This window comes from Flavitalea sp. (assembly GCF_035489435.1).
GTDB lineage: Bacteria > Bacteroidota > Bacteroidia > Chitinophagales > Chitinophagaceae > DATHKG01.
Genome location: NZ_DATHKG010000166.1, coordinates 1 through 57,671, shown reverse-complemented (window position 1 = coordinate 57,671; position 57,671 = coordinate 1). Strand labels below are relative to the sequence as shown.

45 protein-coding genes and 1 tRNA gene (1 of these 46 running past the window's edge) are annotated in these 57,671 nt (G+C 41.8%); 19 read left to right on the top strand and 27 right to left on the bottom strand.

Features of this window, described 5'->3' with window-relative positions; all coding sequences use genetic code 11:
* From VK664_RS26650 to VK664_RS26630, 5 genes are all read left to right on the top strand, one after another.
* A protein-coding gene (locus VK664_RS26650) for an RNA polymerase sigma factor (protein WP_461401774.1) crosses the window boundary here: on the top strand, positions 1–475 show its 3' portion. It extends 98 nt beyond the left edge of the window; only the last 475 of its 573 coding nucleotides appear in the window; the start codon falls outside the window, past its left edge; its stop codon occupies positions 473–475.
* Between the two features lie 40 nt (positions 476–515).
* A complete protein-coding gene (locus VK664_RS26645) occupies positions 516–851 on the top strand; it encodes a hypothetical protein (RefSeq protein WP_461401773.1) in 336 nt (111 codons plus the stop codon).
* Entirely contained in the window at positions 851–1,366 is a 516-nt protein-coding gene (locus VK664_RS26640) for a Spy/CpxP family protein refolding chaperone (RefSeq protein WP_461401772.1), read from the top strand. Before VK664_RS26645 ends, VK664_RS26640 begins: the two co-directional genes overlap by 1 nt.
* Positions 1,367–1,455: 89 nt before the next feature.
* Entirely contained in the window at positions 1,456–1,860 is a 405-nt protein-coding gene (locus tag VK664_RS26635; protein ID WP_461401771.1) for a hypothetical protein, read from the top strand.
* A 277-nt stretch (positions 1,861–2,137) separates the two neighbouring features.
* A complete protein-coding gene (locus VK664_RS26630; protein WP_461401770.1) occupies positions 2,138–2,413 on the top strand; it encodes a hypothetical protein in 276 nt (91 codons plus the stop codon).
* A 71-nt stretch (positions 2,414–2,484) separates the two neighbouring features.
* On the opposite strand, the gene VK664_RS26625 is transcribed toward VK664_RS26630, so the two are convergent.
* Positions 2,485–3,141, bottom strand: a complete 657-nt coding sequence (locus tag VK664_RS26625; protein WP_461401769.1) for a DsbA family protein — start codon at positions 3,139–3,141, stop codon at positions 2,485–2,487.
* Between the two features lie 204 nt (positions 3,142–3,345).
* On the opposite strand from VK664_RS26625, the gene VK664_RS26620 reads away from it, so the two are divergent.
* The 3 genes from VK664_RS26620 (at position 3,346) to VK664_RS26610 (ending at position 8,343) form a co-directional block, all read left to right on the top strand.
* Positions 3,346–4,995, top strand: coding sequence for an autotransporter outer membrane beta-barrel domain-containing protein (locus tag VK664_RS26620; protein WP_461401768.1), 1,650 nt, complete (start codon positions 3,346–3,348; stop codon positions 4,993–4,995).
* A gap of 72 nt (positions 4,996–5,067) precedes the next feature.
* A complete protein-coding gene (locus VK664_RS26615) occupies positions 5,068–6,717 on the top strand; it encodes a hypothetical protein (protein WP_461401767.1) in 1,650 nt (549 codons plus the stop codon).
* Positions 6,718–6,774: 57 nt separating this feature from the next.
* On the top strand, positions 6,775–8,343 hold the full coding sequence (locus tag VK664_RS26610) for a T9SS type A sorting domain-containing protein (protein WP_461401766.1): 1,569 nt from the start codon (positions 6,775–6,777) through the stop codon (positions 8,341–8,343).
* A gap of 166 nt (positions 8,344–8,509) precedes the next feature.
* On the opposite strand, the gene VK664_RS26605 is transcribed toward VK664_RS26610, so the two are convergent.
* From VK664_RS26605 to uvrB, 3 genes are all read right to left on the bottom strand, one after another.
* Positions 8,510–11,110: a hypothetical protein gene (locus VK664_RS26605; protein WP_461401765.1), complete on the bottom strand. Its 2,601-nt coding sequence runs from the start codon at positions 11,108–11,110 to the stop codon at positions 8,510–8,512.
* Between the two features lie 334 nt (positions 11,111–11,444).
* A complete protein-coding gene (gene polA / locus VK664_RS26600; protein WP_461401764.1) occupies positions 11,445–14,300 on the bottom strand; it encodes a DNA polymerase I in 2,856 nt (951 codons plus the stop codon).
* 40 nt (positions 14,301–14,340) lie between these two features.
* Entirely contained in the window at positions 14,341–16,380 is a 2,040-nt protein-coding gene (gene uvrB, locus VK664_RS26595) for an excinuclease ABC subunit UvrB (protein ID WP_461401763.1), read from the bottom strand.
* Between the two features lie 554 nt (positions 16,381–16,934).
* Here uvrB and VK664_RS26590 point away from each other — a divergent pair.
* The gene (locus VK664_RS26590) at positions 16,935–17,501 is read left to right on the top strand and encodes a hypothetical protein (RefSeq protein WP_461401762.1); all 567 of its coding nucleotides are present in this window, start codon (positions 16,935–16,937) and stop codon (positions 17,499–17,501) included.
* A gap of 76 nt (positions 17,502–17,577) precedes the next feature.
* Positions 17,578–18,675, top strand: coding sequence for a magnesium/cobalt transporter CorA (corA, locus tag VK664_RS26585; RefSeq protein WP_461401761.1), 1,098 nt, complete (start codon positions 17,578–17,580; stop codon positions 18,673–18,675).
* Between the two features lie 9 nt (positions 18,676–18,684).
* Here corA and VK664_RS26580 read toward each other — a convergent pair whose 3' ends face one another.
* Both VK664_RS26580 and VK664_RS26575 read right to left on the bottom strand, forming a co-directional pair.
* Complete coding sequence (locus VK664_RS26580; protein WP_461401760.1) at positions 18,685–19,191, bottom strand: DUF2480 family protein; 507 nt, start codon at positions 19,189–19,191, stop codon at positions 18,685–18,687.
* Between the two features lie 142 nt (positions 19,192–19,333).
* On the bottom strand, positions 19,334–21,466 hold the full coding sequence (locus VK664_RS26575; RefSeq protein WP_461401758.1) for a peptidylprolyl isomerase: 2,133 nt from the start codon (positions 21,464–21,466) through the stop codon (positions 19,334–19,336).
* A gap of 603 nt (positions 21,467–22,069) precedes the next feature.
* Between VK664_RS26575 and nadA the strand changes: the two genes are divergently transcribed.
* From nadA to VK664_RS26560, 3 genes are all read left to right on the top strand, one after another.
* Positions 22,070–23,080: a quinolinate synthase NadA gene (gene nadA / locus VK664_RS26570; RefSeq protein ID WP_461401757.1), complete on the top strand. Its 1,011-nt coding sequence runs from the start codon at positions 22,070–22,072 to the stop codon at positions 23,078–23,080.
* Between the two features lie 124 nt (positions 23,081–23,204).
* A tRNA-Lys gene (locus tag VK664_RS26565) sits at positions 23,205–23,278 on the top strand.
* Positions 23,279–23,470: 192 nt separating this feature from the next.
* A complete protein-coding gene (locus VK664_RS26560) occupies positions 23,471–23,665 on the top strand; it encodes a hypothetical protein (protein ID WP_461401756.1) in 195 nt (64 codons plus the stop codon).
* Between the two features lie 43 nt (positions 23,666–23,708).
* Here VK664_RS26560 and VK664_RS26555 read toward each other — a convergent pair whose 3' ends face one another.
* From VK664_RS26555 to VK664_RS26525, 7 genes are all read right to left on the bottom strand, one after another.
* On the bottom strand, positions 23,709–24,332 hold the full coding sequence (locus tag VK664_RS26555; protein WP_461401755.1) for a PepSY domain-containing protein: 624 nt from the start codon (positions 24,330–24,332) through the stop codon (positions 23,709–23,711).
* 29 nt (positions 24,333–24,361) lie between these two features.
* Complete coding sequence (locus VK664_RS26550) at positions 24,362–26,632, bottom strand: TonB-dependent receptor (protein WP_461401754.1); 2,271 nt, start codon at positions 26,630–26,632, stop codon at positions 24,362–24,364.
* A gap of 285 nt (positions 26,633–26,917) precedes the next feature.
* Entirely contained in the window at positions 26,918–30,160 is a 3,243-nt protein-coding gene (locus VK664_RS26545; protein ID WP_461401753.1) for a WD40/YVTN/BNR-like repeat-containing protein, read from the bottom strand.
* Positions 30,161–30,291: 131 nt separating this feature from the next.
* Positions 30,292–33,390 carry a WD40/YVTN/BNR-like repeat-containing protein gene (locus VK664_RS26540; RefSeq protein WP_461401752.1) on the bottom strand — a complete coding sequence of 1,033 codons (3,099 nt, stop codon included), beginning with the start codon at positions 33,388–33,390 and terminating at the stop codon, positions 30,292–30,294.
* A gap of 120 nt (positions 33,391–33,510) precedes the next feature.
* Positions 33,511–34,968 carry a RagB/SusD family nutrient uptake outer membrane protein gene (locus VK664_RS26535; RefSeq protein WP_461401751.1) on the bottom strand — a complete coding sequence of 486 codons (1,458 nt, stop codon included), beginning with the start codon at positions 34,966–34,968 and terminating at the stop codon, positions 33,511–33,513.
* Positions 34,969–34,981: 13 nt separating this feature from the next.
* Positions 34,982–37,933: a SusC/RagA family TonB-linked outer membrane protein gene (locus VK664_RS26530; RefSeq protein WP_461401750.1), complete on the bottom strand. Its 2,952-nt coding sequence runs from the start codon at positions 37,931–37,933 to the stop codon at positions 34,982–34,984.
* Positions 37,934–38,260: 327 nt separating this feature from the next.
* Positions 38,261–39,088, bottom strand: coding sequence for a hypothetical protein (locus VK664_RS26525; protein ID WP_461401749.1), 828 nt, complete (start codon positions 39,086–39,088; stop codon positions 38,261–38,263).
* A 341-nt stretch (positions 39,089–39,429) separates the two neighbouring features.
* Here VK664_RS26525 and VK664_RS26520 point away from each other — a divergent pair, with 341 nt between their 5' ends.
* From VK664_RS26520 to VK664_RS26500, 5 genes are all read left to right on the top strand, one after another.
* On the top strand, positions 39,430–39,945 hold the full coding sequence (locus tag VK664_RS26520; protein WP_461401748.1) for a hypothetical protein: 516 nt from the start codon (positions 39,430–39,432) through the stop codon (positions 39,943–39,945).
* A 148-nt stretch (positions 39,946–40,093) separates the two neighbouring features.
* Positions 40,094–42,511 (top strand): TonB-dependent receptor, encoded by a 2,418-nt coding sequence (locus VK664_RS26515; protein ID WP_461401747.1) that lies wholly within the window; start codon positions 40,094–40,096, stop codon positions 42,509–42,511.
* Positions 42,512–42,556: 45 nt separating this feature from the next.
* Positions 42,557–43,474, top strand: a complete 918-nt coding sequence (locus VK664_RS26510) for a heme/hemin ABC transporter substrate-binding protein (protein ID WP_461401746.1) — start codon at positions 42,557–42,559, stop codon at positions 43,472–43,474.
* A complete protein-coding gene (locus tag VK664_RS26505; protein WP_461401745.1) occupies positions 43,458–44,510 on the top strand; it encodes a FecCD family ABC transporter permease in 1,053 nt (350 codons plus the stop codon). The genes VK664_RS26510 and VK664_RS26505 overlap by 17 nt, the downstream gene beginning before the upstream one ends.
* Complete coding sequence (locus VK664_RS26500; RefSeq protein WP_461401744.1) at positions 44,503–45,282, top strand: heme ABC transporter ATP-binding protein; 780 nt, start codon at positions 44,503–44,505, stop codon at positions 45,280–45,282. Before VK664_RS26505 ends, VK664_RS26500 begins: the two co-directional genes overlap by 8 nt.
* Positions 45,283–45,288: 6 nt before the next feature.
* On the opposite strand, the gene VK664_RS26495 is transcribed toward VK664_RS26500, so the two are convergent.
* The 14 genes from VK664_RS26495 to VK664_RS26430 all read right to left on the bottom strand — a co-directional run bounded on the left by VK664_RS26495 (position 45,289) and on the right by VK664_RS26430 (position 57,219).
* On the bottom strand, positions 45,289–46,551 hold the full coding sequence (locus tag VK664_RS26495) for a sensor histidine kinase (protein ID WP_461401743.1): 1,263 nt from the start codon (positions 46,549–46,551) through the stop codon (positions 45,289–45,291).
* A gap of 3 nt (positions 46,552–46,554) precedes the next feature.
* A complete protein-coding gene (locus VK664_RS26490; protein ID WP_461401742.1) occupies positions 46,555–47,235 on the bottom strand; it encodes a response regulator transcription factor in 681 nt (226 codons plus the stop codon).
* Positions 47,236–47,469: 234 nt separating this feature from the next.
* Positions 47,470–47,889: an SH3 domain-containing protein gene (locus tag VK664_RS26485; RefSeq protein WP_461401741.1), complete on the bottom strand. Its 420-nt coding sequence runs from the start codon at positions 47,887–47,889 to the stop codon at positions 47,470–47,472.
* Between the two features lie 121 nt (positions 47,890–48,010).
* Complete coding sequence (locus VK664_RS26480) at positions 48,011–48,505, bottom strand: BON domain-containing protein (RefSeq protein WP_461401740.1); 495 nt, start codon at positions 48,503–48,505, stop codon at positions 48,011–48,013.
* A gap of 127 nt (positions 48,506–48,632) precedes the next feature.
* Positions 48,633–49,697 (bottom strand): beta-ketoacyl synthase chain length factor, encoded by a 1,065-nt coding sequence (locus VK664_RS26475; RefSeq protein ID WP_461401739.1) that lies wholly within the window; start codon positions 49,695–49,697, stop codon positions 48,633–48,635.
* A 4-nt stretch (positions 49,698–49,701) separates the two neighbouring features.
* Entirely contained in the window at positions 49,702–50,889 is a 1,188-nt protein-coding gene (locus VK664_RS26470; RefSeq protein ID WP_461401738.1) for a beta-ketoacyl-[acyl-carrier-protein] synthase family protein, read from the bottom strand.
* A 10-nt stretch (positions 50,890–50,899) separates the two neighbouring features.
* Complete coding sequence (locus tag VK664_RS26465; RefSeq protein WP_461401737.1) at positions 50,900–51,163, bottom strand: phosphopantetheine-binding protein; 264 nt, start codon at positions 51,161–51,163, stop codon at positions 50,900–50,902.
* A gap of 10 nt (positions 51,164–51,173) precedes the next feature.
* Positions 51,174–52,457, bottom strand: coding sequence for an ABC transporter permease (locus VK664_RS26460; protein WP_461401736.1), 1,284 nt, complete (start codon positions 52,455–52,457; stop codon positions 51,174–51,176).
* A 3-nt stretch (positions 52,458–52,460) separates the two neighbouring features.
* The gene (locus tag VK664_RS26455) at positions 52,461–53,207 is read right to left on the bottom strand and encodes an ABC transporter ATP-binding protein (protein ID WP_461401735.1); all 747 of its coding nucleotides are present in this window, start codon (positions 53,205–53,207) and stop codon (positions 52,461–52,463) included.
* The gene (locus tag VK664_RS26450; RefSeq protein WP_461401734.1) at positions 53,207–54,220 is read right to left on the bottom strand and encodes a BtrH N-terminal domain-containing protein; all 1,014 of its coding nucleotides are present in this window, start codon (positions 54,218–54,220) and stop codon (positions 53,207–53,209) included. The genes VK664_RS26455 and VK664_RS26450 overlap by 1 nt, the downstream gene beginning before the upstream one ends.
* A complete protein-coding gene (locus VK664_RS26445) occupies positions 54,210–54,617 on the bottom strand; it encodes a hypothetical protein (protein ID WP_461401733.1) in 408 nt (135 codons plus the stop codon). Before VK664_RS26445 ends, VK664_RS26450 begins: the two co-directional genes overlap by 11 nt.
* 37 nt (positions 54,618–54,654) lie before the next feature.
* The gene (locus VK664_RS26440) at positions 54,655–55,803 is read right to left on the bottom strand and encodes a beta-ketoacyl-ACP synthase III (RefSeq protein ID WP_461401732.1); all 1,149 of its coding nucleotides are present in this window, start codon (positions 55,801–55,803) and stop codon (positions 54,655–54,657) included.
* Positions 55,804–55,815: 12 nt separating this feature from the next.
* Positions 55,816–56,715, bottom strand: a complete 900-nt coding sequence (locus VK664_RS26435) for a hypothetical protein (RefSeq protein WP_461401731.1) — start codon at positions 56,713–56,715, stop codon at positions 55,816–55,818.
* Positions 56,716–56,724: 9 nt separating this feature from the next.
* Complete coding sequence (locus VK664_RS26430) at positions 56,725–57,219, bottom strand: hypothetical protein (RefSeq protein ID WP_461401730.1); 495 nt, start codon at positions 57,217–57,219, stop codon at positions 56,725–56,727.
* Between the two features lie 235 nt (positions 57,220–57,454).
* On the opposite strand from VK664_RS26430, the gene VK664_RS26425 reads away from it, so the two are divergent.
* Positions 57,455–57,671: aromatic amino acid lyase (locus VK664_RS26425; RefSeq protein ID WP_461401729.1), on the top strand; the 217-nt coding region annotated here is incomplete at its 3' end.

The window sequence follows — 57,671 nt, the reverse complement described above, 5'->3', positions numbered from 1 at the left end:
TATCGGGATCGTTCAGAATGCAGAAGATGCAGAAGATGTAGCCCAGGAGGTTTTCGTCCAGGTTTATGAGTCGATCCACCATTTTAAGGGTGAATCCAAGCTTTCAACCTGGCTTTACCGGATAACGATCAGCAAGTCGATGGATCACATCCGTCGGAAAAACCGGAAAAAAAGGTTCGCTTTTGTAAAAAATCTTTTTACCGACGATAATGAAGCTGTTGTGCATCCTCCTGATTTTAATCATCCAGGTGTGATTCTCGATAATAGGGAGAGGTCAGCGACCTTAATGAAAGCAGTGAATCAACTTGCTGACAATCAGCGAATTGCATTTACGCTTCACAAAATCGAAGGCCTTAGTTACCAGGAAATCAGTGAAGTAATGGAGACGACCGTATCATCTGTTGAGTCTTTAATGCACCGGGCCAAAAGCAATTTGAAGAAAACCCTGGAAAAATATTATCAGCAAGATCAATAGAACACAAGTTTTATTTTCTTTTCACGTCAAATTATAGTGTATGAAGCAAAATGATTCTATAGAATACCGTGTGGAAGAAACCATGAATAGCCTGGATGGCCTCCAAAAGGCAAGTCCCGGACCGTTTTTTTATACCCGTGTAATGGCGCGGATGGAAGATGAGCAGAAGAATCTGTGGGAAACAATTACCTCTTATATCACGAAACCTTTTGTGATTGCGGGTGTGATTTCTTTTGTCCTCTTGTTAAATGTTTCTGTTGTTTTCAGGGAATCAGGAACTTCAGCCGATTTGGCGGATCAGTCTGATATTTCGATGGTTGATGAGTACACAATAGCATCAACTTCCTTTTATGATTATTCAAACGCTGAACCCTGATGAATAGCAGTTCCAGAAGCAGAAGGCTGATAGTTATTATAATAATTCTGCTCTTAACAAACATTGCAATACTTGCCTTTTTTCTTTCGCCAAAATTAGGCAGGGGTAATAATCCAGGCGGCTCGAAGCCTGGTTACGGCATGGCCGAAACCCTGAAAAGAGAGGTAGGTCTCGACACTCAACAGGTGAGTGAACTAAATCAACTTCGTGAAGAACACTGGAAGAAGATGAAGCCCCTGTTTGAAGATCTTCAAAATACAAAAAATGAGTTTTATCTTCTGCTGAAATCACCTGAAACACCGGATTCGGTAGTTAATTCGGCAGCTTCTCAAATTGGTCAAAAACAAAAGCTGATCGATCTCCAGGTATTTCAACATTTTCGCAATTCCAGGTTGGTTTGTACTCCGGAGCAGAGGCCGAAATACGATTCGCTGGTGCAGATCATAATAAAAAGGATGTCCGGCTCATCACGGGGATCGAACAATCGGAAACGCGAAGGTCAAAACAATAAATAATACATTTAACACTACTCACCCGCAAGCCTAAGCGTAGACACGACGTCAAACATCTGTACTTAATTCATTCATTACTAAATGTTATATTGATGAAAGCAAAAATGAGCCTTCTGGCTATTTTCATGTTCGTTATTACCTGCATCACCTATGCGCAGGGTGGTAGCGGATTTCAAATGCCTTCCGCAGAAGAAAGAACTAAGACAACAATGGAAAAGCTTGCCGATCTGAAACTTGATAAGGATCAGACAACCAAGACTGATACCATTTTTGCCACATTTTATCGTGCACAGGCAAAAAGATTCGAAGAAATGAGAGCTGGCGGTGGAGAGATTGATCGTGATGCGATGAGAGCGGAAAATGAAAAGATGGTTACAGCAAGAGATGAGAAGCTGAAAAAATTGTGGACAGCGGATCAGTTTAAAAAGTTTAAAGATGAAATCGAACCAACGCTTCGTCAAAGACGCGGTGGTGGCGGTGGTGGTGCAAAACCATAATGTAGTTTTCTATGAATTTTTGAAAAAGGCTGTCTCAAAATGAGATAGCCTTTTTCTATTTTAACCCGAAGGCGATAGAGGACAAACAGTAGTTTAGAAAAATAAAGAAGATCGATCGGGGCACTGGTTATTTAAAAGTCTTTGGGTTTACTGGGTAAAATAATGCTCAAAGGCATTATATATAGGAGGCGTTGGGACTTTCGGGCTGCAGAGCTGGGTTATATCGAATGAATTGCAACAGGCACGATATTAGAGCTATAAAGACAAATTCGATGTTATGGAAAAAATAGAAAAACTTAAATTAATGGATAAAATTCTTCGTGAACTGGAGGATACTATTAACAGTGAAACTGCTCTTGTGAAAAAAATAGCACAATTGGAAGCGGAAAACATAAACCTGGGCGATACAAATCTTGCAAAGAAACTACCTGAGATTTTTGAGCAGATAGATAGCGCACTTGCATCAACCACAGAACTTCAGAATGAATATAGCGCCGCCCGCGATAAGTTTTCCAGTGATAATAAACTTGAGGAAGTTCCTGAAGTTTCTTAGGGCGTCGGTTAGCGACATCGCCTTGAGAAATTTCTTAGGCCAGTCGCTGGCAGCAGCACCAGCGGCTTTTTTTATTGGTCGCTCTGGTTACCTGTTGCCAGAACCTGCTTTATCCTGTTATCAATTGTATCAAAGTCTGTGTATCCTCTTGCAACCAGTTGAAACTTTGTGTCGGATGTCTGTACGAAAACTGCGGGAAAGCCACTAACCTGCAATTGTTTTACCAGGGCGAATTCATAATTCGCCATTTCTGCATATTCAGTGGAAGACAATTTCTTGTAAAACGCTTCGTGATCGATATGATATTTATCAAGCAGATGGCGATATGCTTCGTTATCGCAGAGATCCCGCCCCTCATAAAACAATGCAAATTGTAAATCCGCCATGAAAAAAACCTGGAGCGTGGGAAACATCTCCTTGAATATACACAGAGCAATAGCCGGTTTCCGTGAATCAGGGAACCAATCGCTATCATCCGTATTCAGAACATGCCAAAGATAATCGGAGCCAAAACTTATACCCGCCACCTTTTCAACCTGTTTATATGATTCAGCAACATAACCTGATGTTAAGCTGATATGTTTGGGGGGATTCCGGATTATCATTCCGCCTGATAACACTTCAACCGGAATACTTGTCCTATACTTCTCAGTAATTTTCCGCATCACCGGGCTGAAACCATAACACCATATGCAGTATGCGTCGTAGCAATAAATTAGCTGCTTCATGTAAATCAATTATGTAATGCAAATCAACTATGAAATATTTAAAATTGCTGGACAGGTTTTTAATAGATTTTTAATGTGTTTTAGTTGATTGACTAGGTGTTAATGTTTATTTGTCTTATTAGGGTAAACATTCATTGCAATTTTTGTGAATAACATGTGTTTATTGTTTGCGGAACCTAATTCCATATCCTTAAAACCCCAAAAATGACCTCAAATTTACTCCTTAAATCAAAATCCCTTTTTGTATTTCTCTTATTGTTGGGGACAGCCATGGTGGCAAACGCACAGCTGAAAATTGGTGACAATCCTACCAACATACAAAAGTCCTCTATTTTAGAACTGGAAAGTAGCAGGCAGGGTTTGCTTTTACCACGTTTGGCCGATACCGTTGCAATCAATACACTCACTCCACCGGATGGTATGATTATCTATCTCAATACTGATAAAAGCTTAAGACTTCGCAGTAACGGAGTGTGGAAAAAGATTGCCGATCTTTCTGAAGCTACTTCAAACTGGTCACTGGCTGGTAATAGCGGAACAAATCCTGCGAACCAGTTTATTGGTACAGTGGATGGACAACCGCTTGTTATCCGTACAGACAACACTGAGCGTTTAAGAATTGATGCTGCAGGCAATGTTGGAATTGGTACAAATAATCCCACTGCAAAGCTGAATGTTGACGGATCAGTGAAATTACAAAATCTTGCGGCCGGCACCTCTGAACTTGACGTACTTGTTCTAAATGCTGATGGTTCGGTTTATAAAAGAACTATGTCTTCTTCTTCCTTTGAAAATGCAATAAAAGCAATCAATGGCATTCAGAAACAAACATTAAGCTTCACTGCTGCGCCAAGCACAACAACCGATACCGTCGCAATAGAAAATCGTGCGGCAGACAGCACTATCGCTTTATATCTCCCTGTTCAGAACGGTTCAAGTGTGAACAAACCTTATGGCTTTCTTACATATGCTGACTGGCAAAAAATACAGAGCGCTATTCAAACTATTACCATCGGTGCGGTAGCTTCAGGTTCTAATGTTAATGGTGCTTCTATTGTAATAGACAGTACATCCCGCCAGATTATTCTTCATCCGGCTGATGCAACAAACCCTGGTATTGTAACAGCAGGAGCGCAGACTTTTGGCGGAGATAAAACCTTCAACAATAACGCTACTGTGAACGGTAGTCTTACTTTAAAAACAGTTGCAAATAACAGTAGTGCAGATTCAGTGCTTGTTATCAGCAACGGCTTGGTTGAAAAACGCCAGGTTAGTGCAGCGGCTTTCGGAAATGCAATCCGTAGTATTAACGGCAACCGTGATACCGCACAGGCTTTTGCTTTCACTAAAAGTGGCACTGATCTTAGCGTCAGCACAAATAATGATGACAGTGTTTTCATTAATGTTCCGGATGCAGCTGCTACAGCCCGTGGTGTGGTTAGTACAACGAGCCAGGCATTCGCTGGTACCAAGACATTTAAAGATAGCGTAGTTGCTAATAAAGCCATGCTTATAGGGTCAACCGGCAGCGCGAATTCAACAGTTCAGGTTGAAGGTTCAATTGCAATGGCAATCAAAACCGTCACAACAAATTATACTGCTGCTGCTACTGATAATACTATTCTTGCAAACACTAGTTCAGCACCTATTATCTTAACGCTCCCTAACCCTGGTACTTTTGCGGGCAGAATCTATACTATCAAAAAAATTGGAATCGGAGGTATCGACAACCAATTGACCATTACTCCTACAGCTGCTACAATTGACGGTGGAGCTAATTATATAATATACAATGACTGGACTTATGTAACATTACAAACAGACGGCAGCAACTGGTATATCATAAAAAAATAAGCTGAAATTATTTGACCTGAGTTGCTCTTTCTTTCCACTGGAATAAAAGAGCAACTTCGGTTTCAAACTTGTATGCTTAACGGATTCCCTATGAAGCCTTTTACCTGTTGGTTACTTACATCAATCACGATTTTATTAGGCACTTGCGTTACACAAGCTCAACAATTAAAACTGGGTACGAATCCTTATACAGTAAATAAATCTGCTGTCCTTGAACTGAGTTCAACAAACCAGGGTCTTTTACTTGTTCGGATCTCCGATACCAATTTGATCAACGTGATGGCTCCGCCAGATGGAATGCTCATTTACTTTACTCCAACCAAACAAATGTATGCTCGTTCAAACGGGTACTGGAAAGCGCTGACTTATGCTGAAAACATAACAAGTCAATGGCTGAAAACCGGCAACACGGGAATCAATAGCGCAACGGAGTTTCTTGGAACGTTGGATGATAAGGCACTTGTGTTAAGGTCTTTCAATAGCGCCTTTGCAGAATTTGGTCGCCGCCAGACGTTGGGACTCACACAGGCTTATACTGATTATGATAATAATAATGAACAGGTTTTCCATTTACGATCCGCTCTCCAATTTTATGCTCCCGGTGCAGAATTTTATAAACCAAAGATGTTTGTTGATGCAAATGGAAATTTTCGCATAAAAGGAAGCGCTGCAGGGACAGATTATTTTGAATTAGGGTCCACAGGTACCAGTAATAGTGGCGGGTTTGAGTTTATTATCGGGGATGATGGGGATGAAGCAATTGTGTTCAAAAGCTATGATTATGTCGAAGGAATGTCAGAGATGATGCGGCTTCAAAGTGGTCGCATGGCGGTAGGCTCTAACAGTTTCGATGTCACAAATCCGGAAAAGCTTCTTATTGATGCAGGCACTACCGAGTCTTTTAACCTGATGACTGGCAAAGGTTCAATAAATAATTATCTCCAGATCAACGTGCAGAACAGATCTGCGGGAAACACTGCAAGTTCTGATCTTGTAGCTACCTCCAATAATGGAACTGAAACTACAAATTTCGTTAACCTTGGAATTAATTCAAGTGGGTATTCAAATACCTCTTACCCTATTCTGAATGGAGCTAACAATGCATACTTGTATACAACAGGAAGTGATTTTGTGATTGGTAATGGAACGGCAGCAAAGACGCTGCGTTTCTTCACAGGTGGATTTGCTACTGCCAACGAGAGAATGCGGATAAGCGCCACGGGCCAGGTTGGAATCGGCACATTAGCTCCTTCAACCCTGATGCACATTAAAACCGGGGTTGCGAATGATGCCGGTTTAAGACTTGAAAATCTTACGAGCACTTCTACGATGACATCCGATGCCGCAGTGATTGGTGTGGATCCAACCGGCAAAGTAGTACGGACTAAAACTCCAACCTATTATAGCGGAACGGGTACAGCGGCGGTGAATGAAATAACAAAGGTCTGGGTTGCAGAAGTATCAAACACTGCAACCGGAATAATAACAGTAACAATACCGGCAAACATCGGTTTTGCCACTATTGTATCTGCCCAGGTAACCGCGAAAGGTGGTAGTGCAATAACTAACTATCCTGTAGCAACTATTGTCAGTAACTCTACCACTTCCATCGTGATTAAAGTACTTGAAAGTAAAACTACAGCTGCCTTGTCTTCGTCTGAGGGTTTCGAGTCTCACAACGATACAAATACAAAAGTGTATATCAGGTTAGAAGGGTATTGACAAATGCAAACGATAGCCAGACATACTGTTTTATTCTTCGGATTATTAATTGCGCTGGTGAAAACTTCCATAGCTCAACCAGGCTTCTATATTCCTAAGTCTGGGAAAATATTTTTTACAAGCGATTCCGCAACCATTTTTGCCAATGTATTTAATGACGGCCAGTTTGGTATTGGAAAAAATGCAACGGTTAACTTCAAAGGATTAACCTGGACCAACGATATTGCTTCTTCTATTACTGATGAAAGTTCTTTTGGAAACGGTGTTGCCGGCCAAGGCGGTCTTCTTCGTTTCCTTGTACCAGATACGAGGCTTACCGGCAATTTGCCATCACAACAATATCTTACAGGTGGTTATAACGCGGCTACCAGGACGGGGCCAATGTTTGCAAATCTTCAGATCAATAATCCATCCGGGTTGAGATTGATTGGCGGTTCCACTAAAATAATGCAACAGCTTGAATTCAAATCGGGGCATGTATTTACCAGCGATAATATCCTGGTTGTCGGGCATAATTTTCCAGGTGTTATTTCAGGTTATAATGAATCCAGGTTCGTAGTAACAGGTGGTAAAGTTGATGGTGGTATGTTGCTAAGAGAAAAAATTGAAAAGAAACATGGGCATGTTTCTTTCCCGGTGGGTTCAACTATAAATGGTTATTCCCCTGCTTCAATATATCTCAGATCAGATAATCCCGATGACTTCTATGTAGCAGTTTCCGATACTGTATTAAGAAACGCGATAACCGGAGCCCTGCTGAACGAATGGTCAGTAAATAAAACCTGGCAAACCGGTAAGTTATTAAGACCCGGCCAGGATGATGTGGAACTTTCGCTGCAACACCAGGTTTCGGAAGAAGGGTCGAAGTTTAACAGCTATCGTTTGTTGTCTTATATATCTCATTACAATTCGTCAGGATGGGACACTGGTCGTTTTAAGATTGCGCCCTCCGCGCCAGGAATAATTACAACCGGTCCCGGTATTTCAACAGCCGCGATGAACAGTCGTAGCTTTTCAGGTGAAATGGGTGCGCAGTCATACTTTACAAAAATTTCATTTGCCTTTGCTGACAGCGCCAGAACAAACCTGCTCGTTAATGGATTTCGTCTGAACTCAGAACTGGTAAAACTCGCGTGGACGACAAGACCAGAAATCAATATCAAATACTTTGTCGTGCAACGCAGATTTGATAACCAGGTAAACTGGAAGAGCGTTGACTCGATGGACTCAAAAGCAATTAATGGTTATAGCTTCTCTTATCTTAATTACACACTTAATGATCCGAACAAATACAGCGGCATTTCCTATTACCGTATCGTAATGATCGACTACCAGGGCAACCGCATGTATTCTGATATCATCGTTATTGATGGGCAGTCAAAACCAAGCAGGTTTGCTATCTGGCCTAACCCAAGCACAGGTAGGTTTATGGTGTCAATCGATAAACTACAGAAGATTAAAACTGTTGTGATCTGGAACGCAATAGGTCAACGTATCCGGGAAACAGATGTAACGGGTAAGGAGTTAGTGGAAATGTATCTTTATACGCCTGGCACATATATAATAGGATTCATCTCCGATAATAAACTGATAGAAAGCAGAAAGCTTGTGATAACAGGATGGTAGCATTTGTTGGCGATAATAGAATTTGTTGACCAGCAAACTTCTTAAACAATATTACAAAAGCAAAACTCCGGTGGCTGCCGGAGTTTTGCTTTTGTTTCAATATCTCTTTTTGATAGTTCTGTATAAGTTGTAATTGTTGCAGAATAAACAATCTTATATCAGTTATTTATCCTCTTTCCCCACGTCTTCCGCCAGGCGAACCGTTAGAGCGTTCAGCGGATCTGCCCTGTGAAGAACTTTCACGCTGTCTCATAGATGGTCCATTGTCAGATCTTCTCTGCACTTCGCGCATTTGTGGCTGCGACTGTCTCTCAGGTCTTGATTGAATCTGTCTCTCCGGCCTGGATTGAATTTGTCTTTCTGGTCGTGGCTGTGGCTGTGTTTGTAGAGAAGGCGATACAGGTCGGCTATTATTATTCTCCGGACGATTGCTGTTTAACCTTTCTCCTCTTTCAGGACGGCTTATTCTGCCTGGCATTTCGGTTTGATTATCGCCGTTTGTTCTGGGGCTGATATTACCGTTGTTACGATTGTTTCTGTTTGGATCGACGTTACGATTATTATTGGGATCACGGTTAGTATTGTTGTACCTGTTCCCATTGCTATTTGCCGGATTTACACGCTCCCTGTTCCCATTGTTATTGGGGGTTGCTCCCGGATTAATATTATTGTTACGACCATAGGGATCTGTTCTCCTGGCAGGATTATATTCCCTTACCGGCCTGTCAGTTCTATTTGATGGCCTGTTACCTATGTTTTCACGATTGTTATTGTCGCGGTTGTTATAGCGATTGTTATTGTTACTGTTATTATAACGATTATTATCATTCCGGTTATTGTAGTTATTACCGTTGTTATAACTACCAGGACGATTCGAACGATTGTTGTTAGACCAATCGCCGTTTCGGGTGAACCTGCTGCGAGTGTTATAGCTTATTCTTTGGTAATCACGGCTGATTAAACCGCTACGGTTACGGTATATATTTCCTGAATAATTCCTGTTTGCATAATTGTAGTTATGATTTCTATTGTAGTAGTAGTTATTTCGTCCATAGTAACTTCCGCCATAACGGGAAGGTGACCAGCAATAAGAAGGGCGGTAATAACGTGGTCCCCACCACCCTCCACCCCAATATCCCCATGGTTGATGGCCAATACCGATGTTGATATTAAACCAACCTGAACTGTAATGATAGCCTAAACCCCACCCCATCCATGGATTGTATCTTACATTAAAACCCCAGGTATATGGCCTGGCATAGTAATGCGTACCGAACCAGGGTCTGTAATAGAATCCTGTTCCATAAACTACCGTTGGACCGTAAACGAATGTATTAAGATAACCGGGGGTATAACCCATATACACATATTCGGGAGTAACATCATAGATATATACATACTTCATATGATAGACCGGATAGCTCGGAGGAATCAGAGCCACAGCATAAGGCCTTCTAACACTTACTACCCATGGACCGGTTGCGCGTGCTGATTCAAACCAAACACCGTTATCAACACTATAATAGCGCCCTTTCCATCTTATAACTGAAGCCGGAGTATTAACCGCATAGTCAAGATCTGTTCCATCAATATCTTCAAATTTCGGATCTCCATCATAGGCAACTTCGGCCTGTGCGCTGTTCCTGTCAACCTTTGCTGTTTGGGGAACAGCCGCTTCCTGTACGGCATCATTTGCGGCTTCGGTGCCAGCAACACTTGCAAGCACATGATCTTTCGGTGAACCCTCCGGTATTTTTGCAAAATCTGCCGGCAACTTATCTGCTGCGGTATATTCCCAATTGCCACTTAAGGTTTTTGAGTGATACCATCTGCCCGAAATCAAAACATAATAATTCTGTGAATCAACATCCATGAATATATCGTCACCTGAATTGGAAACAAATAACAATCCTGTGTTCTCAAGCGATGAAAATTTCGCCTCCCCACTCGATTGAATGAGTTCGGCAGGCTGGGTGCTGACTACTATCTTATAAATTACATTTTCATCTTTTTCTGCTTCCTGGTTTTCCTGGTTCTCTTTATTTTCCTGAGAAGTCTGGGCTTTTAATTGCTCTTCAATCTTTCTTAATTGAGTGGATACCGTTGTTGTCAAGCTATACGGACCTTTTGCGGAAGGAGCCATGTACCAATGTTTACCACCATGCAAATAAAAACTACCATCACTTTTTACAAGTGTAAACGGAGTATTGACTACTGCATCAACACCCCATTTATCATTATGTTGAATCTTAGGTTCGCCGTCAATAACAACCAGGATAGAAGGACTGGTACTATAAATAACCTTAGGTGCCTTGTTACTGATTTGTCCTGAAAGTTCCTTTTGTTGATTATTTAGTTCCAGCGAAGATTGAAGTTCGTTCAACGGTATTTCTATATCAAGAGCATTGCCATTGTTCTCCAGATCATTTCCCAGGCTTTCCAGGTTTTCGTCGCTTATATCGCCAGGTAATTTTATGGATGAAACCTTCATTGAAGCTATCTGAACCTGCTGGCCCTGGGTTGAAGTTACGGCTTCGAGCCAGGCAACACCAAAAACCGGATCTGTGCTTCCCTCTTTAGTGATGGATATAGCCGCGCTTGCCTTAAGTAAATTGTTATTGAAGCTTTCTGGTTGAAACTGGTATAACCTGATGGTGGAACCATCGGACCCTTTAATCACTTTAGGCCAGGCCTCCTGGGCCCGGGTTGCAAAACTGAAAAACAGCATGCTTAAAAGGGACAGCAGAATTGTAGATTTTATTTTCATACAGGCTTTTTTTATTTGACATCAAAGCTGAAAATTGTCACTCTGAAGATACTCTTTCAAGATGACGGTTCCTGTTATAGAGTTGCAAATAAAGGGCCGTTTCATCATTCTTTGCAATCTTTTAGCTACAGAATTAAAGCCGGGTTAAAACGTTGTACAAGTGTCATTTATGCACTTAATTAAATTCGAAACTGTCGACGGAATCAAAGTGGTGAGTGGTAAGTGGTGAGTTGAGTGATTTGATTAGATGAGATCAGATGATGAGTTATGAATGATGACATTGATTCACAGCAAACCTCTTTCATAACTCATAACTCATAATTCATAATTCTCTTTAATGCGCTTCGAGCCAATTCGTCCCTGCGCCGATTTCGGCTTCAACCGGTACATCATTTGGAAGAGGTAACGCCTGGCGCATACATTCAAGGATAATGGGTTTTACTATATCCACTTCTTCCTTTATCGCATCGAACACCAGTTCATCATGCACCTGTAGTATCATCTTTGTGCGAAACTTATTTTCTTTAAACACCTGGTGAATCTTAACCATTGCAAGCTTGATCATATCCGCTGCCGTGCCCTGTATAGGTGAATTGATAGCATTTCGCTCAGCGAATCCGCGGACGGTAAAGTTTGAAGAGTTGATATCTCTTAACCATCTCTTGCGGCCAACCAGCGTTTGAACATAACCGTGTTCCCTTGCAAAATTCACTGTATCGTCCATGTAACGCTGAATACCTGAAAATTGCTTTTTATAATTGTCGATGATTTCTTTCGCTTCCGTCCTGGAAATACCAAGATTGTCAGCAAGGCCAAAAGCACCCTGGCCATAAATAATTCCAAAGTTCACACTTTTGGCTTTGTACCTCATTTCTTTAACTACGTCCTTTTCCTCAACATTGTACACTTTCGCAGCCGTAGCAGTATGAATGTCTTTCCCTTGTTTAAAAGCTTCGCACATTGCCGGATCACCACTGATGGCGGCCACAATTCTTAATTCGATTTGTGAATAATCGGCTGATAACAATACATGATTTTCATCGCGTGGAATGAAGGCCTTCCTGATTTCGCGTCCGCGTTCTGTTCTAACGGGTATGTTCTGAAGATTGGGATTATTGCTTGAAAGTCTGCCTGTAACAGCAACCGCCTGCGCGTATGAAGTATGGACCCGGCCGGTTTTTCGGTTACGCAGCAACGGTAGTGAATCAACATAGGTGGACTTAAGCTTGGTAAGCTCTCTGAATGCCAGTATGTCTTCAACAATCTTATTCTGATGTGCAAGTTTTGATAACACATCTTCACCTGTTGCGTACTGACCCGTTTTTGTTTTTTTTGCTTTTGGATCGAGTTGAAGTTTTTCGAAAAGAACTTCACCAAGTTGTTTTGGCGAAGCAAGATTGAATCGCAGTCCGGCCTGAGCATAGACACTTTCTTCGCTTCTCTTTGCGTCTTTATCGAGCTCGAGAGAATAGACATTCAGAAAGTCAACATCGACTTTAATTCCTTCATACTCCATATCGGTAAGAACCGCCAGCAAAGGATTTTCGACTTCGTAAAAAACCTTTTCAACAACCTTTGTGGTAAGCAATGGTTGTAGTGCATGTTTTAATTGCAAAGTGATATCAGCATCTTCGGCAGCATAGTCCTTTATTTTTTCAATCTCGACATCACGCATGTTGCCCTGGCTTTTTCCTTTCTTGCCAATCAGGTCTTCAATCGGAACCGGGTCATAACCCAGGAATTGAGCACTTAACATATCCATGCTTCTTTTGCCATCCGGTTCAATTACATAATGCGCAAGCATAGTATCAAACCAGGAGCCTTTGAGTTCATAGCCATACCATTTTAATACAAGCATGTCATATTTGAGATTCTGTCCAATCCATTTAATGGAAGGATTCTCAAAAAGCCCTGCAAATTGTGCAAGAATTTGTTTTGTTGAGGCCTGATCAGCTGGTGTCGGAACATAATAGGCTTCACCGGGCTTAAACGAGAAACTCATCCCTACAAGTTCCGCGTCATTCGCATCGAGGTTATTCGTTTCAGTATCAAAGCAGATCTCAGTCTGGCCCATCAGGGCTTCAACAAATGCCGGTATGGCTTCGCCCTGGATAAGATGATACCGGTGTTCAGTATTATTAATATTCCGGGCTGCAACGAGGCTGGGTGGTGCATCGCCTTCGTTGATAATTTCAGCGATTGGATCCTGCGTTGGGGTAAAACTTTTGGGGGAAGCTTTGGCAGCGCCTTTAGCCGCCGGTACAGCGTTACCAAAAAGATCAGTTTGTACCCCTTCCGGCGCTGTGCCCGGACTGAGCTCTTCGCCAAGCAGTCTCTTTGCAACAGATTTGAATTCAAGCTCTGTAAAAACTTCGCGCAGTTCTTCCTTGTTCCAATCCTTTAATCTGAAATTTTCTTCATGAAATTCCACAGGCACATTGCAAATAATGGTAGCCAGTTTTTTTGACATGATTGCCGAGTCGGTACCCTTGCGAACCTTTTCTCCTAAAGCCCCTTTGATCTTATCTGCGTTTGCAAGTACATTTTCAAGTGTATTATATTCAGCCAGTAATTTTGCCGCGGTTTTTTCGCCCACACCGGGTATACCCGGTATATTATCCACGGCATCACCCATTAACCCAAGTATATCTATTACCTGCGAAACGTCTTTTATCCCCCATTTTTCGCAAACTTCCTTAACACCCAGGATTTCAGCATCTCCGCCCTGGTAACCAGGTTTGTAAATTTTTACCCGCTCATCCACCAGCTGTCCATAATCTTTGTCGGGTGTCACCATTAAAACCTCGTATCCTGCTTTTGCAGCCAGCTTGCTTAATGTTCCGATCACATCATCTGCCTCGAACCCATCCATCTCTACAACCGGGATATTGAAAGCCTTGATGATTCTTTTTATATCCGGTATGGCTTCGAGTATATCTTCCGGTGCTTCCTGGCGATTTGCCTTGTATTCAGTAAAATCTGTATGACGCTCTGTTGGCGCATGTGTATCAAAGCAAACAGCCATATGGCTAGGCTTCTGGTTGTTAATTAATTCAACCAGTGTATTTATAAATCCAAATTGTGCATTGGTATTACGTCCCTTTGATGTGAGTCTTGGATTGCGGATCAGGGCATAGTAGGCCCTGAAGATCAGAGCAAATGCATCAAGTAAAAACAGTTTTTTCTCCATTCGACGAAGGTAATAAGTTATGTGTGCTCTTTTTGTGTGCTTATTTTTTCATTGCTTCCAGCTTTTTCTGAAGCAGGAACATTTCATCTCTTAGCCTTGCAGCTTCCATAAAATCCAGATCCCGGGCGGCTTTTTCCATTTCTTTCCTGATCCTCACAATTCCTTTCTCAACCTGTGGTATAGTCTGATAGGTTTCCTGTTCTTCCGCCGCTACTGTTACCAGCTCTGCATCAGGCGCAACAGAATAGGGGTTCGCCGGATCATAGCCCTTGATATCAAGTACAGAAGTCTGCGCAAATACCTGCTCCTTGCTTTTTGTTACGGTGCGTGGGGTTATATTATGTTCTATATTATAAGCGACCTGTTTTTCGCGCCGCCTGGTAGTTTCATCAATAGTTTTCCGCATGCTATCTGTCATAACATCGGCATAAAAGATTACACGGCCATCCACATTACGGGCAGCCCTGCCCGATGTCTGTGTGAGTGATTTTTCGTTTCTGAGAAATCCTTCCTTGTCTGCGTCCAGTATTGCTACCAGCGACACTTCAGGCAGATCCAGTCCTTCCCTCAGCAGGTTCACACCAACCAGTACATCAATAACGCCTAAACGAAGTTCTCTCAGGATCTCTATACGCTCGAGGGTATCAACCTCGCTGTGAATATATTTTGATTTGATGTTAATCCGGTGAAGGTATTTATCCATCTCCTCGGCCATCCTTTTGGTGAGTGTTGTAACCAGAACCCTGTCTCCCTTTTTAACCGTCTTATCAATCTCATCCAGCAAGTCATCGATCTGGTTAACACTTGGCCTTATTTCAATTGGCGGATCCAGCAGGCCGGTCGGTCTTACCACCTGTTCAACAACAACACCACCTGTTTTTTCCAGTTCATAGTCGCCCGGTGTAGCCGATACATAAATAGTCTGGCTCAACATCGATTCAAATTCATGAAAATTCAACGGGCGGTTATCAAGTGCAGAGGGAAGACGGAATCCATAATCTACAAGTATCAGTTTACGGCTACGGTCTCCACCATACATTCCGCTTACCTGCGGTACTGTCTGATGGCTCTCATCGATAACGCACAAAAAGTCTTTCGGGAAATAGTCAAGCAGGCAGAATGGCCTTGACCCGGGTTTACGACGATCAAAAAATCGTGAATAGTTCTCAACGCCATTACAGAAACCGAGCTCACGGATCATCTCAACATCATAATTCACACGCTCACTGAGGCGCTGGGCTTCGATGAATTTGCCTGTACTTTTGAAATATGTAACCTGAAGCTGCATTTCGTCCTGGATCTCATACAAAACCTGCTGCAGCATATCTTTCGGAGCAAGATATAAATTAGCCGGAAATATAGCTGCATCTTCCATCTTCAACATTCGCTTATTCGTTTTCACATCGAAAGTTTCGATCTCTTCGATATCATCGCCGAAAAAAGTGATCCGGTATCCATAATCAACATAAGGAAGGTTGATATCAACCGTATCACCTTTAACCCGGAAGGTTCCGCGTTTAAATTCCTCGTGAGTTCTTGAATACAACGAATTGACCAATGAATGAAGAAAGCCCTGGCGGGAGAGTGTTTGTCCTTTTTTTATGCGGATGATTCCGTTTTCAAATTCGGCCGGATTACCGATACCGTAAATACAACTCACCGATGCAACCACAATAATGTCCCTTCGGCCACTTAATAATTGTGTTGTGGCCTGTAGCCTTAATTTGTCAAGCTCTTCGTTTATTGAAAGATCTTTTTCAATGTAGGTATCGCTTACCGGCATATAAGCTTCCGGTTGATAATAATCATAGTAGGAGACAAAATATCCTACTGCGTTATCGGGAAAAAATTGCTTGAACTCACCATATAACTGTGCAACCAGTGTTTTATTATGGGTAAGTACCAACGTTGGTTTCTGAACAGCCTGGATCACATTTGCGATCGTGAAGGTTTTTCCGGATCCCGTTACGCCAAGTAATGTCTGGTGCGCCTCTCCTTCATTAATTCCCTGGATAAGCTGTTGTATTGCCTGCGGTTGGTCACCCGCTGGTTGATATGGTGTATGAAGATTAAATGGCATAGTCTCTCAAAGTTAAAAAAGGTTCCTTTGCGTTGCTGATTCGCCCCTCACCCTTATAATAAATTTTGCATGTAATAATACGCTTTTCCATTGTGTGATTGCTGTGAAAAGAACTATAACAATTGTTGACAGGCTCTTGTTATCTACTTTTGAAAAGATTAGACCTGTTTTTAAAAACAATTACAAATATGATAAATTTAAAAATCATTATTGCCAGTACGAGACGGCCGTTAATGTTCCGTTTTTTACGAAATTTATTAAGGATGATAAATTTGTTGCCGGTGAAGACCAAATAGGATAGCGGACGGCTTATTTATTGAGCTTAAAAAGTGGTCCCACTCATTAAACGAAATGCGCAAGGTCGCGTCAATTAAGGGTTAACACCTACGCAAACGAATTGCGTAGATTATATAAATTTCGCATAATCGCGCCTTACCGGCGCTGTTATTATCCCCGATCCCCGACAGCCGGCAATCTGAATCCGCCAAAAAAATGTTTTCATGAGATCTCCTTTTGAATAAATCTTTCCCTTATATTCAATAAAAATTTTATTTATGAAAGCTTGTTTATTGGTTGCGGGATTGATGATTTCGTTGATTGGTTTCACTCAGGACAAATTTGTTCCGAATGTGAAAGGTGGAACAAAAATGCAGTATTTAGCCAATGTGAATGGCCAGGAAATCCCGGTAGGATTTAAAATTGATTCTATGGCTGCCGATTATCTCAAGATCGGGTGGAGCGTAGAAGGGTATGGGGAAGGAGCATGGATAATGAAACAAAAGTCTTTACAAAGTTCATCTGGCTCTGTCAGTGAAAATCCCGAACCAGGTGTAGATCTGGTCCTGCCAGACGACAAAGCTCAATTGATTATATCAAAGGATCAGTGGGGAACTGTTACAAAGGACAAAAAATTAAAACACAATAACGTTGAGTTTACGGTAGTTGGCTCTGCTGCCGACAACGATTTCAAAGTTGGAGACAAATCCGTTGATGTTATTTATCTTGAATCACCTGACAAAGCCAGTAAACTCTGGATCCTGAACAATGCTGCTTTGCCTTTAATGGTGAAGGTCGTAGGGAATATGGGCGGACCAGATCTTACGCTACTTAGCATTAACTAGACCAGACTAATTGCTTATATTATTTTCAAAGAAAAACGGGGCCTGTGCCCCGTTTTTCTTTTTTACCTTTATCCGTATGCAGCCTACCAAGTATTTGAAGTATCTGGCATTACCGGCTTTGTTCGGCACTGCCCGTACAAAAGAAATATTACATGTTAACCCGACTATCGTTCCCCTGCGTGAAGAAGCACAGGATGTTCAAACCTTTATCTATGATTATGACGCCACAACGCTCATAGAAAAAAAGGCCGAGCATGTTGAAAGTTGCTTCCAGTTTAAAGAAAGTGAGCGCATTACCTGGATTAACATTGACGGACTAAGAAAGTCTGAAGTTGAAGTGGTGTGTAATCATTATGGTATTCACCAACTGCTTATAGAAGACATCCTTAGTACAGGTCAAAGACCAAAAATGGATGAAGTGGAAGGAGTGATGTTTTGTTTGTTGAACATGTTATATTTCAATTCGGAGAAAAAAACAGTTGAAACAGAACAGATCAGTATTGCACTCGGTAAAGGCTTTGTCATATCGTTCCAGGAAGATGCAAGCCGTGATGTATTTGATCCGGTCCGGCACAGGCTTGCTATAGCCAACAGTAAGCTAAGACAACGGGGTGCCGATTATCTGAATTATACCATGCTTGATCTGATCGTTGATAACTATTACAACGTTATGGAGAAACTTGGAGATGAGATCGAAATCCTGGAAGGTGAGCTTATATACCGTAGCAACCCACAATCACTTGCAAGGATAAACCAGGTTAGAAAAGAATTAATAGTCCTGAAAAGGAACCTGGCGCCGGTCCGGGACCTGGTGAATGGGATAATAAGAAGTGAAAGTGATTTGCTGGAAGACCGGACCACCAAATATTTTAAAGATGTTTATGATCACATTGTCCAGGCTTATGACTTGAGTGAGAACTACCGCGATATCATGGTTTCAATGCAGGACCTGTACATTAACAATGTTAATCTGCGAATGAATGAAGTGATGAAGGTAATGGCTATAGTGACCTGTTTACTTGCACCGGCAACGGTAATTGGTGGAATATTCGGGATGAACTTTGAAACGATACCTTATATCCATAATAAATACGGTTTCTTTATTGCACTCACCACTATGCTTTTTATTCCTATCTGGATGTTGTTCGTATTTCGTAGACGAGGGTGGTTTTAAAGTTGAACACTATTTCCTTTTGAAAATAGGAACTGTACTACAAGGTTCTCCATACATGATACTCTTCACAACGGGTCTTAATTTCTTTGTTATGGCAAGATAAGCAAAGGGACCTAAATCAAGATCACCGCAACCTTTCACTACGATGCGTTTATCAGCAAACTCAGTGATATCGATGCTTTCTAAGTTTTTTTGAAAGATCTGGCGGATAGCGTCTTCAGCAGTACCAAAAAACACATCGCCTGCTACCGGTTGCAAATAAGAGGCAACCAGCATATATGCCCACATCGGGATAATTGCGTCGGCAGAGCAGGTTACGGTAACTGGTTTGCCCTGGTACACCGTCCAATCTGTGTTTTGAAGGGAAGCTCTGAAATCCTTTTCTTTTATGATCATTTCCATAAAAAGAAGTGGCTTCAGGTCAAATACAATAACCTTTTCCACCGGATAATAATTTTCCAGGTCTAAAGTAGTCAGAGCGCTCTGACCAACTTTATTTATAATTTCTTCATTCATGATTGACTACAAATTTACTGTTTTTTCAACGGAAGTCAACCATGGGGAAAGTTATGGAAATCAAAAAGAGCTGGTTCCATCTATGGCAAAAAAAATCCCGGCGCATCTCAGCAACCGGGAATTTTTTTATAGAATTTTATATTTAGAAGAATTTATAGCGCTCATCTTTGATTTCAGCGTTCTTTTTAATGATTTCCGGGATCATCCTGGCGGCGAAGGATTTTTGTTGTTGCTGAAGCATTTTCTGCTGCTGGCCAGCATCAAATCCAGGGTTAGGGACGGTAGACAAGTTATCAGTTCTCAATACAAATACACCAAGCTCACCGGCTACAGGTGCAGATATTTTGCCCTGAATTCCTTTAAAGAATGCAAGTCCGACTACCTTAAGTTCAGGGCCTATGTTTGGAATATTTGGTTGAGAAAAACGGACACTATCAGCTTTGCTTACCATCTGACCATTTGATTGGGCAACAGCTTCAAGTGTATTTGCAGTACCGATCTTTTTGATGATAATATCTGCTTTTTTATTGTTCCTGATTTTAGCTTCAATCAATGGTCTTGCTTTCTCGACCGGCATGGTTCCTTCTTCGTACACTGCCATTACAGCTGGTACCACATATTTATCTCCAACCATATAAGGTTGTTCGGCTACCTGGCCTGCTTTGGCATCAAATACCCATTTTACAAGCTCCCTGCTGTCTCCAAGTCCGAAGATGGTATAATCTAGTGGCTTGATATCAGCTGCAACAAATTTATTTACATTTTTCTTTTTTGCATTCGCTTCAAACTGTTTGCGGTCGCGACTCTCTGCAGCGAACTGAGAGGCCAGTCCCATCGCAGTGTTACGTGTAATATCACTAGCCAGGATAGGCTTCGAGAAGTATGCAATCTTATATCCTGTTTCAAAATTTTTCTGAGAAAGTACCTCTATATAATGGTAACCGGTATATTTGGAGTTTTCAACCCTGACCGTTTTTTTATCACCAGCATTTCCATAAAAAGCTGCTTCTGAAAATTCTTTACTAAGATCTCCGAACTGGGTCGAAGCAAATTCGTAAACACCACCAGTGTTTTTAGATCCTTCATCTTCGCTCAATTTAACAACCATCGAATCAAAAGAAGCACCCGAGTTGATAGCGGTAACAATACTGTCAATCAATTTTTTTGCAGCACTGTCTGTTCTGATAGCACCGGTTTGCGGTTCAGCTACCTTTATCAATATATGACGGACTTTTACACTATCCGGAACAATCCTTTTTCCAATCATTTTGGCTATAACATAGTTGCCTCCATCTAAATAAGGACCATATATCTGACCATCGGCAAGCGTACGCAGTGTATCTGCATTTACAACCTGCATCTTAGACTTTTGGATATAACCATCATAAAATTCTGTTTCACTTCCGTTACCCATCATAAATGCAGGTAAATCGGTCGCTGCAGCGAAATCATTTTTTAAAGCAGCAACCTGGCTGAAGATAGTAGCAGAATCTTCTTTATTTGGAGCAGCATCAAAAGACACATATTCTATGTTGCGGCTTTTTTCCTGTTTGAATGATTGCTTGCGCTCATTCACATACTGAGCTATTTCCTGGTCAGTTACTTTAATTGTAGAATCGGCAACTGTAGAATAAGGAACTGCTACGAAAGATATAGATGCAACCTGTGAACCATCTGCATTCATCTTTTCGACCATCCATTTCGGAACATAAGAACTATTACCCAGCAGGGTAAGGTATTTTTCTTTTATTCTTGCTTTCTCAAGAGATGGAATAAACTCACCCCAGAAGCTTGCATGTTGAGGAGTGCCTTTCTTAAGTGATTTAATAGCCTGGTAAGCAGCATCGGCATTATAGACACCAGTGTTAGGATCTGTAAACTGTTGTTGAATTTGTTGAGGAGGATTAGCTCCATACAACATATCTGTTAGTTCTTTATCTGAAACTGTAAGACCCAGCTTATCATATTCTTTGGCAAGAATAATATCTTCCACTGTTTCGTTCCAGATACCGTCACGGATCTGTTGACGCATCATGTCATTCACAGGATAATTCGCATTGCGGTATTGTTCTTCCATTATCTTAACCTTTTCTTCAAAAGGTTGAGCTTCGATTTTTTTTCCATTAACCTTACCTAATGTTGTAGAGTTGCCGCTGAAGATTCCGCGGCCGCCACCCTGGAAGGCATCTTGAGCAATAAAGGCGATCAGGGCTAAAGCAATCGCACCACTTACAATCCACGCGGCTTTGTCACGGATGTTTTGAATAATAGACATAACGGTTTAATCGTCTGATTTAATAAATAATGAAGGTTTGGCAAACGGACGGCAAAAATAGGGGAAAATTGGTTATGAACAAAGTGTGGAAAACCTGACGAAATAGCGATGAACTGCGGGTTACAGCTAAAAAAATTACCGTTTGCGAGCACAATATTTTAACAAATCCGGCGATACAGAAAAGCCTGTGAAACAACGATGTGAAAACATGATTAACAGTTACCGTTGATAAAAATAAATATCAGTGGAAAACCCGGGATATTTCTCCTTGATTCTGGTGGATAGTTGGCTGGTAAAATGAAGGTATATGGTTATCAACATTTCCGAGGTCAACAAAGTGCCATTTATTAGTTTTCATTGCACAGGCTTTTTTGGGAAATTTTCGCGGTTATTATACAATGAAATCTTTTTCAACACAAGTGGACAACCTTGAATTTTACTCAACCATACTGGCATTCAGGTTGTTAATAGGCTGTGGAAAATTGTTGATAAACAGGTAATTTTAGATTTTCCAAAACAGTGTAGGGGAAATTTATCCCCTAATTCACACCCGTAATAGTAATAGGTTTCTTTTATAAAATTATATAGTTAATATTAAATACTATGGGAGATATGCACATTGCTGCAGCGAAACAAAGTGTTGAGAAAGTTGGATATTTGGATCTGGAAATTGACGCCAGGCTGGATTTGTTTCACGAAATCGAAAGATTAAAAAAAGAAAAAAATGCTATCATACTCGCTCACTACTACCAGGAGCCTGATATTCAGGACGTTGCAGATTATATCGGTGATAGCCTTGGACTTGCTCAGAAAGCGCAGAATACCAGTGCAGACCTCATCGTTTTTGCCGGTGTGCATTTCATGGCCGAAACTGCTAAGATCCTCAATCCAAACAAAAAAGTCGTTCTTCCCGACCTTAAAGCGGGTTGTTCACTTGCTGATTCCGCTCCACCTGCTTTGTTCAAAGCATTCAAAGACAAACATCCTGATCATATAGTAATTTCCTATATAAATTGTTCAGCTGGAATTAAGGCACTCAGCGATATTATCTGCACTTCGAGTAACGCAGAAAAGATAGTCGAAAGTCTTCCAAAAAGTCAGAAAATAATATTTGCTCCTGATAAAAATCTTGGTGCGTACCTGGTTAAGAAAACCGGAAGGGATATGGTTCTTTGGAATGGGGCCTGTATGGTCCATGAGATTTTTAGTCTGGAAAAAATAACCAGGCTTAAGATTCGCCACCCAAAAGCTAAATTAATTGCCCATCCCGAATGTGAAGATCATATTCTTAGAATTGCTGACCATATTGGTTCAACTACCGGGCTGCTGAAATATACATTAGAAGATAACGCTACAGAATATATTGTTGCAACAGAGACCGGCATTCTGCACCAGATGCAAAAAGCTTCTCCTTCCAAGACCTTCATCCCAGCGCCACCTGATAATAGCTGCGCCTGCAACGACTGCCCACATATGAAGCTGAATACGCTTGAGAAGCTTTATTTGTGCATGGAGTATGAAACTCCGGAAATCGAAATGGACGAGAATATCCGGCTTGCCGCAAGAAAGCCAATTGACCGGATGCTGGAGATCAGTGCTAGATATAACCTGTGAGATTAACGCAGTCTTAGGCAGAATTAGTTGAAATTACTGTACTGTATAGCTCCCGGATAGTTACACTCTTTTTGATTTGAATGAATATATAAAGACAACATGCTTTATATTTGCAATCCTTTTTGACTCCCTAGCTCAGTTGGTTAGAGCTACTGACTCTTAATCAGTAGGTCCTGGGTTCGAGCCCCAGGGGGGTCACATTCCAATAGTCGCCTGGTTAACAGGCGACTATTGCTTTTTTTGCCAGACAAAAACCACCAAGGGTGATTCAGATATCCTGAGGCTGGCAGACTTTTAGTATATGAAAAGCCGTGAGCATCACGGCTTTTTTGTTGCCCGTAATACTTATATTTTTAGAATTTTATTTTTAAGACAAAACCTCTATAAAAAATGGAAAAGCGAATTTTAGGGATAATACTATCTATACTGGGTGTTGTTGGTCTGATTTACGCTGGGGTAACTTTTATGAATGGGGGTGGATCTAACAAAAATATCAAGTCGATCATTTTTGCAGGAGTTCTTGGTGCTATATTTTTTTCCGCGGGTATCAGCCTGATTAAAAACACAAAGGACAGGGCCACCTGATCTGGCGTTTCTGATCGGTATTTATTTCTTTACTGTTTATTCTTTACTGTTGTATGTTGGCCTTTGCTGATAGATTAACCCGCTTGCTTATATCACCGGTCTTTCTCTTTTTCTTCGTTATTCTTTTAGGGTTGTACCATAACCAAAATCCCGAAATTGTTAAGATAAGCAGGCCGAGGCTTGCAATTGTACCATAGATAAGTTTTGCATAACCTTTAGTACCCGCCAGATTATCAATGATACTTCCATCATGAATCTGCTCTATAAAATCCGCCCGTCTTTCTTCGTAATGTAAAACGCGACCGGTTGACGCATCCAGTTGTATTGCATGATAGTGTCCCTCGAAAATAAATTTGACCATTCCCTTGTCAGGCCTGGCGTCTATACGACTTATCTCCACTGAAACATCATTCCCATACTTGCTGCGCAAAGCGGTCTTTGCATCAGCCGCAAGTGCATCATAAGATTTCCAATCGGTGAGCGATGTACTGCTACCGGTTTTTGAATCGGCAAGTATTTGACCGTTGCTATTTTTTTTCCAGACGAGGAGGATACCCGTGACCGAGATAACAAGAAGAAAAATAATAACAAACAAACCAACGCGGCGGTGCCATTTACGGTACCACCTCGTTTTCTTTGCTATAATAAGTGTTGAATCATTCGACATAATTATCTGTTTTCTGAAGAATTAAAATTTCAGAAAGCAGTACGCAAGGATAAGATGAAATTTCTTCCCGGAGCAGAAAAACCTGACGCAAAATTTCGGTAATTTCTGTCAGTTATATTTTCAATAGCCCCCTGAACCCGCAAATTCTCGGTAATTTTAATAGAGGTCCGCAAGTTAAGGGTTATCCATGCAGGCATACCATCTGCAGTTGCATACTGCGCATTGTCTTCTCCGTCTGCATTATACTCGCTCAGTTTTTTCCATCCAAAATACTGGCCAAACACTTCTGCGCTCAGCCATTCATTTTTATATTCGAAACTAGTAAGTCCGAACATTGGTGGGATATGATCCATTGGCTTTTCTTTTACATTGGCCTGAACCAGAATGTATTCACCGTTTGTATGTTCCTGGTAGATATTTGTTTTTGTTTTTTCGTCAGTTTTGTATCGACCTTTTGTATAATTCAATGTTGAATACAAAGAAAAATGTTTGTTCAATGTTGCGGTGATTTTTGCGCTGAACCCATACATATAGGCCTTATTGAGATTTTGATTTGCCACCACCTGGCTCTTTGTGCCATTATAAATGATTGAATCCTGTCCGTTTAATTGATATGGAGCGAGAGTAATAGCGTTCCTGAAAGAAGTATAGAATACAGAGACATCCCATTTGAACATTTTGGCAATGTTTCCGCTAAAACCAAGATCCGTATTGTACGTATATTCTGGTTTGATGCCGGCATTTGGAATCACTACTCTTTGCACACTGGTGCTTGACTCAAATATTCTTGCAAGGTCATCGATATTAGGCGCCCTGAAACCAGATGAAACATTTATCACGCCTTTCCATGTTGGCTGTTGGTATACCAACCCTAAATTTCCAGTAAGCGACTGAAGATTATATTTCATATCAGTCACCGGCAGGCTAAAAAAAGAGTTATCATTTATTGTAGAATGAAGGTTTACTGTTTGTAATCTTATGCCATCATTGAGCTTCCACTTGCCACCTTCGAGACTTAATGCATGCTGGGCATAAACAGCAAAATGATTCATTCGGTTCTTTCCATCCGGGTAACGGGTATCCAGCTTTGATACCGCACCGGTCAACAGGTTTGTACGATCAGCTATTGAGTTAAGATCATTTAACTGTGCATCAGCACCAACAGTTATTTCGTTATCTCCAAATCTTTTCCTTGCGTCAGCAACAGCCCCAAATACTTTGATATTCTCTCTTCTGCTGTCAAAGCGATCATATCTTTGATAGTCCCGTTGTTGCCTGCTTTCTGATATGTCCTGGTAACTTACTGTGAGTCTGAAATCATCAAAAAGAGCTCCGATATTATTCACATTGAGAATGTATGCTGCCAAATTCCGTTTCTGTGGACCATAAAACCATTCAGCATAACGCAACGTGCCATTTCTTAAATCCTGGAGTCGGTCATATCTCGGAACATTAGTACTGTTTGATAATTGTAAATTCAATGTATGCGAAACGTTTTTGGTGTGCTGGAAAGTAATTTTTTCAAGAAGATCCCATTGGAGGTAACCCGAATATTTTTGTACCCGGTCATCGTTGTTTGACATTACTAAATCTGTAGGCGGGGTTCCTGTAACATCAACATAGGAGGTTCTTCTGCCAAAATCAGGATATTTATCCGGGTAGTTGCGACCCATTTTGAGGTCATCGAAATCGCTGAAAGTTACCGAAGTAAGGAAGCCTATTTTTTTAAAGCCAATGTTTATATCAGCATGCCCTGTACGTTCATTGTTTGCAGACGAATATCTCAGAAAAGCATTGCCGTTCACGACCATCTTCTTCTCGGCGTCAGGCAACTTCACTGCCCGCGTAGTAAAATGTAAAGAGCCACCAAGTGCATCACTGCCATATAGAGTAGAAGAGGGACCGTACATTATTTCCACCCGTTCGAGCATGTTCTGATCTACAGTTATAACATTCTGGAGGTGTCCTGCCCGGTAAATAGCATTATTCATCCTGATACCATCAACTACCAGCAGCACCCTGCTGGCTTCGAATCCCCTGATTACCGGACTACTGCCACCTTGCTGGCTTTTTTGAACAAAGATATTACCCGTACTTGTCAATAAGTCGCCGGTGTTTTGCGCGTTTACCTTGCTTATGTAAGGTTGTCCAATGACGTCAATTTTTTGAGAGACCCCTTGTTTTGAAGATTTGAATTTTGAAGCCGACACTACTACTTCTTCCAATGACGAAGTGTCTGACTGGGCACAGATTTGTTGTCCCCCACACAGTAATACCACACCAATCCAAACTTTTCTCATAATAGAAATATTAAACATGTTCTAGTGATTACAATCTAAATGAATGGCAAGTATATCCCGGCAATAAGGATGATGCAGGGTTGGAATATGGGTCAATAGTTTATCTGTTGGAGAGAAAATCTTAATTTATAAGATCACAATCATTGAACTGGTAAGAATGGCCATCAAATATAAGTCAAAAGTCAAAAGGTAGAATTAATTGCAAAAAAAGAGAGACAGATTTTTCAATCGTCTCTCTCCTTGAGGTCTTCCTTAAGAGGATGTACTTATTTTAAAACAGTTTTATTAGAATGCCTTTCTTGGCGTAGCAATTCTTTTGACCTCCTGAACCAGTTTTTCAAGATCTGCGGTTAGTTCTTTTGAAACCTGGTACGAGCCGTTTGTGGGTTTTCCATCTCCTGACTCTACAATCTTCCAAAGGGAAGCAAGGCGATTATTGAGACGAATACCGAAATTCAGCGGATCCTGGTTGCTTTCGTTTTTAACCTGGTAAAGCGTTTCTTCGATTATACTCAGTTCGCCAATCAAACGTTTTTCAGCCGCAGTTTGTGTCTTTTTCTTCATCAGGGTTTCTTTGATTTTCCTGATCTGAACTACGGTTTCATTGGCTTTACTTACTTTGTCTCTCAATTCCATGGCTAGCGCAAACTGTTCTTTCATGTCGGCCACGGTAATGGAAGGTGTGTTTGGATTCGGCTTAATCTCGAACGGATGGCTGATTACTTCGCCTGCAGCAGTTAATCTCACGGTGTATTTTCCCGGCAGCGCCCAAGGTCCCTGCGTTATGCGGGCTCCCCACAAAATCATCCCTTTAAAATCCGTTGCTCCGGGATAGTGGAGATCCCAATCATACTGGTTAACGCCGGCTACATTTCCTGGAAACCTTGGCCTCGGTACAAAAGATTCTTCATCGTCATCACCATCTTCTGCAAGTACTGCGGCTGCTTTTGAAGTAGTGTCTGCTTTCAAATTACCCGATTTTCCTGTAGCATCAGCCGCACCGGCTTTGGTTACAATGGACGACTCGGTTTTCGAAGACGCTAATTTTGCTGAATCTGCCCGTGTTGAGTCAGTTTTTTTCTGTACACTTCTGAAAGTGTTTATCACAACATTGTTGGAGTCTAAAATTTCAATCTTTACAGAATCTACAGGTTTGGATAAATAGTACTGAAATGTCGCTGCCTGTAATCTTCGCACTGCGTACTCTGGTTTAAAGAACACTACAGGTTTAGCCAGTAGTTCCGGCTTGTATTCCCGTAATGGCGAAATGTCATCGAGGATGTAAATTGACCTGCCATGAGTTCCGACTACCAGGTCTTTCTCAGTTACAATAAGATCAGCAACCTGGGTGTTTGGCAGATTTAATTGTAGAGGCTGCCATTTGCCACCATCATCAAAGGAAACATAAACACCATGTTCAGTTCCAGCGAAAAGCAGTCCTGGCTTTTTGATGTCTTCTCTTATAGAGTGTACAAACTCGTCAGCGGGCAATCCTGTAACAATTTTGGTCCAGGTCTTACCGTAGTCAGCAGTTTTCCATATATAGGGTGCACGGTCGCCCATCTGGTAACGCTTGGCTGCTACATAGGCGACACCTGCCTTATGTCTTGATTCATCAATGATGCTGACACGGGTATGTTTCTGCATGTCAGGCGGTGTTATTTTAGTCCAACTTGTACCACCGTTACGGGTGATATGCATAATACCGTCGTCTGATCCTGTCCATATGGTATTTGCATCATGGAACGATGGCGTGAGAGCAAATACGGTTCCATAAACTTCCACCCCGGTCATATCATTGGTGATAATACCGCCGCTTATTCCCAAAGTTGTTGTATCAGCAAGTGTGAGATCCGGACTGATTTTTTTCCATGATTGTCCGTCATCAGTAGTAACCCAAACATGTTGTGAACTGGTATACAATCGAGTTGGATCCTTTTGTGAGAAAACTATCGGGAAGGTCCATTGCCAACGTTCAGGAATATCTTTTGGAGCTTCACCCATGAAATATCTTGGATATGGAGTGACTTCTCTGCTTTCACCTGTTTTTCTGTTGATTCTCGTGAGAACAGCAGAGTAGCTACCCGCATAAAAAATGTCCGGGTTTTTTGGATCCTGGGCAATATAGCCGCTTTCTCCTCCACCAACGGCATATGACCATGTGCTACGTTTTATAGTATTGTTTCTCGCGTTCATATGAGTCCATCCTTCGCTGGGAACGGCAATGGTGGAATTATCCTGTTGTGCACCTGCTACATGATATGGAAAATCACTGGTTACCATTATATGATATAACTGTGCTGTCGGAAAGTCTTCATCGGTCCAGGTTTTCCCTCCGTTCACGGTTACTGAACCACCACCGTCATTGGCTGTCACCATTCTCAACGGGTCTTCCGGATCTATCCAGAGGTCATGGTTATCGCCATGTGGTACACGTATCGTTTTGTTGAATGATTTGCCACCGTCAACTGATTTAAAAAAACCAACATTCAATCCGTAGATACCGTTAGAATCTTTTGGATCGGCATAGATGCGTGAATAATAGAATGCTCTTTGGCGAAGCTTTCTGTCACGGTTTATGTACTTCCAGGTTTTACCTGCATCATCTGAACGATAAACGCCGCCAGAATCAGCTTCGATAACTGCCCATACCCGATCTGGTTTTACCGGAGAAACAGTAATTCCTATTTTTCCCAGCGGACCTTTTGGCATACCCGGTTTTTTAGTGAGATCCTCCCAGGTGTCGCCACCATCAACAGATTTGTATATCCCGCAGTCGTCACCACCACCCCACATCATCCATGGCGTTCTGTATACTTCCCAGATGGCAGCATACAGTATATTAGGATTTGTAGGATCAATAATAAGGTCCTCGGCTCCTGCCTTATTGCTTTTGTACAGCACTTTCTGCCAGGTTTTTCCGCCATCCCTGGTACGAAATACTCCACGATCCTCATTTTTATTATAGGCATGTCCTAACGCTGCTGCATATGCGATGTCAGGGTTAGTGGGATGGACACGTATACGGGAAATTGTTTGGGTTGATTTAAGACCCATATGTTTCCAGGTTTTGCCGGCATCAGTTGACTTATATACGCCGTCGCCCTGCATAATGTTTCCACGGAACTCACTTTCGCCGGTACCGATGTAAACGATATCCGGGTTTGATTCGGAGATACCCACTGCACCAACAGAGGAACTGTTCAGCATACTGTCTGTTACGGGGTTCCAGCTAAATCCGCCGTCAGTTGTTTTCCATAAGCCACCTCCAGTAGCTCCAAAATAATATTCATTTTTTCGCTTCGTACTTCCTGAAGCTGCCGTTGACCGACCGCCTCTGAAGGGACCGATGTTTCGGTATTTAAGGCCCTTGAAATAGTCTGCTTCTTTTGCTTCAAGTTCCGATGAACCCGTGGTTTTGTATGGGTCCGTTGTGCTCGTTTGGGCGTGGACGTTAGCAGTTCCCAGGAGGGATCCTGTGATAGTTATCAGCAGTATGGCAAGTTTGAACAGGTCTCTTTTTTTCATTTCCTTTTGTTATGGCTCGTTCCGTTTGTGGATGAAATTGATTCTTTTCAATAATAAGAATAAATCGTAGTCGTTGACATTTAAAATTTCGGCAAAGCGTTTTAAAGACATGGACCATTGAGCGACTACCATTAAAACGCTTTCTTGGTTACTGTTATCTTCTTCAATTCCGTTATTTGCTTTTCAAGATCTGCTGACAGTTGTTTAGTCATTTCATAAGAAGCCGCTGTAGGTTTTGAGTCACCGGTTTCTATACTTCTCCAAAGTGCAGCGAGACGATTATTGATCTTTATTGGAAAGTTTAACGGATCCTGTCCACTCTGATTTTTTACCTGGTACAAAGCTTCTTCAATGGTGCTTAGTTGTACAAGCAGTTTTTGATCTGTGGCTGTTTTTGTTTTTTTATTATTGATAGAAGCTTTGATTGCTCTGATCCTGATTACGGATTCGTTAGCCTCGCTTACCTTATTCCTTAATTCCATCGCCAGCTTAAACTGTTCTTTCATGTCTGCAACTGTAACATTTTTCAGACGCGGATCAGCTTTGATCTCAAATGGTTCTGTGAAAGATTGTGATGCTGTTGTGAATTTGACCGAATATTTTCCTGGTACTGCCAAAGGTCCGTTCTGAGGCCGTGCGCCCCAGATAATCATCCCTGGAAATTCAGTGGCTCCAGGGTATCTCAGGTCCCATTCAAACTGGTTCATGCCTTGAGCAACACCTGGTGGTTTTTGAACCCTTACTGGTCCGTCTTCGGATTCTTCAGTTACGGCAAGAGAATCCACTTTTGGTTTTCCTGTGAAAGATTTGATCATTTTACCGGTTGAGTCCATGATTTCAATTTTTACTGAGTCAGCTTTTTCCGGTAGGTAATATTGAAACAATGCATTTTGTACTCGTCTTACCGCTGTGCCAGGCTTGAATAGTTTTATCTTATCTGCCTTCAGTTCGGGCGTATAATCACGCAAGGGTCCAACTTCATCCAGCACCCAAACGGATCTTCCATGTGTTCCAAGCACAAGATCATTTTCAGTCACTGCTATATCTGCTACCTGCGTATTAGGAAGATTCAATTGTAAAGATTGCCAGTTCTTACCATCATCAAAAGAAACCCAGATGCCATGTTCGGTACCAGCGTACAGAAGTCCTGGCTTTTTAATGTCTTCTCTGATTGAATGAACATAATCATCCCCGGGAATCCCGGTTATTATTTTGGTCCACGTTTTACCATAATCATCTGTCTTCCAGATATAGGGAGCACGGTCATCCAACTGGTATCTTTTACCTGCTACATAGGCTGTACCCGGCTTGTGTCTTGAAGCGTCAATGATACTTACCCTTGTAAATTTCGGCATATCCGGCGGCGTGATATTTTGCCATGAAATCCCATGGTTCCTGGTAATATGTATCAATCCATCATCGGAACCAGCCCAAATTGTATTTACGTCGTGGTAAGATGGTGCAAGAGCAAATACTGTTGCATAGATTTCCGGTCCGTTCATGTCATTTGTGATCACACCACCGCTTATTCCCAGTGTTGATGTGTCAGCAAGGGTGAGGTCATTGCTTATTTTTTTCCAGGTCTGACCTTCATCGGTCGTCATCCATACATGCTGTGAACATATATACATGCGGGTAGGATCAACTGGCGAAAAAACAATAGGGAAGGTCCATTGCCAGCGTTCAGGCAAAGCGCTTGCGGGTTCCCCTGAAAAAAAGCGTGGATAGGGTTGGATGTCACGGATCTGCCCGGTTTTTCGGTCGACCCGGGTAATTAATGCGCCCTGGCTGCCGGAATAAAATATATCTGGGTTTTTGGGATCCTGCGCTATATAACCACTTTCACCACCTCCCACTGAGTATGCCCAGCCTCTTTTTTTAGTGGTATTATTCCTTGCACTCATAAAGTCCCATTCTTCGCTCGGTATCGCAATGGTTGAGTTATCCTGTTGTGCGCCTGCTACATGATATGGGAAATCACTGGTTGCAATGATATGATAAAGTTGTGCAGTAGGAAAGTCTTCATCGGTCCAGGATTTACCCCCGTTTTCGGATACTGCTCCGCCACCATCATTAGATGTTATCATCCGCATGGGATCAGTTGGGTCAATCCAGAGATCGTGATTGTCGCCATGCGGAACGCGAATGGTTTTATCAAAAGTAACACCACCATCTGTTGATTTAAAGAAACCAACGTTGAGGCCATATACTGTGTTTTTGTCTTTTGGATCGGCATAGATACGGGAGTAGTAGAACGCACGTTGCCTGAGTTTGCGGTCCCTGTTCACATATTTCCAGGTCATTCCCGCATCATCTGAACGGTATACGCCGCCGGAATCGGATTCAATAATTGCCCACACTCTTGATGAGTCTACCGGTGATACGGTTACCCCGATTTTACCAACTATTCCCGTTGGCATTCCGGGTTTCTTTGTGAGTTCTTCCCAGGTTTCTCCACCGTCCTTTGACTTGAAGAGCCCGGATGCACCACCTCCTCCCCACATCTTCCATGGGGTGCGGTATACTTCCCAGATGGAAGCGTACAAAATATTTGGATTTGTTCTGTCTATTATGATATCGGCGGCACCGGCCTTGTCACTCTTAAAGAGCACTTTTTTCCAGGTTTTGCCGCCATCCTTTGTGCGGAATATTCCGCGCTCTTCATGTGGGCCATAAGGGTGGCCTAATACTGATACATATACGATATCGGGATTGGTGGGATCTATTCGCACTCTTGATATCGCCTGCGAATTTTTTAAACCGACATTCGTCCAGGTTTTGCCGGCATCAACAGATTTATAGACTCCATCCCCCTGCATTATGTTTCCGCGAAACTGTGTTTCTCCTGTTCCGATGTAAACAATATCAGGATTGGTTTCTGATACAGCCACTGCGCCTACAGATGAGCTTCCTAACTGTCCGTCCGTTACCGGTAGCCAATTCAGGCCACCGTCTGTTGTTTTCCAAAGTCCGCCACCCACTGCGCCAAAATAGTATTCATTTTTCCGACCTGGGCTGCCCGCAGAGCCAAGAGAGCGACCACCTCTGAAAGGACCAATGTTCCGGTACTTCATGCCCTTATATATGTCCATTGGCGAAGCGGCTGCTACTACCTTTCCGGTCTCAGGCGCCTGTGTTCCCTGGGCTTTCAGTTCAACACTGCCCGTGATTGAAAGCGCACAGCCAACCGCAACCAGGGAAAGGATTTTTGTTGATAAAATCTTAATCATGTGATAAGTTACCTTTTAACTTGTTTGTAAAAAATATTCATGTGGCAGAAGAAACATTCTATGCTGCTATAAAAATGAAAGAATGAATATACTGGTATGAAATGAGTGCTAATCCGAATGTTATTTGTAAGCATCGTTTTGTGTCATGTTTTTATTGGAATTGATCTCAAAGGAAGGAATGGGAAAAACCTGCCGGCCTGGAGCGGTAAGTCCAACATTGGGTCCGTTTTTTCTGTCGATAGCAGAGAGTTTTGCAATTGCGTTGCCGGTCCTGATAAGGTCAAAAAAGCGATGTCCTTCTTCTGCGAATTCGAGCTTTCTCTCCTGTAAGACGGCTGCGAGAATAGCTGTTTGGCCCGCAACAACCAGTGGATCACAACCAGCTCTTGTATGAACCCGGTTAAGATCGATCAAAGCACCCGGCAAGTCATTAAGCTGTGCCTTCGCTTCCGCACGGTTCAGATACATCTCGGCAATGCGGATTACATGAATGTTATCAAGGTTTCCTGCTAACTTATATTTTGTTGGATAATATATTTTTGATGTGTTATCAAATCCAAACATTTTGCCTCTTGTGTCTTTTGGATCAGCAGTTGCATCGTTATAGTAGTTTAGATGGGCAGACAGATCGCCTCTGCCACCATTGGCAGAAGGAAAATACCAGTTACGTATACCGCTCAGGTCACTGGCGTTAAAATTGAGTTCGAAGATTGATTCTGTTGTAAGCTTGTTGTCAAAGATTGCGCTGAAGCTTGGATTCAACACATATTTTGAATCAGCTATTACAAGGTTCGAATAACTCAGAGTCTGATCAAACTTCTTTACATACATATAGTATCGGCTGAGCAGTGCCCTTGCAGTTCCCTTGACGGCTTGTGACCTGTTGTCACCATTTGTTTCAGGCAAGAGCTGCAGTGCCTGTAACAGATCTTTTTCTATCTGGTTATATGCCTCCTGTAATGAAGGGCGGGAAGGAAAAGCAGACTCATCAATTTTCACTGAAGGCGTTAAAACAATAGGAAGGCCCAATGTTCCAACAACGCCCGGAACGCCTCCGAATAATCTGTTTAAATCAAAGAAGGCAAGGCCGCGGATAAAATATGCCTGGCCCAGATAAAGATTTTTTAGTGTTTCAGAAACGTCCGTCAACTCCGGAACCCTGGCAATGATATTGTTGGCCTGGTTTATAGCACGATAAGCCCTGTAGTACATGTTCCCTACTTCCGTATTACCAGATGTAACCTGGTAGGTATCCATTTCCCTGTAAAAGTCCCAGGTTCCAACGCTTTGGGCGATATCTGCAGATACATCGCTGCAGATTTGGAAATTTCTGCCATAGTAACTACCGTTCTGCAATTCATTATACAGGCCGTTTACTGCAACGGCCGCACTCCTGGTATCGGTAATGGCCAGGCTTTCGTCAACGTCAACCACCGGCTTTTGATCAAGTACTTTCTTACAGGCGATTCCTAACACTATTGCAGATATCAGGATGGTGTAACCGAGGTAGCGACTGCGCCTAATATTGTGATGTATTAGTGAGCGCGTATTTTTATTTATATTGACTATGCGGTTCATAAGTTGTTTGCTTTTAAAGGGTGATGGTTACGCCACCCATGATGGTTCTTGGAGAAGGCATGGAGAAAAATTCAATTCCCTGTGTGAGTGCTGTTGCCGCAGTGCCGGTTAGCTCAGGATCAAGGCCGGTATAGTTCGTAATTGTTATCAGGTTTTGTGCTGAAACATAAATGCGAAGCATAGAAACATTGATCTTTTTCAATAACTTCTGCGGGATGGAATAGCCAAGGGAAATGTTTTTCAATCTCATATAAGAACCATCCTCTAAAAACCTGGAGGGCCTCAGATCACTGGCATAGTTTGCTGCGTTCATTTTTGGTATCATTGTGATGTCGCCCTCCTTCTGCCATCTGTCTAACTGGCTGTTAGAATAGTTGGTAGCTCTTGTTCCGCCATGTTCCAGGAAGAAGCGGTTCCAATTAAGTTGTTTGTTTCCATAACTATACTGGAAGAAAAACATCAGGTCAAAGTTTTTGTAGTTTAATGTATTCGTGATACCGCCGTAGAATTTCGGATTAGCGGTGCCAACAATTTTACGGTCAACATTGGGATCAAATTTTCCGTCACCGTTTACATCAGCCCAGGTTGGTGATCCTGTTTTCGGATCAACGCCGGTTTGTTCATGCAGGTAGAAGGAGTACATTTCTCCACCTTCTTCATATCTGTAGAGATCGCGGTTATAAACAACGAAGGGAGAGGCGAGTTTCAGGATCTTATTTTTGTTTCCGGAAATATTCGCATTAAAGGTCCAGTTAAGACCTGCCGGGTTTCTGAATATGTCTGCAGTAACAGCTAGTTCCCAACCTTTGTTTTCGAGTGAGCCGAAGTTCTGGTAGATGCTTTCGAAACCAGTGGACCTTGGAGTAGGAACCTGCAGAAGGAGATCTTCTGTTTTTTTATGGTAATAGTCGGCAGTGAATGTTAGCCGGTCGTTAAACAAACCTATGTCTATGCCGATGTCCGCTTGTTTTGTTGTTTCCCATTTAAGTTCCGGATTTGCTAACTGGCTGGGAGTAGTTCCTGCAAGTGCGGCATAAGCCGCTGCGCCTGACCACAGACCACGGGCGGCAAAATCTGCAATGTTCTGGTTTCCTGTCAGACCGTAGCTTGCCCTGATTTTCAAATTGCTGATTGCCGGTATTCCCTGCATGAATTTTTCTTCTGTCAGTACCCAGCCAATTGCAGCAGACGGAAAATCACCATACTGATTGTCTTTACCAAACCTCGATGAGCCATCATGACGGAAGGTTAAAGTTGCAAGGTATTTATTATCGTAGTCGTAGGTAAGTCTTCCAAACACTGAAGCTAGGCCCCAGCTTGAACCGGTGGTGCTTGCCGTTTGTACAGCCGCAGATGATATTGTTCTGAACTCATTGCTCGGGAATTGTGTGCCGGTGGCCCTTGTGCTGTTTGTTTTTGATTCCTGCGCGGAAATCCCTGCAACCAGGTTGAATGAATGGTTACTTATATTCTTTGTGTATGTGAAGTAGTTCTCCTGGTTCCAGTTAATATTGTTGAGCGCTATTGACTGTGCTGAGCCATTAACCGAAAAGCCCGCATTTGTCCATGTGTCGTCGTAAAGGTCTTCCTGTACATTGCTGTAATCAACACTGAAATTAGCTCTGAATTTTAGTCCTTTTATAATATCGATTTCTGCGTAAGTGGTAGACAAAACCCGGTTTGTTGTCATTGATATTTTTGAGTGATCAACGGCGGCAATTGGATTTTCAAAAGTTCCAAACTTGGTATATGTTCCATCTGGTTGGTATACCGGAAGATTGTGAGGGAAGAAAAATGCGCCTTCCAGGCCACCTGAGATATTATCATCATTGCGTAAACGACCGCGGTTGTTTCGGGAGAACAACACATTTGTTCCTATTCTCAATTTGCTTGTTGCGCTGAAATCAATATTTGCACGCAATGTTCTTCTATCGTAGTCAGAGTTCTTAAGTATTCCTTCCTGCCTGAAGTCATTGGCAGAAATGTAATACTTTACTTTTTCGCTTCCACCGGCCACTGAAATATCTGCATTGCGGATTTTTGCATTTTGAAAAACAAATTGCGTCCAATCAGTATTCATTGCAGAAGAGGGATCAGGATATGGTATTGGCGTGCCATTGTTTGTTGCTGCTTCATTTTGCAGCATCGCGAAGGTTGGTCCGTCAACAACCGCCGGCAGCTTAGTTGCTTCCTGGTCGCCGTAATAATATCCGGCACTTATCTTAGCTTTTTTGTTTGCGCCTTTTTTTGTGGTGATAAGTACAACGCCATTGGCGGCTCTTGCACCATATATAGCAGTAGCAGAAGCATCCTTTAAAACTTCCATAGATTCTATATCTGCAGGGTTGATGTCTGCAAGCGGACTCGTTACGCTTCCACCAAGACCAATACCTGATAGGTTGTCTGATTGCAGTGGAATTCCATCAAGCACATACAGCGGCTCATTGCCTGCTGTAATTGACTGTGTACCGCGTATTCTTACGAAGACACCGCCACCGGGTGTTCCGGAGTTATTGTTAACCTGAACGCCTGATGCTCTTCCCTGTAATAATGAACTGGGATTAGGCTGTGGCAGGTTGGCAATTTCTTTTGATGATACAGAGGTGATCGCACTGGTTAATGTTCGCCTTGTTTGCTGACCATAACCGGTTACGATTACTTCATTTAATACTGAAGGATTTGCATCCAGAAATACATTTATCGTGGATTTACTTTCCACGGGCACCTCAGTTTTTTTATATCCCATGTGTTCCACAACAAGTACGGGGTTGGTTCCATTCACTTTTACTTTGAACGCCCCTTCGCTGTCGGCTACTACTGCCGTTTTTGATCCTTTAATGGAGATAGTTGCACCAGCAAGCACTGAGTCTTCAGTACCCGCAAAGATTTTACCGTTAATGAACCGGTCCTGTGCACAAAGATTGGTTGCAGCAAATAGAATTAGTGATAATACGAGAATCCGCATAGCAGTTTGATTAGTGATGGTTTAGATGAAAATTGTTTTGAATCGGATAACAATGATTCATCCCATACGGCAAGTGCTATCGTTTATGAGTGCAATGTTGGCTAGATTAGGGCAGGGATATGGTTTGATGCTTTACTGTAAGGTTCCCTTGCAAGAGAGTGGGAATTTGAACAATCAGATGTTCGATTGTTTCTTTTTGTAAATTTATACGAACGAGGTTGTAATTATACAGTAGTGATTATAAATACATTCTATCTAGAAACAGTAGGCTATATCAACTGTTAATCAAATTTTCGGCAGCGTTTATTTCTACATTTTTATATCTGTCTAATTTTTGGATTCAGATTCTGAAGTTTTTTTTATGTTATAAATAATTTTAATTGATGAGTTTTTCTCTTCATTCGACGAAAGTAAGAGCTCGTAGCGCCTGGTGCCTGAAGTAACAACCACTACCGAAGTATTGGGTGCAATTGTTCCCATCGTTTCTGCCAGCACAACCATCTGGTGTTCTTTTGTTGGTTCAAGCTTTAAGTCAAGGTTTATTGGGTTAAGAGATAATCCTTTTTTTGAAACCACCAGCTGGTTATCGAAGAATACTGTTATTGAGTCTCCGTCAACGGTTCCATTATCATAGAACGCTACTTTCACATCCGGCTCATCTACATAAATGGTATGGGCCAGTATGGTTTTTCTGATTTTCTTTTCTTCGAAAGCCGATTTTGCAACTCGTTTTAAATAGATGTTACCAGGCGGACAACCTGCGATAGTTCCCATATCCTCACCAACCCATCTGCCAGATAAACTTTCCTCGTTATTGCGACGTGTATACACCAGGTTGTAAGTCTTCATGCATGGAACGCAGTCTTCGGGAATCCTTTCTGTCAGTACCTTTTTCTCTGAGATCATGATCGTCTTGCTCCTGGCGCCTTCTATGGTTCCTGTAAAATTAAGTTTGACGAATTTTGTCGTGTCATAGTAATCATATGATACGCCTTCGATGTCCCGATTGAATTTTTTGATCTGTAATTCTATATAATATTCCGGAAAACACCCCCCCGGCTCCTGTGTTAACCTGCCCTGCCAGATCCCACTGATATCCTGCGCTGACAGGGATATAACGTTAAAAAACAGCAACAGCCAAAATACATGCTTCATAAATTACTAATAAGAGATGTGAGATAATATCCGAAGGCTTAATGGCAGGACGCTGAGAAAAATATTTATAAATATAAAATTTAAATGCCCTTATATTTGTAATTACGGAGATTTCATTGTAATATTTATTTTCTTAATTCGTTGGATCGCTCATTCATCCTATCGCATTTCTTGCCACATGATAGTTATCGCTGGAGACTTTGATTCAGCCTTTTTACACCTATTTTATAGTTAATTTTTAGCCTGTATCAAACTTGATTTTCCTGGTTGCAGCGAATGAATCAGAAGCAAGATGAAAAAAACATCAACATACCTCAGGCATATAAACGGAGTATAGCTGGTTGAAAAAATTAAATTCCATATTCTTTCTATTGGTCTTTTGTTCCGGATTTGCGGGTCATTTAATTGTCTTTGCCATTCATCGATTTCAAATAAGAGAGATAGTAAGGGCCGAGATTATTTCGGGTGTGCCTGACCGTTATCTTGAGATCATTCAGGTCAATGATGACATTAAGTGGGAGGAAGAAGGTAAGGAATTTGTTCTCAACGGTACGTATTATGATGTTATCAGGATCAAAGTGAAAAATGGTAAAACCTTTCTATATTGTTTGAACGATGAGCACGAAGAGGAACTCATGCACAAATTCGCATTAGCAGTCAAAGATGCTGCCGACAATGAAAAGAGAAAGAATCACAAAATCACTATTTATTCTCCCTTATTACATCTGCAGGTCAGTTCAGCTTGTTGGGCATTTTCTTTCGGTTCAAAACAACAACCTGATTTCTATTATTTTAAATCTGAAATCTCTTCCTGCTATAAGGAAATAATCATCCCTCCGCCCAGGTTGTTATCATAAGTTTCGATTACTAATATTTAATAATGTTTTAAGATACGTCTGCGTCCGTTTGACTTAGTGGACCCGGTGCGCATTTTAGCCTGGCACAAGCTTGAGCGCAAGCTGTTGCTGAGTTAATGCTATTGATTAATCTATAATTATAATTCTTATGAAATCAGGCAGCTTTATTATTCTGCTACTCACAATAATATCATCCTGTGCTTTTTCGCAAACAATGTTGAAAGGAAAGCTGATGGACGCAGGAACCGGCAAGCCTCTTTCCGGTGCTACTATAACTTATGGCAATCAGGGTACAATGACTGGTAGTGATGGCATGTTTTCAATTAACTGTGGTGAAACAAGTTCAGTTGCCGCTTCCTTCATTGGCTATTCAACCCAGGAAAAAGCTATAAAAAATTGTAACACGGAGATCTTTATTTATCTCGCTACCACTAAGGGTACGCTGGAGCAGGTTGAAATTACGGCAACATCCAACCAGAATAAATCCATTTTGTACCAGCCGGCCTCTATAGGTAAGTTAACCCCTGTTGAACTGAAACGTGGCATGGGTCTATTCCTTGATGATGCTATCCAGGCAAATGTTCCGGGTGTGACTATGAACAGGAGATCTGTGTCGGGTGGTCAGCAATTCAATATCCGTGGTTACGGAAATGGTTCAAGGGGAACCAGGGGTATCAGTAGTAACTTTGATGGCCAGGGATATAAGGTTTACCTGAACGGAATACCTGTTACTGATGCGGAAGGTATAACAACTCTTGATGACATTGATATGGGTTCTATCGGTAATGTCGAAGTTGTGAAAGGGCCGGCAGGAACCTTGTACGGTCTCGCTATTGCCGGGGCGGTCAACCTGAGCACTATTGCGCCTGAAAAGGGCAAAACTTCAGTTGGCCAGGAGGTAATGATTGGCAACTACGGTCTTCGTAGGTTTACATCAACCTTTCAAACGGCAACTGAATATTCATCACTGCTTGTTAATTATGGTCACCAGGATTACGATGGTTCTTCAATCCACAACAAGTCAAAAAAGGATTTTGCCAGTATTGTTGCCAGTTTTCATGCGGGTGAGAAGCAGTTGATTAACACTTATGTAGGATATAGTAACAGTTACGATGAAAGGTTTGGCGAGCTGACCATAGACCAATACAATAACAATGATTATTCCGGCAACATCGAATATATTAAAAGGAATGCCCACAGCGGGGTAATTACATTCAGGGCTGGTGTTGGCCATACTTATCAATTCAATTCTGCGATTTCCAACTCCACAACGGTATTTGGAACAGGATTTACCAGCAATGCGAGTTCAGCTGGTGGCTGGACAGATAAAAACAGTATCAATTACGGGCTGCGTTCTGTTTTCAATACAAAATTTAAGGCCGGTAGGTCAATCATTTTAGCCGGCATTACCGGTATAGAGCTTCAGCGCCAGGATGCGCAGACCCTTGGTTACAATATGAAACAGGATCCATCTGATACCGGCAGTGCCTGGAAATATGGTACAAGTCCTTACTGGATCATCAACGCAACTACTTCAAACTTTGCAACGATCAGCAAAACCATGTCGCTATTCACTGAGTGGACGTTGGGTCTTCCAGGTGATTTTTCACTCACGGCTGGCGTGGGAAGCAGCAATATGGGCATCGCGCTGAATGACCGGTTCAATGTGGCAATGGCGGCCAGGCCATCCAAATTCGATACAACATATAAAGCAATGGTATCACCGCATTTTGCCATTAACAAAGTTTTCAATAAGCATATGTCCTTATATGCTTCGTATAGCAAGGGGTATAAAGCGCCAGTGAGTTCCTATTTTTATATTACAACTCCAGTGATTACAAATCCACCAACACCGCCTACCGGGAATGTGAACGGGGTACTAAAACCAGAGACCGGCAACCAATATGAATTAGGAAGTAAAGGACAGTTGTTGAATGCTGATCTGATGTATGAGATCGCTTACTTTTATGCGGAGTTTTCTAACAAGATGACTTCTATTTCAGTGGCGTCTCCGGCGTCGCCTAATACAACGCTATATTCTTATATGGTAAATGGCGGCAAACAAATTCACCGTGGAATAGAGGCATTGGTGAGGTACAACATCAATAGCGAGGGATTTATTAATGTGATTCGTCCCTTTGCCAACATAACCTATTCTGATTTTAAATATGGAAGTAATTTTACGATACAGAAATCTGTTGTGCAAACTGAAGATTACAGCGGGAAGGATGTCGCAGGAGTTGCTAAGGTGATGGCTAATATTGGTATTGATGTCATGACAAAACCAGGGCTCTACGCAAACATCACTTATAATTATAAGGATCCAATGCCCATTACTTCACTCAATGACCTTTACGCGGCTGGCTTTAACCTCGTTAATGCCAAGATAGGTTTCCAAAAAAATATTGCAACGCATTTTGACCTTGATGCCTACTTTGGAGCGGGCAATATATTTAACAGCAAGTATTACCAGATGGTATTTGTAAATCAATTACCGGATGCGTACATACCGGCCCCTGTAAATGCGACCTTGTTTGGCGGCATTAATTTAAAATATAATTTTTAACGAAAAGGGGTAGTTCTGCGGAATTGCCCCTATCATTTTGTAATCATGAGAAAAACCAGGACTATATATTTTTATTCTTACGCATTCGCGATGTTATTACTAATCTGCGTTGTTGCTTGCGGAAGATTTGGTAACCGGGAGAATGATACACTAAAAGATCAGCGTATTGTTTCTCTTTCAAAGCATTTAACCGAGATGTTATTTGCGCTGGGCAAGGGTCATAATATTGTTGCGGTTGATTTAAGCAGCACTTACCCTGATAGTGCGAAGCTGTTAAAAACAGTTGGTTATCACCGGGCGCTCAGTGCTGAAACTATCATTGCCATGAATCCTGAACTGGTGATCCATAGCAATGACATAGGCCCGGAGAATGTAATACCGCAAATAGTCAAAGCGGGATTGAACATAAAAGTTTTCGGCGGTGCAAATACTATCGACAGCTCCCGGCTTCTTTTGAAAGAACTGGGTGTTTTTTTCGGGGAGCAACATAAGGCAGATTCTCTTATTGTCAAAATGGATGCGGGGTTAACGCGGTCAGCCGGGGCGCTTAGTACAATTGCTCCAGGGGATACTCCAAATGTTATGATCATTCATTTTGGCCGTGCCAGCAATATATACTTCGTCATGAGCGGCCGGGGTGGTGTCGCAGACAAGATGATTCAAATGGCGGGCGGGAAAGTTACCAGCTATAAGGCAAGCGGCGCGCGCGAGATCAGCGCAGAAGCTGTCGCCACTGCCAATCCGGATATTATAATTGCTACTGATTATGGTTACGACCAGATGGGAAGTATGGATAAGTTTATATCAGAGGTTCCTGGCGTAGCACTAACAAATGCGGGTAAAAACAAACGTATTGTTAGGTTCGAGGAACATGATATTATCTATTTTGGACCAAGGTCCGGAGATAATATTATTCAATTAATGAAATTATTACACCCGCCTGGTTATGCTAAGAAACAGTAAATTCTTTTTTCCTGCGCTTGTTTTATTGTTGATGCTGATGCTGCTTGTTGCAATTGTATTTGGCGCTGTGTCCATTTCGCCCGGTGAAATGTTGTCATCGCTCAAACATTTTGCCGGGGGAAAAAAACCGGGTAGTATCTATGAAGCGGTGTTTCTGCAGATTCGATTGCCCAGGGTACTGTTATGTGCCATCACCGGTGCTATACTTTCCGTGTCCGGGGTATTAATGCAAGGCCTTTTCCGAAATCCCATAGTGGAACCAGGGTTGGTTGGTACAAGCGCAGGTGCGGCTTTCGGAGCCTCTGTTGTATTTGTTCTGGCAGCAAATATGAGTATCGGATTGAAAAGCATACTTGGACCCCTGCTAGTGCCGGTTTTTGCTTTTGCCGGCGGGTTGCTGGCTACATATATTGTATATATGCTTGCAAAGAGCGCCGGAAGAATTTCGATACTGTCACTCTTACTGGCAGGCATAGCAGTAAATGCTGTTGGTCTTAGCGGTATGGGCTTCATGAGTTATGTGGCCAGGGACCCACAGGCAAGGAGTATAACTTTCTGGAACCTGGGAACTTTTTCCGGTGCCAGCTGGTCACAGGTTGCTATTGTAGGAACCGTAGCTTTCATCATGTTTGCGATTGCATTACGTTATACGAAGCAACTGAATGCCTTATTGCTTGGTGAAGCCGAGGCGACATATTTAGGGGTAGATGCAGATCAACTAAAAAAGAAAATCATGATCATTAATACGGCAATGGTCGCTGTAGCAACTGCGTTCACGGGAGTAATCGGTTTCATGGGCTTGATAGTTCCACACGTGTTGCGGCTGCTCATTGGAAGCGATAATAAAAGGCTTTTACCAGCATCAATGCTATTGGGCGCGCTTTTACTAACTCTGGCCGATTTTGGTGCAAGAATGTTACTCCCCCCCGCAGAAATTCCTATCGGAATTATAACGTCATTAGTTGGTGCACCGATTTTTCTCTTTCTGTTAAAAAAGTTTGACATCATTCAAACCAAAGGAGGCGGCAATGCTTAGAACAGAAAATATCAGTTATAAGATAGGCAACAGAAAGATATTGGAAGATATAAATATTGAGTTTCATGCCGGCGAATTTAATATGATCCTCGGACCCAACGGATCTGGCAAATCAACGTTCTTCCGTATTTTTAGTGGCGAAATACAGGGTTATACAGGAAGGGTTTGTTACAATGAGAAAGTGCTCAGAAAACAACAGCTAAGGGAACTTGCCAGGCACCGCGCTGTCATGAGCCAACAACCTGATCTAAGCTTTCCACTCACTGTTGATGAAGTGGTAATGATGGGTCGTTACCCGCATTTTGATTTTAACCCTTCCCCAAAAGATAATTCTATTTGTAACGATGTCATTGAAAGATTACGACTCACTGATTTTAAGGAACGTAATTATCTGACTTTGAGTGGTGGCGAAAAACAAAGAGTACAATACGCCCGGGTTTTGGCCCAGATCTGGGAACGGCCAAAGGAAGGCAATCGTTATTTATTTTTGGATGAACCACTCAATAATCTTGATATAAGCTATCAGCAGGAATTCCTTCGGATAGCACGCGAATTCACCGGCAACGATACTATCGTTATAGCGGTTATACATGATATAAACCTGGCCTTACAATATGCAGATAAACTGTTTTTTTTCAAGAACGGAAGACTAAATGCTCATGGCAACACTATGGAAGTGCTAACCGCAGATCTGATTGCGGACGTATTCAATGTTTCAGTGACCCTTATAAACAATGCTGTTACAAAAAGGCCCCTGCTGGTTTATAATTAATGACTGTTATGTTATTATCCAATCTACGGTAAAAAAATGAAAATCGTTTTCATAGTGGTAGCTGATTTTGCACCCGGATGCAATGCATATATGCTTCATAATGGATAAACCTAAGCCGGTATTTTGGGTGTTTTGTTCGGGCTTATAAAAACGTGTGAACACTTTTTTCTGATCCAGCAATACACCGTTTCCAGAGTTACCAATCACCAGTTTTTTGTCGCTGGTGAGATTAATGTTAATACTTCCCGCTGCCTTGTTGTGTTTCACTGCATTACTTATCAGGTTATTCAGCAGGGCGTCCAGCAGCATCCCGTTCATATCTACCTTAACATCTGTTGTTTTTACGGACAATTTTATTCCGTTGACTAAAAGTATTTCCTCAAATTGAAATATTTTTTCGTCCAGTATTTCGCGGATATTTATCTCCCTTGTATCATTGAACTGGTTGTTTTCGATTTTAGTAAGGAATAACAGGGAGTAATTCAGGTTCGTCAGTTTGTCAATTGCCTTATACATTGCCTGCAAGTTGATGCTATGCCTGGCGAATATTTGTTCATCCTGTATAACAAGATCTATTTTCGATCGGATGATAGCCAGCGGTGTCTGCATTTCATGAGAGGCATTTTCGGTAAATTCTTTCAGTGTCAGGTAATCCTGATTTGCTTTGGTAGTGGCTTTCATTAAGACTAAACTCATAAAATTGAACTCTTCTATCTTACTGTCAGGGAATACAAGCGGATCTGGTTTACTTACCTGATAATTTTTCATCAACTGCAGCACTTTATAAAACGGCTGCCAAAGGGTTTTCAATACGACCCTGTTAATAATGGAAGAAACTAACAGTATCAGCATTATAGCAACGATGGTTATCGCTATAATAGTGTGTATAAGATGTTCGGTGCCTTCCATCGATTTGCCTACCATTGCCTGATACCATTGATTGCCTGCCTGGACGGTAAAAAATAGTTTCCTGAAGTCAGCAGTATCTGCTCCCACTGTATCATATGTGGCGATGGTTTGAAATGTCGATTTATGGGACTTGTCCGTCGGGCTAAATGTAATAAGACGATCTTTTACAGCGAAGATCTCTGGCAATTCATGATGAGTTCCTACATATTTTTCTATTTCTGATCTTTCAATTTGTAAATTTTCATCAAACTGCTTAATTACTACAAATCTTATCAGGAAGTAATAGCCAATACTGGAAAAAATAAAGATGGATAATGTGGCAAACAGATTTAACCTGTACAGCCTTGAGAATAGTTTCATTTGTTAATCATGCTGCTGAAATTTGTAACCCATCCCATATACTGATCTCACATAATCTTCGCAGCCGGCCCAAACCAGTTTTTTTCTCATGTTTTTTATATGAGTATACAGGAAGTCGTAGTTGCTGGCCAGGTCGGCATTGTTCCCCCAGAGATGTTCAGCGATAGCATTCTTGGATATCACTTTATTTTTGTTGCTTAAAAAATACAGCAACAGGTCATATTCTTTTTTTGTTAGATCCACTAACCTGTCGTTGACACTTGCCGTTTTCTTTTTCAGATCAATAAGCAGATTGTTACAGGCGATAGTGCTTTTTCCATCGAATGCTTTGCGTCGGGTTATTGCCGTGACCCTTGCTGAAAGTTCAGCAAGATGAAATGGCTTCGTTAAATAGTCGTCTGCGCCGAAGTTGAGACCGGTAACCTTATCATCCAGCGAATTCTTTGCAGTAATTATCAGGATACCGTCAGTCCTGTTTTCTTTTTTGAGATATTCGAGTAACCCGAGGCCACTTCCGCCCGGTAACCCGATATCCAGCAAAATACAGGCATAGGAGGAATTGGCTAATTTCTCAAGCGCCTCGGGATAAGTTGCGGCCCGCTCGCAAAAGAAATGATCGTTTTCCATGTAATCGCAGATACTATCTGAAATTTCTCTTTCGTCTTCAATGATTAGTAGCTTCATCGCCTTATGAATAAATAGGATATATTACTAATCTGTATGTATTTACTCAATATAACTAAAAATATGGGTGGGATACGGCGCTAGATTAATTGTAGGTCAATTTTAATCAGATTCTAATGGTGTTTTGGCATTCGGTGTAATATTGCGATTAAAGAAATATGTTTATTGCTGCTCGCACAAAAAAGGACCGCGTCCAACAGAAGCGACCCTATAAATACCGTCGGGTTGCTCTAATTATTCAACCGAAAGATATTGAGCATATGCATACCCTTCTTCTCCACTCGCCGTTTTAACCAGCCACCATTGATCATTTGTTTTGCTTACAAGCGTAACATAGTCATGGTGTTTTGCCTTTCCTACAATGGGTTGATCAGTTCCCGGACCTTTGCGGATATTCAGATTAGAAGTTTCTGTGACAACCTTTGCCTTGACACCTGCAGCCATATTCGAAACATTTATATCGAGGATTAAATCTCCGCCACGAAAGTCAGGATCGATCTGATTATAAATTTCCCATAATGAGTCTTTTGTTCTTCCATCAGGCGCCTCCCCGTTTATGTACAGCACATTATCCTGTACCCCTACCTGTAGATTAGTAACACCTGAGGCCTTGGCTGAATCGATCAGCTGTTTATATTTATCTTGCAGAGCCATAATTTGGTCCTCCTATAATTTAAGTTTGAATAGAGATAATTATTTGTCTACCAGAATTATTGTATACCAGGGATAATTGCTGCTTTGTAAATCAGTAAATAATAATCGCGTTTACCCCTGCTTATTTCAAAGTCAGTTTCTGTTCAACTTTCTTTGGTTTCAATGTGTTTATTGACTTCATCAACGCTGGTAATTTTGATCGCTCAAGTTCGCCTGTTAAGGTCACAACGCCATTATTGACCGTCGCCGTAACTGTTGGATAATCTTTTGTTGCATCAGCAAGACCTTTGGCAATCGGATCATCGGCAGCAATTTCGACAGGGGCCGCGGCTTGAGGAGGAGCTACACTAATGTTGTTCACGACACTTTTTACTCCTTCAATGCCTTTTACATCATTTTCAAAAGCGATTTTAGTTGCTTCATCTGACGCAGTCCCGGTTAATGTGGCAACACCATCCTTTACCGTTGCGGATAATCCAGGGTAGGATGTCGATTTGGACACGATCGCCGCTTCAATATCTGCATCTTTAGGCTTTGACTTACAGGATTCGAGGCTTATAAAGGATGCCCCGGCCAAAAAAATGATTGCGGAAAAATGTAAGATTGACTTTTTCATATTGACTTGTTTTGATTCTGCATAAAGCAGGATATTAATCAAAACCTAAGCCAGCCTCAGGGTTTATGCGCGTTTATGTTAGTGAACCCAACAAGTCATTTGCCAAATATTATAGATCAATGATTTATTATAGATCAATGCTGCATAGCATAAAACTATGTTGAAGAGCCTTATGGTTATTGTAGATCAATATTTTGTGTAAAGGGTGGCGTTGTGTTGCCATTGGGTTAGGCTGCTGGTGTTTCCACATATGTACGGGAACCTCCTGGCTCCGAAGTATTTCAGCTGATAACCATAAACCTATTGCAGAAGCGGTTGCAAACTCACCTGATATATGTTTAAACCTCGCAACAGGAACCTTTTCAATTTGTGTTTCACAAGCTTCGTAAAAATGCATCATCCTGCTGTCGCCGTTTTCGCCGGATAAATATAGGCCGGGTGGATCGTTCTGTAAATTATTCAATGTGATAAACTCGTGAAAGCGATGCCTAACGAGTTGCGGATCATTAGATGTAATGGTTTTCAAAGCATCAATCCGGACGGATCCCTGTTGCTTTTTATTATCTACGATAAACATAGCTGATCCTTCACCCGGATAGCTGCCGGGTTTATCGCTTTTATAAATTTCTGCCGGGTTAATGGCAGTTGTTTTGTACCAACCAGCTAACAAATCAATGTTATAATTATAGGCGGATATTTCATCAACTGCACCTAATAGTAAACGGGCATCGGGATATTGGGCCAAATGCATGGCTGCATCGAGCATAGCATTCTCAAAAGAATGTCCACGATGAACATGAGTGATATTGTAGCCATTGTTTTTTAGAAGCATACCAACCTGGCCGGCCACAGCATTCGCAGTGCTTTGAACAAAATTAGTCGGCGTTAACAGCCCTTCTTTATACTCAATGATCTGATTTAGAAATTTAATACAATCTTCCATTCCTCCATTGGCAGTTCCTATTATGATTCCGTCAGGGTTTCCAGAACCCGCAATTAGTGGCATTGCTGCCCCGACTCCGAGTCTAACGGCCTTGCCCATGCGCCTCAATATTTTCTCAGGGATGTCTTCGTACGAAGGTTCTTTAACAGAAAATTTATTGCCTTCGGGAACCTGGTATTCAAGCAGGTTGATCTTATTGAGAAAGGTTGATTGCGATGAAATGCATGTGGATTCCTGGATATAAAACATCGGGTCAGACTTTTGAAAAAATCAATGAGGAACAATTACCACCAAAGCCGAAAGAATTTGACATGATATGTTTAAGGTGAACCTGTTTATACTCGCGGACCGGAACAAGGCCGGTGTCGGCTTGTGGTTCGTTAAAGTTAAGGGAGGGATATATTTCCTGGTGTTTTAAATTAAGTATGCTATACACCGCTTCAATTGCTCCTGCTGCACCGAGTGTATGACCAATGTTACTTTTGGTTGAGCTGAAGGTCGGAATGATTTCAAAAATTCGAATCATCGCCTTAGATTCCACCTCATCATTGTTTTCTGTTCCGGTACCATGGGTATTTATGAAATCAATTTCCTGTGGTAAAAGACCCGCGGATTCCAACGCAATTTTCATTGCAAGATAGGGGCCATCTCCGGCAGGTGATAATGAAGAAGGATGATATGCATCATTTGTATTTGAATAACCACTCAGACGGGCATGAATATTTTTCCCTGCAGCATCTTCTTCTTTTTCCAGTATAAGAAATGCTGCCCCTTCACCAAGGTTAAGGCCTTGCCTGTCCTTATCAAAAGGTTTGCATAGTGCAGGCGATAGAATGTGCAAGGAATTGAATCCATTCAATGTAAATTTTGCAAGGCTATCAACACCTCCGACAATGGCACGTTTTGCAAATCCGTTTTGTATCAGCCTTGCACCAAACATGATTGCATTTGCCGAGGAAGAACATGCTGTATTAATGGTGCTGGCCGGTCCCTGCATTTTGTATTGAGCTTGTATAGAAAGTGTTACCGAAGAACAGTCATAAGAGCCAAGGTATTCGGATCCTTGTTCATGTTTGTTTGCATCATGATACAGTTCATCTGTAAGACACATACCTCCAACAGTGTTGCCGTTGATAAAAGCTGTGTCGGGACTTTCGATCTCTTCAGTTGTGAGTCCGGCATCTTCAATTGCCTGCCTGAATGCATGAAGACATAATAAGTCTGTTCGGGTTACTCCTGGTTGAGTGGCAGCCAATTTTTGTTTTAGTTCCTCAGTACTGATTTTGATCTCACCACAAGGAAGTACGCCCGAAAATCTTGAAGGAAAGTTTTCTAATGTTGAAATGCCGCAAAAGCCATTTATCAATGCCTCGCGGTTTTCATTTACTGAATTGCCAATAGCGCTTATTATACCCAGACCTGTAACCACAATATCGCTCACTATAGGTATTTTATTTTGTTCTGTGTTTTTCAATATAGCCAACCATGGTATTTACATCAACCAGTATCTTTCGGCCTTCTTTGGGATCCTGGATGGTGATTCCATATTCGCGTGAAAGTAACACTATCAGTTCAATTGAATCTATTGAATCCAGCCCCAGTCCCTCGCCAAACAGCGGTTCGTCATCCTTGATATCTTCCGGTTTTACCGTCATCAGATTTAGAAACTGAACGATTTGTTTTTTAACCTGCAGTTTTAAGTCTTCTGTTTCCATTATCATAAATTCAAATTAGATTTTTTCTCTTCAACGCGATTAATGTGATTGCCTGTATTACAAGTGTAATAAACAATAAAGGTAAAATATTAATCAAAATATCTTTTAGTTTTCCCCCTTCCAGAAATAGGCCATAGTATGCTTCCAGGCACCAATGTAAAGGTGAAAGTTGCATGATATATTTAAACGACGACGGCATTGCAAATGACGGCACCAGTATTCCTCCGATTGCGGCAAGCAACACAATTGACACAGCACCCAGGCCGTTAGCCTGTTCCTGTGTTTTCGTAATTACTCCGACACAGATCGCATAACTTGCTGCACACCATCCACACATCAGTGTTACAATTATTAAGCCCCCAATATCTGCTGGAAGGTTGAGTTTAGGCAATCCAAGCTTTGGGAAGATCAGGATACCAATTGAAAAGATAACCAAGGCCTGAAAAAATGTAACAACTATATAGGTAAGTTGTTTTGAAATGAGGGCCACCAGGTAGTTAGTCGGCAAGGTTTTCAGTCGAAGAAAACTTCCGCTAAGCTTTTCTCTCACAACACTTCCACCTAAAGAAATTACAACAAAAAACATTGCAAACACCGTCCAGGCAGGAATATTATGTTGTGAAGCATTAGGGATAGAGCGGCTTCCATCCCTTGAAACCGGGATTTCTGTAATGGGAACCTGGTTAGTAATAATTTCGTTTTCCAATGTATCAGGAATCTGCTCTTCATTCAGATTCTGATAGAGATTTCTTACCACCTGGCGGCTCTCTACTATTTGTAATGTACTTTTTAATGCGCCCTGAATAGATTGCCTGAACGAAGCCTGGAGAACCGGATGGTAATATAGTGTTATCGGACCGATTTGTCCACTTGTTGTTGGTGCGGCATAAGTTGTATCAATAGTAACATCTTTCAATGCACGGGCTGCGATGTCTTTTGTTCTTGCACTTAATTCCGACGAAAAGGTAGCAGGGATGATGATTGCCACCAATGCATCTTTTGATCCCATTCTTTCTGAGATCTGTTTTTCATCTTCCCCTGGCGGGATCTTTGTAACATTGAACATGCCTACTTTTTCAATCGCCGATTCAAGCTGTTTTGCCGCTTCACCTGTATCGCGATTACAAAGAAGCAGGGCCATTTTGTTGTTGTTCACCATTTCAAAAGTGCTGTTCTGCACTATCGTTATAACTATTGCCAGCACTACCGGCATCAGGAACATGAGGGTAAGTCCAACCTTATCGCGCAGCAGGATACGAAGGTCCTTCAATATGGTTGCATACAATTTAAACATGGATCAATCGCGGTAAGATTTGCCAGTCAGGCTGAGGAATAAACCTTCAAGGCCATCTTGTTGATGTTTGCTCAGCAGATTTTCCAGTGAGTCGTGCACGATGATTTTTCCTTCATCAATCATGGCTATTTTGCGGCATAGAGATTCTGCTTCATGTAACTGATGTGAAGTGTAAATTAGTGTCATTCCGGCCGCGTTAAGATTCTTAAGGTAATCTATTATTGCAAAACGTGTCTGTACATCTACGCCAACAGTTGGTTCGTCGAGAAATAATACTTCTGGATGATGTATCACTGATATTGCCAGGTTTACCCTACGCTTCATACCACCCGAAAACTTTTGAACCTGTTTATTTCTCACATCGTTTAAGCCAAGAACATCCAGTAGTTCATCGATCCTTTTATTTATGGTTGATGTATTTAATCCTGCCCAGGAACCAAAAAACTCAAGGTTTTCTTTTGGCGTAAGTTCCTGGTAAAAAGAAAAGTCCTGGGGTACAAAACCAAAGCGTTTATTAAAATATTTTTTCTTGGTCTTTACTTCCTGCCCCAATAGTTTTACCGAACCCCCGGTATATTCTATAAGACCGGTCATGATACTCATAAGAGTTGTTTTACCGGCGCCATTAGGACCGAAGATGCCAAAGCTTTCGCCTTTCTCTATTTGAAGGTTAAGATCAGAAAAGAGTTGACGCGGTTGGTCACGATAAGCAAACTGGAGATTTTCTATATTAACCGCTTCATTATTCATCAGGTCCATTTCATTTTGGATAGGTCCTGGAACGCATCTTTCTCTAAGTCTGCAATCTCGAACAGAATATCGCCCATCACATTAAAATCTTCCTGTTTAGTAAGACGACCTTTGTAAATGCCAGCTGCCTGGACTGCTGCATTTCTCCAGAGATCACCGGCCTTTGTGAATTTCTTTGAGATTTCAAGTAAAGAGTCATTGGGATGATAAGCATGAGACTGCTGCAAAAAAGCAGCATAGATATAACGGAAGCCTCCACCGCCAGTGCCTATCTCTTCCTGCATCCGCACAAGTTGAGCGAGATACAGCCCGGCCTTTGGTAGACCGAGGTTATCGCGCCATTTCTTTATTCTTTTGCCGGTATAGCGAATTCCGCTTACTCCTGCTATTGGTCCGGGAATATGTAGCATGTCCCGGACATTTCTTTTCACACCTTTTTTTATTGCATCCCGGATCTGGTCAGGTGTTATGATCTTTTTTTCCCGCGGATAATATAGCTGTCCCCGCGGAGCCATTGCTCCTTTGGCAAATCTTACCCGTTCTAATTCATAGGTACTGAGTTTAGTTACACCTTCCATGATCGGGTCGCTGATCAGGTAGTCGTCTCCTTCTTTACCATAAACTATCAGGTTATGCGCATTAAAGTGAAACCGGTATTCTTTGGGAAAATATGATAAGTAGTATACGCCTACCTGGCATCCCACTGGCTGGCCTGCCCCGATACATTGTTCCAAAAACTTTTGGGCCTGTTCACGGGAAGAAAACTTTTTTCTTACAACGGGGATGCCCAGTGCTTTACAGGTTCGTTTAAAAATGAGTCCGGGCATTGTGCGGTAAGCAAATGCAGGCCCCTTGTTTACTTTCATAAACGGGATGTAGATGAAAAACAGTCCTGAGCCTATTCCAAAAACCAGTGGTTCTGTTAATGAGGTCGCTCCTGCGCCACTGAGCAGGTTTGTTGTAACTCCGTTTTCACAATGGGCGGCCTGGGTATGTACAAAATCAGTCTTCATCAACGTTCATTGTTTTCAACTCAGTCAGGCTGACATTAAATGCGTCTGCGTATCGTTGTAATTTTTTATCGGATAATTTTTGGAACACGGCTGGTTTCATGTGTCTTTTGATCTGCCATTTCCAAAAGCCGGTGTAGCCTGCGACAATTCCCATGTCCATCAGTCTGAGTTCCATGAAGAACAATACCGGGCTGGCTTCTTTCCTGTCAACTTTTGCTTTTGCATCAGCTATCCGGTGTTTGATGTCGTCCCAGGCAATGTCAAGCGCTTCCGCTTTTATCTCCCACCCATTGCTAAGTGCAGTAACATAATTGCCTGATTCATCTGTTGCATAACTCAGCTCTTTGGTGAGTTTTGCCAAAGCACTTCTATCCTGGGGAATGTTTTCTTTTTTCATACTACCGGGATTTAATTGCCAAAAATCAGTAAAAAGATCAACAAACAGTCAATAAGCCGTACATATAGGAAAATCTTGAACTTTCGGGAACCAACAGAAGAATTTTTTCCCCTTTTTTAAGCTTACCTCCATGAAAAAGCTCATCAATCATCAGGTAAATAGATCCTGCGCCTACGTTGCCCTTTGTAGAAAGATTAACGCGCCACTTTTCGTAAGGGATACCTATACCAAGTTCAATGAGCCGATCGTGTATTTTTCCTTTAAAAAATTCGCTCGACATATGAGGTAGAAAATGATCGATCTCTTCCGACTTCAGTCCTTTTTTGTCAAACAGTTCTTTTAGTTTTCGGCCACCAAGTGGAACTATATTATCTCCCAGCAATCTTACATCCTGTTTGATGCTAAGCACTGAATGTGATTTTAATTGGTCCGGGGAATAGTCGAGATAGCTGGTGAGAGAGCCATCCTGGTTTTTTTCAGCGCCCATATACATACAGGCATCCATCTCGTTGGCATAAGAAATTCCTTCGAGCCATTCCACTCTCAGGCTCAGACCAGTTTCATTCATCTTATTTGAGAGGAGCAAAGCACCAGCACCGTCCGACAACATCCAGCGGAGAAAGTCCTTTTCAAAAGCTATATAAGGATTATTTTCAAGCTCCTTGAGTTTAACAACCTCATCTTTAAACTGATCAGCCCTGATTGCCGCGGAAAATCTTTCAGATCCTGTACTAACAGCAATTTCGGCGTCGCCGGATTTAACAGCCATATAAGCATACTTAAATGAATGCATTCCCGCGCAACAAACACCTGATGGTGATACTACCTCAATTCCGCTCATTTCCGGCAAATGTCCGTGAACCATCACCGCATGTGAGGGCATCATTTGATCCGGAGAAGAAGTGCCACAGCTTAAGAGCTCGATAGTTTTCAACCCGGCATTGTCATAATTGAACAGTTTTCTAACCGCTTCAGCAGTCATTTCAGAATTACTATGTGTAGCCTTTCCTTCTTTATTCAGGGCATAAAACCTGTTTTTGATCCCGTTATTTCTAAGAACAATTCGTCTTGACTTGGACGGTTTGTCGTCAATAAAACCCAGATAAGATTCCATTTCATCGTTGGAAACGGGCTCATTCGGAAAATACGTTGAAGTGTTAGTAATATAGACCTGGTTGAGAGACATCGTCAGATAAAATTAATTCAATGCTAGATAATATTGTTTCTTTCTCTTTATACTCCTGGACAAAAATGGCCTGAATAAGATTGAGTAAACAGTAAATATGATCGGCGCTGCGACAAACAGGGCAATTAAAAGATAATATTTAAAATAAACAAGCCAGCGGGTCCGATTCTTTTTCCTTGTGATCAGCTTAGCCCAGAGCTTAAACAGTTTGCTTCCTCTTTCTTCTATAAATATCAATCCATAATGTACTTCGATGGCTTTCTGTATGATAAATGCCTCTTGTAAACTATCCAGATTATTTTCTTGCAGATGTTTGGCTGCTGTAGTTCCGAAATCCGACGCCTTCCTGATATCTTCATCAGAGATGCCGGGCTTCGGAAATATGTTCAGGTACCTGTCTTTCCGGCCGGTAAGCATCCAATGAAATATAGTCACCACACTCACATGGTTCTGGTTACGATCCATCAGAACGGTGTTTCCAACCAGTTTTGCACCGGCTTCTTTAAGAAAATTCTTTACTTTTTCCTGCGCACTTGCCCACATGTTACGTGATCCGATCAGGGTGATAACCGGGGTGTCTTTAATAATTGCTTTGAATGAAGGATGTTGGAGCAGTGAATTTGCCGGAATGCTCGGTGAAAGAAACCATGGCTGATAGGCGAATATAACCAGGTCATAAGATAGCTCCTGGCATTGAAAAGGAACGATCTCTGTGGGAATTGTCAATACGCTTTCTGGCATTGCATCAAAAAACGAAGGGGTTGTCCACGGAAACGGGAAGTCTTTTTTTGGTTGGATGCTTACAGTTTCCACGGTTATTCCTGCCTGGGTAAACGGAGCAGTGAAGTTATCGAGTATTTGTTTTAGCTGGCCAGATTGAGTATAATAAACTGCTAGTACTTTCTTATTCATCCTGAAATCTTAATTGAATTCCTTTTCACTCAAAACCTTAGAACTTTTTGCGTAATGAATGATGGCGTTTTGTACGGGTTCTGGCAGGCTTTTAAACGATTTGCGAAGATAATCACTGTCGCCTTTTATTTCCTTTTTATACCCAAGAATTCCCGGAGCATTCTCCTGTATCATCAGCCTCATTAATCTATACTCTGCATTTGTGTTATCCTGTTTTATCGAAGCTTCCAGCTCCTTGTGTCCGACCTTGAAAATTTTCAACCTTTTCCCTGCTCCTGATTCAAATCCTGCCTTTTTCATCCTCAATGTACCGATGATTGCCTGCTTATCCAGGCCGGTTGCTTTTTCTGCTTCTTTAATCTCTCGATCTATTACCTTAATATCTGTACTTGACATCGCATCATAAAAGCCTTGTTTATTGTATGCAGTCTGTGCAACTGAATTGAAAGTAAATACAAAAATGAACAAAGCCTTTAATATTACGGCCAGCCTTATCCCGTTCATAGCCACAATTTTAGGTCGACAAAGATAATAAGAAACGCCGATGTAAAGATTATTGACACGTAGGGGCAGGTTCCATTGCGTTTCTGCGTTTCAATGTGCGTGTGCGCTATGTACGAGGAATATTCTGTTGAATACTACTATCGGCGCGGAAGTTGTGCCCGAACAATAAAAATTTGATGGGCTGGCTATATTTTATTTTTTTTGTGCCCTCTGTTTCTATAATGAACCTCTCTCTATGATACAAGTTGGTGGCGGCGGACTTTCTCTTCACGACTTTTCGGAAATTATCTTCAAACAAAAGGCCATCCATTTGGACGCAGCTGCTATACAGAATGTTTCAGAAAACCATTCATTTTTGCGTCGGTTTTCTGATCACAAGCTAATCTATGGTATCAATACCGGATTTGGGCCGATGGCGCAGTTTAAGGTGAGTTCGGAAAATGTGTTGCAGC

Bases quoted from the DNA above. Each gene is read 5' to 3' on its own strand.
- VK664_RS26640 (WP_461401772.1), top strand. From the start codon at position 851: ATGAATAGCAGTTCCAGAAGCAGAAGGCTGATAGTTATTATAATAATT.
- VK664_RS26435 (WP_461401731.1), bottom strand. From the start codon at position 56,715: ATGAATAAGAAAGTACTAGCAGTTTATTATACTCAATCTGGCCAGCTA.
- VK664_RS26555 (WP_461401755.1), bottom strand. From the start codon at position 24,332: ATGTCGAATGATTCAACACTTATTATAGCAAAGAAAACGAGGTGGTAC.
- VK664_RS26540 (WP_461401752.1), bottom strand. From the start codon at position 33,390: ATGATTAAGATTTTATCAACAAAAATCCTTTCCCTGGTTGCGGTTGGC.
- VK664_RS26495 (WP_461401743.1), bottom strand. From the start codon at position 46,551: ATGAAACTATTCTCAAGGCTGTACAGGTTAAATCTGTTTGCCACATTA.
- VK664_RS26525 (WP_461401749.1), bottom strand. From the start codon at position 39,088: ATGAAGCATGTATTTTGGCTGTTGCTGTTTTTTAACGTTATATCCCTG.
- VK664_RS26550 (WP_461401754.1), bottom strand. From the start codon at position 26,632: ATGAGAAAAGTTTGGATTGGTGTGGTATTACTGTGTGGGGGACAACAA.
- polA (WP_461401764.1), bottom strand. From the start codon at position 14,300: ATGGAGAAAAAACTGTTTTTACTTGATGCATTTGCTCTGATCTTCAGG.
- VK664_RS26430 (WP_461401730.1), bottom strand. From the start codon at position 57,219: ATGAACGGGATAAGGCTGGCCGTAATATTAAAGGCTTTGTTCATTTTT.
- VK664_RS26450 (WP_461401734.1), bottom strand. From the start codon at position 54,220: ATGAAGACTGATTTTGTACATACCCAGGCCGCCCATTGTGAAAACGGA.
- VK664_RS26580 (WP_461401760.1), bottom strand. From the start codon at position 19,191: ATGAATGAAGAAATTATAAATAAAGTTGGTCAGAGCGCTCTGACTACT.
- VK664_RS26455 (WP_461401735.1), bottom strand. From the start codon at position 53,207: ATGAATAATGAAGCGGTTAATATAGAAAATCTCCAGTTTGCTTATCGT.
- VK664_RS26510 (WP_461401746.1), top strand. From the start codon at position 42,557: ATGAGAAAAACCAGGACTATATATTTTTATTCTTACGCATTCGCGATG.
- VK664_RS26645 (WP_461401773.1), top strand. From the start codon at position 516: ATGAAGCAAAATGATTCTATAGAATACCGTGTGGAAGAAACCATGAAT.
- VK664_RS26475 (WP_461401739.1), bottom strand. From the start codon at position 49,697: ATGTTTTATATCCAGGAATCCACATGCATTTCATCGCAATCAACCTTT.
- VK664_RS26500 (WP_461401744.1), top strand. From the start codon at position 44,503: ATGCTTAGAACAGAAAATATCAGTTATAAGATAGGCAACAGAAAGATA.
- nadA (WP_461401757.1), top strand. From the start codon at position 22,070: ATGGGAGATATGCACATTGCTGCAGCGAAACAAAGTGTTGAGAAAGTT.
- VK664_RS26485 (WP_461401741.1), bottom strand. From the start codon at position 47,889: ATGGCTCTGCAAGATAAATATAAACAGCTGATCGATTCAGCCAAGGCC.
- VK664_RS26545 (WP_461401753.1), bottom strand. From the start codon at position 30,160: ATGAAAAAAAGAGACCTGTTCAAACTTGCCATACTGCTGATAACTATC.
- VK664_RS26535 (WP_461401751.1), bottom strand. From the start codon at position 34,968: ATGAACCGCATAGTCAATATAAATAAAAATACGCGCTCACTAATACAT.
- VK664_RS26460 (WP_461401736.1), bottom strand. From the start codon at position 52,457: ATGTTTAAATTGTATGCAACCATATTGAAGGACCTTCGTATCCTGCTG.
- corA (WP_461401761.1), top strand. From the start codon at position 17,578: ATGCAGCCTACCAAGTATTTGAAGTATCTGGCATTACCGGCTTTGTTC.
- VK664_RS26560 (WP_461401756.1), top strand. From the start codon at position 23,471: ATGGAAAAGCGAATTTTAGGGATAATACTATCTATACTGGGTGTTGTT.
- VK664_RS26490 (WP_461401742.1), bottom strand. From the start codon at position 47,235: ATGAAGCTACTAATCATTGAAGACGAAAGAGAAATTTCAGATAGTATC.
- VK664_RS26515 (WP_461401747.1), top strand. From the start codon at position 40,094: ATGAAATCAGGCAGCTTTATTATTCTGCTACTCACAATAATATCATCC.
- uvrB (WP_461401763.1), bottom strand. From the start codon at position 16,380: ATGCCATTTAATCTTCATACACCATATCAACCAGCGGGTGACCAACCG.
- VK664_RS26625 (WP_461401769.1), bottom strand. From the start codon at position 3,141: ATGAAGCAGCTAATTTATTGCTACGACGCATACTGCATATGGTGTTAT.
- VK664_RS26620 (WP_461401768.1), top strand. From the start codon at position 3,346: ATGACCTCAAATTTACTCCTTAAATCAAAATCCCTTTTTGTATTTCTC.
- VK664_RS26445 (WP_461401733.1), bottom strand. From the start codon at position 54,617: ATGAAAAAAGAAAACATTCCCCAGGATAGAAGTGCTTTGGCAAAACTC.
- VK664_RS26440 (WP_461401732.1), bottom strand. From the start codon at position 55,803: ATGTCTCTCAACCAGGTCTATATTACTAACACTTCAACGTATTTTCCG.
- VK664_RS26575 (WP_461401758.1), bottom strand. From the start codon at position 21,466: ATGTCTATTATTCAAAACATCCGTGACAAAGCCGCGTGGATTGTAAGT.
- VK664_RS26505 (WP_461401745.1), top strand. From the start codon at position 43,458: ATGCTAAGAAACAGTAAATTCTTTTTTCCTGCGCTTGTTTTATTGTTG.
- VK664_RS26530 (WP_461401750.1), bottom strand. From the start codon at position 37,933: ATGCGGATTCTCGTATTATCACTAATTCTATTTGCTGCAACCAATCTT.
- VK664_RS26465 (WP_461401737.1), bottom strand. From the start codon at position 51,163: ATGGAAACAGAAGACTTAAAACTGCAGGTTAAAAAACAAATCGTTCAG.
- VK664_RS26615 (WP_461401767.1), top strand. From the start codon at position 5,068: ATGCTTAACGGATTCCCTATGAAGCCTTTTACCTGTTGGTTACTTACA.
- VK664_RS26590 (WP_461401762.1), top strand. From the start codon at position 16,935: ATGAAAGCTTGTTTATTGGTTGCGGGATTGATGATTTCGTTGATTGGT.
- VK664_RS26635 (WP_461401771.1), top strand. From the start codon at position 1,456: ATGAAAGCAAAAATGAGCCTTCTGGCTATTTTCATGTTCGTTATTACC.
- VK664_RS26605 (WP_461401765.1), bottom strand. From the start codon at position 11,110: ATGAAAATAAAATCTACAATTCTGCTGTCCCTTTTAAGCATGCTGTTT.
- VK664_RS26630 (WP_461401770.1), top strand. From the start codon at position 2,138: ATGGAAAAAATAGAAAAACTTAAATTAATGGATAAAATTCTTCGTGAA.
- VK664_RS26480 (WP_461401740.1), bottom strand. From the start codon at position 48,505: ATGAAAAAGTCAATCTTACATTTTTCCGCAATCATTTTTTTGGCCGGG.